This is a genomic window from Pseudomonas sp. BS3767, assembly GCF_900099665.1.
Lineage (GTDB): Bacteria > Pseudomonadota > Gammaproteobacteria > Pseudomonadales > Pseudomonadaceae > Aquipseudomonas > Aquipseudomonas cerasi.
Genome location: NZ_FNCX01000008.1, coordinates 57,672 through 115,342, shown reverse-complemented (window position 1 = coordinate 115,342; position 57,671 = coordinate 57,672). Strand labels below are relative to the sequence as shown.

49 protein-coding genes (2 of these 49 cut by a window edge) are annotated in these 57,671 nt (G+C 59.8%); 25 read left to right on the top strand and 24 right to left on the bottom strand.

The genetic code is table 11. The annotated features are described in order from the left end of the window. Both BLR16_RS21130 and BLR16_RS21125 read right to left on the bottom strand, forming a co-directional pair. On the bottom strand, positions 1–454 hold the 5' portion of the coding sequence (locus BLR16_RS21130; RefSeq protein WP_003432512.1) for a sulfurtransferase. It extends 404 nt beyond the left edge of the window; only the first 454 of its 858 coding nucleotides appear in the window; the start codon lies at positions 452–454; its stop codon lies beyond the left edge, outside the window. A 54-nt stretch (positions 455–508) separates the two neighbouring features. After that, the gene (locus BLR16_RS21125) at positions 509–1,171 is read right to left on the bottom strand and encodes a TetR/AcrR family transcriptional regulator (protein ID WP_003432509.1); all 663 of its coding nucleotides are present in this window, start codon (positions 1,169–1,171) and stop codon (positions 509–511) included. Positions 1,172–1,538: 367 nt separating this feature from the next. On the opposite strand from BLR16_RS21125, the gene coaD reads away from it, so the two are divergent. Both coaD and BLR16_RS21115 read left to right on the top strand, forming a co-directional pair. Continuing rightward, complete coding sequence (coaD, locus tag BLR16_RS21120) at positions 1,539–2,018, top strand: pantetheine-phosphate adenylyltransferase (protein ID WP_003348749.1); 480 nt, start codon at positions 1,539–1,541, stop codon at positions 2,016–2,018. Between the two features lie 98 nt (positions 2,019–2,116). Beyond that, positions 2,117–2,368 carry a YfhL family 4Fe-4S dicluster ferredoxin gene (locus BLR16_RS21115; RefSeq protein ID WP_054081730.1) on the top strand — a complete coding sequence of 84 codons (252 nt, stop codon included), beginning with the start codon at positions 2,117–2,119 and terminating at the stop codon, positions 2,366–2,368. Between the two features lie 8 nt (positions 2,369–2,376). On the opposite strand, the gene BLR16_RS21110 is transcribed toward BLR16_RS21115, so the two are convergent. The 3 genes from BLR16_RS21110 to BLR16_RS21100 all read right to left on the bottom strand — a co-directional run bounded on the left by BLR16_RS21110 (position 2,377) and on the right by BLR16_RS21100 (position 4,483). Next, positions 2,377–2,715 (bottom strand): hypothetical protein, encoded by a 339-nt coding sequence (locus BLR16_RS21110; protein ID WP_003372544.1) that lies wholly within the window; start codon positions 2,713–2,715, stop codon positions 2,377–2,379. 97 nt (positions 2,716–2,812) lie between these two features. Continuing rightward, positions 2,813–3,625 carry a bifunctional DNA-formamidopyrimidine glycosylase/DNA-(apurinic or apyrimidinic site) lyase gene (mutM, locus tag BLR16_RS21105; RefSeq protein WP_003372546.1) on the bottom strand — a complete coding sequence of 271 codons (813 nt, stop codon included), beginning with the start codon at positions 3,623–3,625 and terminating at the stop codon, positions 2,813–2,815. Positions 3,626–3,670: 45 nt separating this feature from the next. Further along, entirely contained in the window at positions 3,671–4,483 is an 813-nt protein-coding gene (locus BLR16_RS21100; RefSeq protein ID WP_170846043.1) for an HDOD domain-containing protein, read from the bottom strand. A 238-nt stretch (positions 4,484–4,721) separates the two neighbouring features. Here BLR16_RS21100 and BLR16_RS21095 point away from each other — a divergent pair, with 238 nt between their 5' ends. Further along, entirely contained in the window at positions 4,722–5,261 is a 540-nt protein-coding gene (locus BLR16_RS21095; protein ID WP_003372548.1) for a type 1 glutamine amidotransferase domain-containing protein, read from the top strand. 85 nt (positions 5,262–5,346) lie between these two features. Continuing rightward, entirely contained in the window at positions 5,347–6,543 is a 1,197-nt protein-coding gene (locus BLR16_RS21090) for a class I SAM-dependent rRNA methyltransferase (RefSeq protein ID WP_003372549.1), read from the top strand. Between the two features lie 871 nt (positions 6,544–7,414). On the opposite strand, the gene BLR16_RS21075 is transcribed toward BLR16_RS21090, so the two are convergent. After that, positions 7,415–8,161 carry a TraX family protein gene (locus BLR16_RS21075; protein ID WP_058397144.1) on the bottom strand — a complete coding sequence of 249 codons (747 nt, stop codon included), beginning with the start codon at positions 8,159–8,161 and terminating at the stop codon, positions 7,415–7,417. A 99-nt stretch (positions 8,162–8,260) separates the two neighbouring features. On the opposite strand from BLR16_RS21075, the gene BLR16_RS21070 reads away from it, so the two are divergent. The 6 genes from BLR16_RS21070 (at position 8,261) to msrA (ending at position 17,355) form a co-directional block, all read left to right on the top strand. Beyond that, entirely contained in the window at positions 8,261–9,301 is a 1,041-nt protein-coding gene (locus tag BLR16_RS21070) for a threonine aldolase family protein (protein WP_003432507.1), read from the top strand. A 123-nt stretch (positions 9,302–9,424) separates the two neighbouring features. Beyond that, the gene (locus BLR16_RS21065) at positions 9,425–10,867 is read left to right on the top strand and encodes a TldD/PmbA family protein (RefSeq protein WP_003432506.1); all 1,443 of its coding nucleotides are present in this window, start codon (positions 9,425–9,427) and stop codon (positions 10,865–10,867) included. Continuing rightward, positions 10,867–12,192, top strand: coding sequence for a TldD/PmbA family protein (locus BLR16_RS21060; protein ID WP_058416048.1), 1,326 nt, complete (start codon positions 10,867–10,869; stop codon positions 12,190–12,192). Before BLR16_RS21065 ends, BLR16_RS21060 begins: the two co-directional genes overlap by 1 nt. 9 nt (positions 12,193–12,201) lie before the next feature. Further along, on the top strand, positions 12,202–13,614 hold the full coding sequence (mdtD, locus tag BLR16_RS21055) for a multidrug transporter subunit MdtD (RefSeq protein WP_003372572.1): 1,413 nt from the start codon (positions 12,202–12,204) through the stop codon (positions 13,612–13,614). A 250-nt stretch (positions 13,615–13,864) separates the two neighbouring features. Next, positions 13,865–16,558: a bifunctional diguanylate cyclase/phosphodiesterase gene (locus tag BLR16_RS21050; protein WP_003372574.1), complete on the top strand. Its 2,694-nt coding sequence runs from the start codon at positions 13,865–13,867 to the stop codon at positions 16,556–16,558. A 149-nt stretch (positions 16,559–16,707) separates the two neighbouring features. Then, positions 16,708–17,355, top strand: coding sequence for a peptide-methionine (S)-S-oxide reductase MsrA (gene msrA / locus BLR16_RS21045; RefSeq protein ID WP_003432504.1), 648 nt, complete (start codon positions 16,708–16,710; stop codon positions 17,353–17,355). Between the two features lie 281 nt (positions 17,356–17,636). Here the strand turns inward: msrA and BLR16_RS21040 are convergent, their stop codons facing one another. Then, positions 17,637–18,473 carry a 23S rRNA (adenine(2030)-N(6))-methyltransferase RlmJ gene (locus BLR16_RS21040; protein ID WP_072366965.1) on the bottom strand — a complete coding sequence of 279 codons (837 nt, stop codon included), beginning with the start codon at positions 18,471–18,473 and terminating at the stop codon, positions 17,637–17,639. Positions 18,474–18,850: 377 nt separating this feature from the next. Here BLR16_RS21040 and BLR16_RS21035 point away from each other — a divergent pair, with 377 nt between their 5' ends. Continuing rightward, on the top strand, positions 18,851–19,081 hold the full coding sequence (locus tag BLR16_RS21035) for a DUF6124 family protein (RefSeq protein WP_074807247.1): 231 nt from the start codon (positions 18,851–18,853) through the stop codon (positions 19,079–19,081). Between the two features lie 119 nt (positions 19,082–19,200). Then, positions 19,201–19,467, top strand: coding sequence for a hypothetical protein (locus BLR16_RS21030; protein WP_003393668.1), 267 nt, complete (start codon positions 19,201–19,203; stop codon positions 19,465–19,467). 91 nt (positions 19,468–19,558) lie between these two features. On the opposite strand, the gene gbcB is transcribed toward BLR16_RS21030, so the two are convergent. Then, complete coding sequence (gene gbcB, locus BLR16_RS21025) at positions 19,559–20,659, bottom strand: glycine-betaine demethylase subunit GbcB (protein ID WP_003372583.1); 1,101 nt, start codon at positions 20,657–20,659, stop codon at positions 19,559–19,561. A gap of 309 nt (positions 20,660–20,968) precedes the next feature. Here gbcB and gbcA point away from each other — a divergent pair, with 309 nt between their 5' ends. Both gbcA and BLR16_RS21010 read left to right on the top strand, forming a co-directional pair. Further along, positions 20,969–22,267 (top strand): glycine-betaine demethylase subunit GbcA, encoded by a 1,299-nt coding sequence (gene gbcA / locus BLR16_RS21015; protein WP_058397142.1) that lies wholly within the window; start codon positions 20,969–20,971, stop codon positions 22,265–22,267. A gap of 180 nt (positions 22,268–22,447) precedes the next feature. Continuing rightward, the gene (locus BLR16_RS21010) at positions 22,448–24,853 is read left to right on the top strand and encodes a fibronectin type III domain-containing protein (protein WP_074807244.1); all 2,406 of its coding nucleotides are present in this window, start codon (positions 22,448–22,450) and stop codon (positions 24,851–24,853) included. A gap of 862 nt (positions 24,854–25,715) precedes the next feature. Here the strand turns inward: BLR16_RS21010 and BLR16_RS21000 are convergent. The 6 genes from BLR16_RS21000 to BLR16_RS20975 form a co-directional block, all read right to left on the bottom strand. Continuing rightward, positions 25,716–26,513, bottom strand: a complete 798-nt coding sequence (locus BLR16_RS21000) for an electron transfer flavoprotein subunit beta (protein ID WP_074807241.1) — start codon at positions 26,511–26,513, stop codon at positions 25,716–25,718. Then, positions 26,503–27,723, bottom strand: coding sequence for an electron transfer flavoprotein subunit alpha (locus BLR16_RS20995; RefSeq protein ID WP_074807237.1), 1,221 nt, complete (start codon positions 27,721–27,723; stop codon positions 26,503–26,505). The genes BLR16_RS21000 and BLR16_RS20995 overlap by 11 nt, the downstream gene beginning before the upstream one ends. Further along, positions 27,723–29,684: a dimethylglycine demethylation protein DgcB gene (gene dgcB, locus BLR16_RS20990; RefSeq protein WP_074807233.1), complete on the bottom strand. Its 1,962-nt coding sequence runs from the start codon at positions 29,682–29,684 to the stop codon at positions 27,723–27,725. The genes BLR16_RS20995 and dgcB overlap by 1 nt, the downstream gene beginning before the upstream one ends. 156 nt (positions 29,685–29,840) lie before the next feature. Next, positions 29,841–31,901, bottom strand: a complete 2,061-nt coding sequence (gene dgcA / locus BLR16_RS20985; RefSeq protein WP_003432483.1) for a dimethylglycine demethylation protein DgcA — start codon at positions 31,899–31,901, stop codon at positions 29,841–29,843. A gap of 15 nt (positions 31,902–31,916) precedes the next feature. Further along, positions 31,917–32,447 carry a DUF5943 domain-containing protein gene (locus BLR16_RS20980; protein ID WP_003432482.1) on the bottom strand — a complete coding sequence of 177 codons (531 nt, stop codon included), beginning with the start codon at positions 32,445–32,447 and terminating at the stop codon, positions 31,917–31,919. Positions 32,448–32,531: 84 nt separating this feature from the next. Continuing rightward, the gene (locus tag BLR16_RS20975; RefSeq protein WP_003372603.1) at positions 32,532–33,509 is read right to left on the bottom strand and encodes a dipeptidase; all 978 of its coding nucleotides are present in this window, start codon (positions 33,507–33,509) and stop codon (positions 32,532–32,534) included. Between the two features lie 227 nt (positions 33,510–33,736). Here BLR16_RS20975 and BLR16_RS20970 point away from each other — a divergent pair, with 227 nt between their 5' ends. Further along, positions 33,737–34,147 (top strand): lysozyme inhibitor LprI family protein, encoded by a 411-nt coding sequence (locus BLR16_RS20970; protein ID WP_003405168.1) that lies wholly within the window; start codon positions 33,737–33,739, stop codon positions 34,145–34,147. A 55-nt stretch (positions 34,148–34,202) separates the two neighbouring features. Next, positions 34,203–34,622, top strand: a complete 420-nt coding sequence (locus BLR16_RS20965; RefSeq protein ID WP_003372607.1) for a DUF3010 family protein — start codon at positions 34,203–34,205, stop codon at positions 34,620–34,622. A 193-nt stretch (positions 34,623–34,815) separates the two neighbouring features. Here BLR16_RS20965 and fba read toward each other — a convergent pair whose 3' ends face one another. The 7 genes from fba to tkt form a co-directional block, all read right to left on the bottom strand. Continuing rightward, positions 34,816–35,880, bottom strand: a complete 1,065-nt coding sequence (fba, locus tag BLR16_RS20955; RefSeq protein WP_003372623.1) for a class II fructose-bisphosphate aldolase — start codon at positions 35,878–35,880, stop codon at positions 34,816–34,818. A 113-nt stretch (positions 35,881–35,993) separates the two neighbouring features. Further along, entirely contained in the window at positions 35,994–36,320 is a 327-nt protein-coding gene (locus BLR16_RS20950; RefSeq protein ID WP_003320832.1) for an MliC family protein, read from the bottom strand. Positions 36,321–36,372: 52 nt separating this feature from the next. Next, positions 36,373–36,570 (bottom strand): hypothetical protein, encoded by a 198-nt coding sequence (locus tag BLR16_RS20945; protein WP_003372626.1) that lies wholly within the window; start codon positions 36,568–36,570, stop codon positions 36,373–36,375. Positions 36,571–36,654: 84 nt separating this feature from the next. Next, a complete protein-coding gene (locus tag BLR16_RS20940) occupies positions 36,655–36,885 on the bottom strand; it encodes a lipoprotein (protein WP_003316354.1) in 231 nt (76 codons plus the stop codon). 27 nt (positions 36,886–36,912) lie between these two features. Next, positions 36,913–38,076: a phosphoglycerate kinase gene (locus tag BLR16_RS20935; RefSeq protein ID WP_003372628.1), complete on the bottom strand. Its 1,164-nt coding sequence runs from the start codon at positions 38,074–38,076 to the stop codon at positions 36,913–36,915. A gap of 22 nt (positions 38,077–38,098) precedes the next feature. Beyond that, positions 38,099–39,142 (bottom strand): erythrose-4-phosphate dehydrogenase, encoded by a 1,044-nt coding sequence (epd, locus tag BLR16_RS20930; RefSeq protein WP_003411999.1) that lies wholly within the window; start codon positions 39,140–39,142, stop codon positions 38,099–38,101. A gap of 186 nt (positions 39,143–39,328) precedes the next feature. Continuing rightward, on the bottom strand, positions 39,329–41,326 hold the full coding sequence (tkt, locus tag BLR16_RS20925; protein WP_003372635.1) for a transketolase: 1,998 nt from the start codon (positions 41,324–41,326) through the stop codon (positions 39,329–39,331). Positions 41,327–41,584: 258 nt separating this feature from the next. Here tkt and BLR16_RS20920 point away from each other — a divergent pair, with 258 nt between their 5' ends. From BLR16_RS20920 to BLR16_RS20900, 4 genes are all read left to right on the top strand, one after another. After that, complete coding sequence (locus tag BLR16_RS20920; RefSeq protein ID WP_003316359.1) at positions 41,585–42,580, top strand: ArsR/SmtB family transcription factor; 996 nt, start codon at positions 41,585–41,587, stop codon at positions 42,578–42,580. A 20-nt stretch (positions 42,581–42,600) separates the two neighbouring features. After that, the gene (gene metK / locus BLR16_RS20915) at positions 42,601–43,791 is read left to right on the top strand and encodes a methionine adenosyltransferase (protein ID WP_003372639.1); all 1,191 of its coding nucleotides are present in this window, start codon (positions 42,601–42,603) and stop codon (positions 43,789–43,791) included. Positions 43,792–44,534: 743 nt separating this feature from the next. Beyond that, positions 44,535–46,220: an NAD-dependent DNA ligase LigB gene (gene ligB, locus BLR16_RS20905; RefSeq protein WP_074807227.1), complete on the top strand. Its 1,686-nt coding sequence runs from the start codon at positions 44,535–44,537 to the stop codon at positions 46,218–46,220. Positions 46,221–46,260: 40 nt separating this feature from the next. Further along, complete coding sequence (locus tag BLR16_RS20900) at positions 46,261–46,671, top strand: DUF1090 domain-containing protein (protein ID WP_003432477.1); 411 nt, start codon at positions 46,261–46,263, stop codon at positions 46,669–46,671. A gap of 46 nt (positions 46,672–46,717) precedes the next feature. Here the strand turns inward: BLR16_RS20900 and BLR16_RS20895 are convergent, their stop codons facing one another. The 3 genes from BLR16_RS20895 to BLR16_RS20885 all read right to left on the bottom strand — a co-directional run bounded on the left by BLR16_RS20895 (position 46,718) and on the right by BLR16_RS20885 (position 49,296). Next, positions 46,718–47,119 (bottom strand): MAPEG family protein, encoded by a 402-nt coding sequence (locus BLR16_RS20895; RefSeq protein WP_003372643.1) that lies wholly within the window; start codon positions 47,117–47,119, stop codon positions 46,718–46,720. Positions 47,120–47,233: 114 nt separating this feature from the next. Further along, the gene (locus BLR16_RS20890) at positions 47,234–48,625 is read right to left on the bottom strand and encodes a heavy metal sensor histidine kinase (RefSeq protein WP_058397134.1); all 1,392 of its coding nucleotides are present in this window, start codon (positions 48,623–48,625) and stop codon (positions 47,234–47,236) included. Next, positions 48,622–49,296 carry a heavy metal response regulator transcription factor gene (locus tag BLR16_RS20885; RefSeq protein ID WP_003372647.1) on the bottom strand — a complete coding sequence of 225 codons (675 nt, stop codon included), beginning with the start codon at positions 49,294–49,296 and terminating at the stop codon, positions 48,622–48,624. Before BLR16_RS20885 ends, BLR16_RS20890 begins: the two co-directional genes overlap by 4 nt. A 251-nt stretch (positions 49,297–49,547) precedes the next feature. Here BLR16_RS20885 and BLR16_RS20880 point away from each other — a divergent pair, with 251 nt between their 5' ends. The 5 genes from BLR16_RS20880 to BLR16_RS20860 all read left to right on the top strand — a co-directional run. After that, positions 49,548–50,774, top strand: a complete 1,227-nt coding sequence (locus tag BLR16_RS20880) for a TolC family protein (RefSeq protein WP_058416040.1) — start codon at positions 49,548–49,550, stop codon at positions 50,772–50,774. 67 nt (positions 50,775–50,841) lie between these two features. Continuing rightward, a complete protein-coding gene (locus BLR16_RS20875; protein WP_074807225.1) occupies positions 50,842–52,095 on the top strand; it encodes an efflux RND transporter periplasmic adaptor subunit in 1,254 nt (417 codons plus the stop codon). 24 nt (positions 52,096–52,119) lie between these two features. Further along, positions 52,120–55,284, top strand: coding sequence for a CusA/CzcA family heavy metal efflux RND transporter (locus BLR16_RS20870; RefSeq protein WP_074807222.1), 3,165 nt, complete (start codon positions 52,120–52,122; stop codon positions 55,282–55,284). Between the two features lie 290 nt (positions 55,285–55,574). Then, positions 55,575–56,162 carry a hypothetical protein gene (locus BLR16_RS20865; protein ID WP_003432458.1) on the top strand — a complete coding sequence of 196 codons (588 nt, stop codon included), beginning with the start codon at positions 55,575–55,577 and terminating at the stop codon, positions 56,160–56,162. Between the two features lie 112 nt (positions 56,163–56,274). Continuing rightward, on the top strand, positions 56,275–57,671 hold the 5' portion of the coding sequence (locus BLR16_RS20860) for an RHS repeat-associated core domain-containing protein (RefSeq protein ID WP_241689272.1). The gene runs 2,785 nt beyond the window's last position; 1,397 of the gene's 4,182 nt are visible here — the first part of the coding sequence; it begins with the start codon at positions 56,275–56,277; its stop codon lies off the right edge, out of view.

Here is a 57,671-nt window from a genome sequence, read left to right as displayed (position 1 = left end):
GCTCGCCGCTGAAATGACCGGGCTCACGATTCGGCGCATCCAGGCTCAACGGCAGCCCCGCAGCGTGCCAGGCCTTCAGCCCGCCATCGAGCAGGTAGACGCCTTCGCGCTTGCCCATCCAGGCCAGCAACCACCAGGCCCGCGCGGCATACATTCCCGGCCCATCGTCATACAGCACAACATCGCTGTCGGCGTTGATGCCCCAAGCCTGAAAGCATTGCAGCAAAGCGGCGGGATCGGGCAGTGGATGACGTCCGGTCTTGCCTTTGATAGCAGGCCCGCTGAGGTCGCGCTTCAGATCGGCAAAAGACGCGCCCTCGATACGCCCCTGGGCGTAACTGCGTTGACCGTAGTCGGAATCTTCAAGCGCGTAGCGGCAATCGAGAATCACCAGGCCTGGAGTTTTCTGGCGTTCAGCCAGTTGCTCAGGGTTGATCAGTTGCGCGATGGACATGACACACTCCTGTGGCAGAGAACCGACAAGCTGGCTGCTCGTCGGTCCCGGAATTCACATCAGAACCTCGGGCAGTGACGCGTGAAACGTCTTGCACAGGGCATCGAACGCTTCGCGAGCCTGAGGCGCGACAAAAACAGATTCGAGCATAAGTACCTGATAGACGCCACGTCGAATAGCCGATTGGTTGATCTGCGTGGAGTTTTCCCGATTGGTGCACAGAAAGCGCACCCACGACGTCAGGACGATCCAGGTGTTAAGACTGGTCCACTCGATCTGCGACTCATCCATTTTCAGGATGCCCGCCTTGATGAATCCCCGGTAGATGGTCATCGCCTGCATCAGACAGCGGTACGAAAAACGCCGATAACGCCGCGCCAACTCCTCATCCGAGGTCAGCAGGTGCTCAAGATCACGGTGCAGAAAACGGTAGCGCCACATGGCGTCGATAATCGCCAGGAAGTAATCGCGCTTATCCTCAATGGTCGGCGCACGGTCGGCTGGCAGGGTCAGGAAACTGCCGATCAGCATCTCGTACTCGGAGAACAGTTCGGCGATGATCGCCTGCTTGTTGGGAAAGTGGTAATAGAGATTGCCGGGCGAGATTTCCATGTGCGCAGCGATGTGATTGGTGGTCACGCAACGCTCGCCCTGCTGATTGAACAGTTCCAGACTGGTTTGCACGATTCGTTCACGGGTTTTGGTACGCGGTGCCATGCTGGGCCAGGCCACTCTTTGCTGATCAGGTGATGGCAATCTTAGCGCAGGCTGATACTGCGATGGTGGCAGAATCGCGGCGATAAGGGTGTCACGTCGACGCAGGCACACCCGCCCGGGCCAAGACCGCACAGATCGAAAATCCGGATGACATCCCACTCGTCAATCAGTGTCCGTCTTACAAAGTTTTTCATCGGCCGACCAGCCGCTGTGACTGCGCTAAATAGCCCCAAAATCAGGGATTTCAACATAAACATGGCCGATAATCGGCGCAATACGACGTTTGATACCTGCCGCGCAGCTTGGCCCATCGGGAAGGCTGCGATACCATCCGAGTCCCACAACGGACTCCGACCAGGACGACGCGATGAACCGAGTGTTGTACCCAGGCACCTTCGACCCGATTACCAAGGGCCATGGAGATTTGGTCGAGCGCGCCTCGCGCCTGTTCGACCAAGTGGTCATTGCGGTTGCCGCCAGCCCGAAGAAAAACCCGCTGTTCCCTCTGGAGCAACGCGTCGAGCTGGCCCGCGAAGTCACCAAGCACTTGCCCAATGTGGAAGTGGTCGGTTTTTCGACCCTGCTGGCGCATTTTGCCAAGGAGCAGAATGCCAACGTCTTTCTGCGCGGACTTCGTGCCGTATCGGACTTCGAATACGAATTTCAGTTGGCCAATATGAATCGCCAGCTGGCACCGGACGTCGAAAGCCTGTTCCTGACGCCCTCGGAGCGCTACTCGTTCATATCCTCGACGTTAGTGCGTGAAATCGCCGCGTTGGGCGGTGATATCACCAAATTCGTTCATCCTGCAGTGGCCCAGGCGCTGACCGAGCGCTTCAAGCGCTAGACTCGCTGCATGTGAAGGTGCATCCCGAAGCCTAATGCGGCACAATTCGCCGCATTGGTTTTAATGTGCCCCGGCGTCGGCTGCGGCAGGAGCAATTCATGTCCCTTATCATCACTGACGATTGCATCAATTGCGACGTCTGCGAACCCGAGTGCCCAAACGAGGCGATTTCACAAGGCGAGGAGATCTACGTGATCAATCCGAACCTGTGCACCGAATGCGTCGGTCACTACGACGAGCCTCAATGTCAGCAGGTTTGCCCGGTCGACTGCATCCCTCTGGATGAGAATCATGTCGAGAGCAAAGAGCAGTTGATGGACAAGTACCGGATCATCACCAGCAGGGCTTGATTACGCCTTCACTGCTGCTTGCCGTACCCGTCGCCCGTGCAACCCAGACAACGCACGAAGGCTGCCTTGCCCGGATCCACCACCAGCGCCTTGCCTGTTGCCCCAAGGTTGCCGCCTGCCGCCGCAAAAGGCGCAGCGATCACGAACAGTCCTGTACCGATAACGGTGGCCGCGATCAACAAGGGTCGGGCAATCAGAAGGTCACCGATCATGGCAAACGCAGGTGGGTTCTGGATGGTGTAGACCGGATCGCCGCTGCCTGTGGTGACATCGGCGGCCACCGCTGGCAGCGCCTGCAGGCCGATGAACAACGCCAGCGCGGCAGCGAGAATACGAAACGGGCTCATGGCTTGATCCTTCAGGCGTCGCAAATAATTAAGGTGCCATCACTATAAACAGGGCTGTGGGTTAAGCAAATGGCCCAGAGCCCCTGTCATCTGTATTTCAGCGCTGACATTTCGGGCAATACACGCTGGCGCGCTGGCCGAGCTTGACTTCACGCAGCGTCGTACCGCACACCTTGCATGGCTGACCGCCACGACCATACGCAAACAATTCCTGCTGGAAATACCCAGGCTTGCCGTCACCGCCGATGAAGTCACGCAGGGTGGTGCCGCCACGTTCTATAGCGTAGGCCAGAATGCGTTTGATCTCGATGGCCAGCTTCAGGTAACGCGCGCGGGACACACTGCCCGCTTCGCGGCGCGGGTCGATGCCGGCGGCGAACAGCGCTTCGGTCGCATAGATATTGCCCACCCCGACCACAACGGCGTTGTCCATGACGAACGGCTTGACCGCGATCGACTTGCCACGCGAGCGCTCGTAAAGACGCTCGCCATCGAAAAGATCGGTCAGCGGCTCCGGCCCCAGGCGGATCAACAGTTCGTGGTTGTGCGGATCGAGACTCCAGAGCATCGCGCCAAAACGACGCGGGTCGGTGTAACGCAAGGCCAGCCCGGACTCCAGTTCGATGTCGACGTGCTCATGTTTGAGCGCCGGAAGCCCGGCTTCGACCAGACGCAGATTCCCGGACATACCCAGGTGACTGATCAGGGTGCCCACCTCGGCCTGAATCAGCAGGTACTTGGCGCGTCGATCCACCTGCACGATACGCTGGCCGGACAGGCGAACGTCCAGATCCTCGGGAATGGGCCAGCGCAAGCGGCTGTCGCGCACGATCACGCGACTGACGCGCTGACCTTCAAGATGCGGCGCAATGCCACGACGGGTGGTTTCGACTTCAGGTAATTCAGGCATGGACAACTCGGTCGTGCAGAAAGGACAGGCCGGGGCGGCGCCGGATTAGCGCGCGCCCAGCTCGCGGATGCTTTCCCTCAGGTATTCAAAGTCATATTCGGACAGGCCGACGTAGTCCAGCACCAGCGCACCGATGCATTCCCACTCGTGATCCTCGTCCTGATTGCCCAGCACCCGATAGGACTGGCAGATATGCTCGGCCATTTTCAGCGGAGCCAGGAGGTTCTTGAGCGTGGCATTGCGACTGGTATCGTCCAGGAAAATCGCCAATGCGTTGTGATGATTGGCAATCGCGTCGGTAACGTGTGCAGGCAGACGCCAGGATTTGGCCGTGTAATAGCCGACGACCGAATGGTTGGTGTCGAAGGCGCTGTTTTCGGTATCGACGATGCGGCAATCGGGCCCCGCGTTGGCGTAGGCCTCTTCCAGCACCGGCATGTAGTTGGGAAAACGCTTGAGCATCAGCGGTATGCCGCAGTCGTGAAACAGGCCCAGGGCGTAGGATTCGTCCACCGTCTGCGAGCCAATGCGCTTGGCCAGGGTCAGACTGGTCATCGCGACATCCTGCGCCGTATCCCAGAAACGGTTGAGCGCGACGATGGTTTCATCGGTCATCTCGCCCCTGATCGACTGTGCGTTGATCAGGTTGATCACAGTCCGACTGCCCAGCAGGTTTACCGCCTTGTCGATCGAGGCAATCTTGTTGGACAGGCCGTAATGTGGAGAGTTGACGATCTTCAACAGCGCCCCGGACAACCCGGGATCCTGAGCGATCAATCGCGCAATCGCCCCCAGGTCCGGATCGGGCATGTATTGCTCCATCTGCAGATCCACCATGATTTGCGGCTGCGGAGGCACACTGATGCCCTGCAACGCTTGCTGGATCTGTTCTGGGCTTAGCTCTTCGGACATAGGAATTCACTCACCTTGATGACTGGATTCTGACCCCTTGCGGAGAAACGGTCCATCACCCGAGACGAAGATATTCTCGGAACTTTGCCTTATACGAAGCTTCGGACGTTGTGTTAACGGCGTAAACGGCGGCTTCAAAAAGGCCTGCCAGACGCTACTCTTAAGCCCGACACTGGAGGATCCCATGTCTAAAGCACTGACTGGCAAACGCATAGCAATTCTTGTAACCGACGGTTTCGAACAGGTTGAATTGACCGGTCCGAAAGAAGCGCTGGAGCAAGCAGGTGCCACCGTGGAAATCCTTTCCGCTGAAGAGGGCAAGGTCAAAGGCTGGAATCACGACAAGCCTGCCGATGACTTCAAGATCGACGGCACATTCAAGGCTGCCAACGCCAGTGACTATCATGGCGTGGTGCTGCCGGGCGGTGTACAGAACTCCGACACCATCCGCATAGACAGCGACGCGCAAAAGATCGTCAAGGACATCGAGGCCGCGGGCAAGCCAGTGGCGGTGATCTGCCATGGCAGCTGGCTGTTGATCTCGGCAGGCCTGGTAAAGGGTAAAACCCTGACCAGCTTCAAGACGCTGAAAGATGACCTGGTCAACGCGGGCGCAAAATGGGTCGATCAGGAAGTCGTCACCGACGGCAAACTGATCAGCAGCCGCCAGCCCGATGATATCCCCGCCTTCAACAGCAAACTGATCGAAGCCCTGTCTGCCTGACAGATTCCGTCAGTTAATTGCAGTCATCCCGGCCCAGCGCCGGGATGACGCGCTATAATCCCGCTCTTTTTTCAGGAGCGACGTCATGTCCCTGCCTAGCTTGCGCCTCAAAGCCAACGCCGACCGCCGCTTGCGCGCCGGTCATCTGTGGGTCTACAGCAACGAGATCGATGTAGCCGCCACTCCACTGCATGGTTTTGCAGCCGGTGATCAGGCCATCCTCGAAGCTGCGGGCGGCAAGCCGCTGGGCATCGTCGCCATGAGCCCCAACAACCTGATCTGCGCACGCCTGCTGTCCCGCGACATCAAGCTGCCGCTCGACAAGTCGCTGCTCGTCCATCGCCTCAACGTTGCGCTGTCGCTGCGTGAACGCCTGTTCGACAAGCCTTTCTACCGTTTGACCTACGGTGACTCCGACCTGCTGCCGGGTCTGGTAGTCGATCGTTTTGGTGACATTCTGGTCGTTCAACTGGCCTCGGCCACGATGGAAAACCACAAGGAAGACATCATTGCGGCGCTGGTTCAGGTCATCAAGCCAAGCGGCATTCTGTTCAAGAACGATTCGGCGGCTCGCGATGCGGAAGGCCTGAATCGTTACGTCGAAACCGTTTTCGGTCTGGTGCCGGAATGGGTTGCGCTGGAAGAGAACGGCGTGAAGTTCGAAGCACCGGTCATGGCCGGGCAAAAAACCGGCTGGTTCTATGACCACCGCATGAACCGCGCGCGCATCGCCCCTTATGTCAAAGGCAAGCGTGTGCTCGACCTGTACAGCTACATCGGCGGCTGGGGCATTCAGGCAGCGGCTTTCGGTGCCAGCGACGTCACCTGCGTCGACGCGTCGTCCTTCGCCCTCGATGGCGTGGAGCGCAACGCAGCCCTGAACGGTTTTGCCGAAAAGATGACCTGCATCGAAGGCGATGTTTTCGAAGCGCTCAAGGAACTGAAAGCCGCAGAAGAGCGTTTCGACGTAATCGTCGCCGACCCGCCTGCATTCATCAAACGCAAGAAAGACATGAAAAACGGTGAAGGCGCCTACCGCCGCCTGAACGAGCAAGCCATGCGCCTGCTCAGCAAGGACGGCATTCTGGTCAGCGCGTCGTGCTCGATGCACCTGCCGGAAGACGACCTGCAGAACATCCTCCTGACCAGCGCCCGCCATCTGGACCGCAACATCCAGCTGCTCGAGCGCGGCGGCCAGGGCCCGGACCATCCGGTACACCCGGCCATTGCCGAAACGCGCTACATCAAGAGCATCACCTGCCGGCTGCTGCCCAACAGCTGATACCAAAGCGCCCGGCCTCGTCGCGCCTACAAGAGCTCGCTGTTCCTGACTATCGTGCCGATGCTCTGCGTTGGCATGCCGTTCCGGACGCTCAGCGCCGCTATAAAGAAGCGCTTTTTTATCACAGTGGCACTTGACGACGCAGAGTGCGACGTAAGTGACGGCTGAGTCCTGGCGCTGATCCGGGGGTAGCCTGGCAGGACGCCAGGCTAGCCGCACCGGGCCATGGATGGCCCGGTGCGGCGACCCCCGGATCAGTGGCAGGGCGAAGGAACCCGACGAAGTCGGGCCGGAAACGGAGCTGCGGAATTTGCCTACTTTGGCCCCATCAAAGTAGGTCGCCGAGAGGCGAAAAGGTGACTTGAGCCGAACATCAATCTACCTAACAAAGAAAAACCGCCGTGTGACGCAGAGCGTCACGAACTGCATTCCCACGCGGAGCGTGAGGAACGATAGTCATCAGACTCCGGGCCGTGCCTTTAGCCAAATTGCTCTGAAGCGCTTTTCAACCGCGATGGCACTGACGACGCAGAGTGCGACGTAAGTGACGGCTGAGTCCTGGCGCTGATCCGGGGGTAGCCTGGCAGGACGCCAGGCTAGCCGCACCGGGCCATGGATGGCCCGTTGCGGCGACCCCCGGATCAGTGACAGGGCGAAGGAACCCGACGAAGTCGGGCCGGAAACAGGAGCGAAGGACTTTGCTCACTTTGGTCCCTCAAAGTGAGTCGCCGAGGGGCGAAAAGGTGAGCTGAGCCGAACCCCAATCTACCTAACGAAAGAAAAACCGCCGTGTGACGCAGAGCGTCACGAACTGCATTCCCACGCGGAGCGTGAGGAACGAGAAGTGTGTGGGATAACTGCATACTCCCGATCAAACCCTGCCCACCACCATTCGCACGCCCAGCAACAGCAGAAAGTGCAGCGGGTAGATCGCATAGGCCCAGCGCCGCATCGGGATCACTGCGAACCCAGGTTTCGCCCGCAGCAGCGCGATGCCCAGTACAGGCGCCAACACGCAGGTGAGTATCGAACCGATGGAAATCGGATCGCCCCAACTCGCACCGGCAAACATCTGCGACCAGGCATTACCCGCCAGACAAAAGACCGCCGGAAATATCGCATACCAAAGCCTTCTTTCCAGCACCAGCACAAAGACCAGCGGCAGCAATACACCGGCAAAGCCAAACATCAGGTATTTCTGGAAGATCGCCGTCAGCAGCAGTGCGACAAGGGCCATCACTCGGGTCGTCGGATTGCGATGCTGCCAGCCCTGAGCGATCACCAGCCCCAGTAGCAGCGTCGGCATTACATTCAGCACTGTGGCGTCAGCCATGAACAGCCGATACGGGATCTCCGCCAGCCCGGCAAACACCAGCAGCCAGCCCAGATAACGCCATTGCACCCGCGGGGCCACGATGGCTGCGCTGCGCCGGGAAAGATTCACAGCGATTGCCAGGCAGAACCAGGGAAAGGCAAAACGCCCCGGCACGTATAGAAAATCGACTGACCAGCCCACATAGCGAAGGTGGTCAAGCACCATACTCAACATCGCCAGCCACTTGAGCAGGTCCAGCGCCTTGTTGCGTCCGGGCAGAAAAGGCGGGTTGGAAAGATCCATATTGCTCCTGAATGAGGAATTGCGTCATGCAGCCAACACATGACCGAACCTTATATTGTCGCTACAGTGCGCACCATAATCGCCCATAAGGAATCGGCCATGACAGACCAAAGCCAACAGTTCGCCAGCGACAACTATTCCGGTATCTGCCCTGAAGCCTGGGCGGCCATGGAGCAGGCGAACAAGGGCCATCAACGCGCTTATGGTGACGATCAATGGACTGCACGCGCTTCGGATGATTTCCGCCGACTGTTCGAAACCGACTGCGAAGTATTTTTCGCCTTCAACGGCACGGCGGCCAACTCGCTGGCGCTGTCATCGCTGTGCCAGAGTTACCACAGTGTCATCTGTTCGGAAACGGCTCACGTCGAAACCGATGAATGCGGTGCGCCGGAGTTTTTCTCCAACGGCTCCAAACTGCTGACAGCCCGCAGCGCGGGCGGCAAGCTGACCCCGGAATCGATTCGTGAAGTGGCGCTCAAGCGTCAGGACATTCACTACCCCAAGCCGCGCGTCGTGACCCTGACCCAGGCCACCGAGGTAGGTGGCGTCTATCAGCCGGAAGAACTCAAGGCGATCAGCGCGACCTGCAAGGAACTGGGCCTGCATCTGCACATGGACGGTGCCCGTTTCTCCAATGCCTGCGCCTTTCTGGAGGCGTCCCCGGCTGAACTGACCTGGAAGTCTGGCGTTGACGTGTTGTGCTTCGGCGGCACCAAAAACGGTATGGCGGTGGGCGAAGCCATTCTGTTTTTCGACCATGATCTGGCTGAAGACTTCGATTATCGCTGCAAGCAGGCCGGGCAACTGGCATCGAAGATGCGTTTCCTGTCTGCACCGTGGGTCGGCCTGCTGGAAAACGACGCCTGGCTCAAACACGCCCGCCATGCCAACCGCTGCGCGCAACTGCTCGCCGAACTGGTCAAGGACATTCCTGGCGTGGAGCTGATGTTCCCGGTGCAGGCCAATGGCGTGTTCCTGCAACTGTCGGAGCCGGCCATTGCTGCACTGACCGCTCGTGGCTGGCGTTTCTACACCTTCATCGGCAACGGCGGCGCACGTTTCATGTGCTCGTGGGACACCGAAGAAGAGCGCGTGCGTGAACTGGCCGCCGATATCAAGCTGGTGATGCAGGGCTGAAGCGTCTGGATCAAGCTTGCAGGTGCAGTCAGGCGAGCGACGGGGTAATCTCCTTCTCTACGGCAAACGGCCCACAAGGCCGTCCGGACTTTACCGACCGCCCTCAAGAAGGAGCTTGTCTGCATGTTCGATTTCTCCGCCCGGCTCAAGCAGCATTTCGCTGCCCTGCAGAGTGAAGCGCAATTCTTTTCCGTACGTTACGTGCACCGCACCGGCCAACGCCTGTGCGTGCGCAAGAATGTGGCCGAGCCGCCGTCACTGATCAGCGACGAGGGCGCCATGCTGACCGTGCGCCTGAATGGCGTTGAAGCCTACGCCGCTACCAACGACATCTCCCTGAAGGGTTTACAGGCTGCCTTGCAGCAGGCCGAAACGCTGGCGCGCCGTCTGGCACCGCATGCGCTGCTGGACCTGAGCGATCAAGCGGTCTCGAGCGCAAAGGCTGACTACCTGTCGCCAAACATGGATCAAGCCTTTCCACCGCTGAGCGATTGCATCGGCCTGCTGATGGCCGAGTCCAGCGCGGTCCCGGCAGACGAACGCCTGGTCAACTGGCAGGCCATACTGGACCTGGAAACCGTCGAGCAAATCTACCTCAACAGCGCGGGCGCGCAATTGCGTCAGGCGCAGCGCTTTGTGTTTCCGGGCATGAGCGTGACGGCCTACGACGGTCGCGACAGCCAGACGCGCACCCTGGGCGGGCATAACTTCGGCCAGCAAGGTGGCATCGAAGTGCTGAGCAGTTGTGGCCTGATCGGGTCTGCCGCCAACGTCGCCGACGAAGCGTTGCAGTTGATCCTCGCCCCCAACACGCCATCAGGCCCACGCGACCTGCTGCTGATGCCCGATCAGATGGTCCTGCAGATTCACGAGTCCATCGGCCATCCTCTGGAGCTGGACCGGATTCTCGGTGACGAGCGCAATTACGCAGGCACCAGTTTCGTCAAAACGACTGACTTCGGCACCCTGCAATACGGTTCCAGCCTGCTGAACGTGACTTTCGACCCGGAGATTCCCGAGCAACTGGCCAGCTACGCGCATGATGACGATGGCACGTCAGCCAGCAAGCAGTTCCTGATTCGTGACGGCCTGCTGCAGCGCCCGCTCGGCGGTGCCCTGTCGCAATACCGCAGCGGCCTGGCAGGCGTCGCCAACAGCCGCGCCTCCAGCTGGAACCGTGCCCCCATCGACCGCATGGCCAACCTGAATATCGAACCGGGTGACCAGTCGCTGGACAGTCTGGTCGGTAACATCGAGCACGGCATCCTGATGTCGAGCAATCGCTCCTGGTCCATCGATGACGCACGCAACAAATTCCAGTTCGGCTGCGAATGGGGCCAGTTGATCGAGAACGGCGAGCTCAAGGGCGTGGTGAAGAACCCCAATTACCGGGCGATCTCCGCGCAATTCTGGAAAAACCTCAGCGCAGTGGGTGATGCCAGCACGTTCAAAGTGCTGGGCACGCCGAACTGCGGCAAGGGCGAACCCAACCAGGTGATCCGTGTAGGCCATGCCTCTCCGGCGTGTGTGTTTGCCAATGTCGATGTGTTTGGAGGAGATGCCTGATGTCGCACCAACAGCAGTTCGAGGCGCTGGTCGCCGTGCTCAAGGCTGCCATCAGCCCAACGGAACACTTCACTCTGGCCTACGACGCCGAGGCGTCTGACTTCATTCGGTTCAACCACGGCCAGGTTCGACAGGCCGGGAGCGTCCAGCAGGTCATTGCAACGTTCAAACTGATTGATGACGGCCGGCATGCCAATCTGGAACTGACCTTGTCCGGCGACGCCGAGACCGACCAGCAGCGCCTTGTCGACGCCCTGCAACAACTGCGCGAAACACTGCCGTCGCTGGCCAAGGATCCCTATCTGTTGCCGAACACCAATGCCTGGCAAAGCAGTAACGTTCAAGATTTGCCGCTGCCGGACAGCGCCCGGGTCGTCGAGCAGATCAGCGAACTGGCAGGCGATCTGGACCTGGTAGGTTTCTATGCGGCAGGCCCGCTGTACCGCGGCTTCGCCAGTTCGTGGGGGGCGCAGGGCTGGCACCAGGCCAACAGCTTCAATTTCGACTGGAGCCTGTTTCACGAAAACGGTCAGGCAGTGAAAGCCAACTACGCGGGTCACGACTGGAGCGACGAAGCCTTCGCGCAGCGTTTTCAGCAAGCCCGCGAACAGCTCGAATTTCTCGGCCGCCCGCTGCATGCGCTCAAGCCCGGACAATACCGCGCGTACCTGGCGCCAGCGGCTCTGGACGAAGTCATCGGCATGCTCACCTGGGGCGGATTTTCCGCGCAGTCACTGGCCAGTAAACGCAGCCCGTTGCAAAGGCTGTATGACGGCGAGACGCCTTTCAGCCCGTTGGTCAACTTCGACGAAAAAGTCAGCGGTTCGCTTTCACCAGCGTTTTCACGGGAAGGCTACCCGCGCAAGGACCTGAAACTGATCGTCGACGGGCAAGCCCGCGATCGGCTGGTGGATTCGAGCAGCGCTGCCGAATACGACCTGCCTGCCAACGGCGCGGATTATGGCGAAGGCCCAAGCGCGTTGAGCATTGCCGGCGGTTCACTGGAGCTGGATCAGATCCTCGCCAAGCTCGGCACCGGGCTTTACATCAGTAACCTCTGGTACCTGAACTTCTCCGACCGCGCCGCTGCGCGCCTTACCGGAATGACACGCTTCGCGACGTTCTGGGTCGAAGAGGGCAAGATCGTCGCGCCGGTGAGCACCATGCGCTTCGATGACAGCGCCTACAGCCTGCTGGGCAGCGCACTGGAGGACTTGACCAAAGAAAGGGAACTGATTCTCCAATCGAGCACCTACAGTCAGCGCCAGACCGGTTCAATCCAGTTGCCGGGCGCATTGATCAGCCGACTCACCCTCACGCTATAGCAGGAGCCTATGCCGAACTCAGCAGCGCCGATCATGGACGAAAAGACCCTGCGCTGGATGCCCTGGGTCATCGCCATCGCATTCTTCATGCAAAGCCTGGACGGCACGATTCTCAACACCGCCTTGCCGTCCATGGCCCGTTCACTGGCGGAAGACCCGCTGCGTATGCAGTCGGTGGTCATCGCCTACATGCTGACCATTGCGCTGCTGATCCCGGCTTCGGGCTGGATCGCCGACCGGTTCGGGATCAAGCGCATCTTCTTCAGCGCCATCCTGCTGTTCAGTTTCGGATCATTGCTGTGCGCGCTGTCCTGGTCACTGAACGTGCTGGTAGCCGCCCGGGTGATTCAGGGGCTGGGGGGCGCGCTGATGCTGCCTATCGGGCGCCTGATCGTATTGCGCGCCTATCCGCGATCGGAGCTGGTGCGGATCATGGGCTTTATTACCGTGCCGGGCCTTTTGGGTCCGTTGCTGGGCCCGACGCTTGGCGGCTGGATGGTCGAGTACCTGAGCTGGCACTGGATTTTCCTGATCAACATTCCGGTCGGCATCCTCGGTTGCTACGCCGTCAAACACTTCATTCCTGATCTTCCGGGAGGCGGTCGAACACGGTTTGACGGCGTCGGTTTCATCCTGTTTGGCGCGGCGATGGTATTGATCACCATTGCCCTGGAGGGCCTGGGCGAGTTGCACCTGCCGCACATGCGCGTGGTGCTGTTGCTGTTTGCCGGAATGGGCTGTCTGGCAGCGTATTGGCTGCGTGCCGGGCACATCGAATCGCCATTGTTTGCCCCTTCACTGTTCCGTACCCGGACGTTTGCGGTCGGCATCATGGGCAACCTGTTCGCCCGCCTGGGCAGCGGTGCCCTGCCGTTTCTGGTGCCGTTGCTGCTGCAGGTGGCGCTGGGGTATTCGCCGTCTCAGGCAGGCATGAGCATGTTGCCGCTGGCGGCCGCTGGCATGTTCGCCAAGACCATCGCCCGCTGGCTGATCGAGCGGCTGGGCTACCGCATGATTCTGACCGGCAACACACTGCTGCTGGGTATCCTCCTGGCCAGCCTGGCGTTGGTGGATGTGCAAACCCCATACTGGGTGTTACTGGTCCATCTGGGACTGCTCGGCGCCGTCAACTCCTTGCAATTCACGGCCATGAATACGGTCACCTTGATCGATCTGGACGATGCCAGTGCAGCGAGTGGCAACAGCCTGCTTTCGGTGGTGGCACAGCTGTCGCTGAGTCTTGGCGTGGCAAGCGCAGCAGCCTTGCTCGGGGGGTTCAGCGAAGAAGTTACCACCGGCGAGGTCAGCAGCATGCTGGGGGCATTTCAGCTGACATTCCTGAGTGTCGGGGTGCTGGCCATGTTTGCGGCAGGTATTTTCCTGCAATTGCCGGCAAAGGAGCCCAGGATGGCAAAAGCCTGATTGACAACAGCCCGTAACTGGAGCAAATCTGCAAAGCGAATTCCCCTGGAAAACAGGGGTTTTACCCGAAAAAACAACGAATTTGAGTATCCGACCAGATACATTGAAGAACCTGGACAACCGGCCGACACTTTTATAGCACTAAGCCACTGTGGTCTCTTGTAAGCATGGGCCGCATGATGCAACCTTGCCATACGCGAAAGTGGGGTTTATCCCCGTCGCGACTAGTATTCCGGAAGCGAGTTTGTTCATGAAAAGCCAAACCGATGCTGCCGGTAGATCCGCAGCCGAGGTAGTGACGCAATTGCCAGTGCCTTCGCGCCTGGGCATGCTGCGTTTCGAGCGGCTGAATGAAGCCAATTGGGCGCTATTGTTTCTCGATCCGAATTGCGAAAGGCAGTTCGGGCTGGCAGCTGTTGACCTTTGCGCCTTGATTGGATCCCCTTATGCCAGCCTCATGGAGCCGGAAGCACGTTATCAACTGCACGATGACATCCAGCTGCAACTGGCCTCTTCCCCGAATTACCTGATCCGCTACACCCTTCACAGCCCCAAAGGCCCCCTTGGCCTGCTGGAAATCGGCGAAGCGTACAAACAGCACAACCGGCATCTGTTACGTGGTTACTTTCTGATCGTCGAAGACCTTGTCACGACTGGCGAACCGGTCACGGACTCCGATCTGGAAACCCGCAACCTGCGACTGCAGATTGCCCTGGAACTCAACCAGCGCGCCCAGCGCGACCAGTTTGCCCACCTGGAACGCGTGCGCGCCCAGCAGGACCTGATCCTGCGCCTGACCCGACACCGCTACACCACGGCCAATACCTTGCTCGAAGCGGCAGAGCTGATCACCAAAAGTGCTTGTGATATTTACGATGTCGACCATGTCAGTATCTGGAACCTCAACGACAAACGCCTTGAGCCAATCACCGACTACAGCCGTGAAACTGGCGACTACCAGTCTCGCACGCCGGTGGATATCAGCCCCTACCCTACTTACCTGCAAGCGCTGAATACCAGCCGGGCGATCGACGCCAGCAATATCCAGACTGACCCACGCACCTGCGAAATGGCCAAAAGCCTGAATCCTGGAGAAACCAGAGCGGTGCTCGATGCCAGTATTCGTATCGACGGGCAGGTGATCGGCGTGCTGTGTCTGGAAGAGTCCGGCACGACACGCGAGTGGCAGTCCGATGAGATCGCCTTCGCCGGCGAACTGGCTGACCAGTTTGCGCAGGTCATCAACAACCATAACCGGCGGGCTGCGACCAACGCGCTGCACCTGTTCCAGCGCGCGGTCGAACAAAGCGCCAACGCCTTTCTGCTGGTCAACTGCAATGGCGTGGTCGAGTACGTAAACCCGAGTTTCACGGCGATCACCCAGTACAGCTCGGAGGAAGTCTCCGGGCACAAGTTGTCGGAATTGCCCGCACTGGAAAACCTCAACCAGTTGCTGCTGGAAGCCAACTCCAGCCTGACCAACAGCAACAGCTGGCAGGGCGAGTTCAAAAGCCGGCGCAAGAACCTCGAACCCTACTGGGGCCAGCTGTCGATTTCCAAGGTGTATGGCGACAATCGTGAGCTGACGCACTATATCGGCATCTACGAAGACATCACCCAGAGCAAGCTGGCCCAGCAGCGCATCGAGCGCCTGGCGTACACCGACAACCTCACCAATCTGGGCAACCGTCCGGCCTTTATCCGCAATCTGGACGAACGCTTTGCCCGCGACACCGATACGCCGATGAGCCTGTTGCTGGTCGACATCGATAACTTCAAGCGCATCAACGACAGCCTCGGCCACCAGACCGGTGACAAACTGTTGATCAGCCTGGCGCGGCGCCTGCGCAACACCTTGAGCCCGTCCGATGTATTGGCGCGCTTTGCCAGTAACGAATTTGCCGTACTGATCGACAACACCGATCAGGAAGCCGGACAGGCCACCGCCACACAAGTGCTGGCCACGCTGGACAAGCCGATGTTCGTCGACAATCAGCTGATCAGCGTCACCGGCTCGGTGGGTCTTGCCTGCGCACCGCTGCACGGTCGTGACCCGCAGACCCTGATGAAAAACGCAGGCCTGGCCCTGCACAAGGCCAAAGCCAACGGCAAACATCAGGTTCAGGTGTTTACCGAAGCATTGAATGCCGAGGCCAGTTACAAGCTGTTCGTGGAAAACAACCTGCGCCGCGCCCTGACCCAGAACGAGCTCGAGGTGTTCTATCAGCCCAAGCTGTGCCTGCTGACGGGTCGTCTGCTGGGCATGGAGGCGCTGTTGCGTTGGAATCATCCTGAAAAAGGCATGATCCGACCGGACCAGTTCATCAGCGTGGCCGAAGAGACCGGTCTGATCATCCCCATCGGCAAATGGGTCGCGCGTCAGTCCTGCCGCATGAGCAAGGACCTGACCGCTGCGGGGTTCGGTAACCTGCAGGTAGCCATCAATGTATCCCCCAAGCAGTTTTCCGACCCGGAACTGGTGTCATCGATTGCCGCCATCCTCAAAGAAGAAGAGCTTGACCCCTCCCTGCTGGAACTGGAGCTGACCGAGGGCCTGTTGCTGGAAGCGACAGAAGACACCCGCCAGCAACTGGACTCGCTGAAGAAACTCGGCCTGTCACTGGCCATGGATGACTTCGGGACCGGTTACTCGTCGTTCAGTTACCTGAAGAAATTCCCCATCGATGTGATCAAGATCGATCGCAGCTTCATCCGCGATATTCCGGATGATGAAGACGACATGGAAATCACCTCGGCGGTCATCGCGATGGCTCACAACCTCAAGCTCAAAGTGGTTGCCGAAGGCATTGAAACCGCGGCTCAGCTGGCCTTTCTGCGGCGCCATCGCTGCGATGTCGGCCAGGGCTATCTGTTCGACAGACCTATCCCCGGCGAAGAGCTGATAGAGAAGCTGAAGCGCTATCCTCGTCGCCCATCCGCCTGACAACCTTCCCTGCACCCCGCTCTCTCGGGCACACTGTCCGCCTGTTATTGCACGGCAGCACTTGTTTCTGCGTGTAACGGGACTTATGTATTTGTATTGATCATCCGTCCTGGCCCCGCTGCCGATCTCCACACGAGAGGATATGGTTCATGACTTTGCGCTCGGAAATTCTAGTGAACAAAAACGTACTGCCTACCGCCGAACAAGCACTGCCGGGTCGTGAAACACCTATGGCACTTCCGGAAACCCACTTCGTCAACGGCAATCCGCTGTTGGGGCCGTTTTCGAGCAATGTCGAATTCGCCATCTTCGGCATGGGTTGCTTCTGGGGCGCAGAACGTCGTCTGTGGCAACAGGACGGTGTGGTGAGCACTGTCGCCGGCTACGCAGGCGGGTTTACTCCGAACCCGACTTACGAAGAAGTCTGCTCCGGGCTGACCGGCCACACCGAAGTGGTACTGGTGGTCTACGAGCCAGCAAAAATCAGCTACGAAGACCTGCTCAAAGTGTTCTGGGAAGTACACAACCCGACTCAAGGCATGCGTCAGGGCAATGACATCGGCACTCAGTACCGTTCGGTGATCTACTGCACCACTCCCGAGCAGCTCGACGCCGCCAAAGCCAGTGCAGAGACCTTCCAGGCGGAACTGAACAAGGCCGGTCTGGGCAGCATCACCACCGAAATCGAGCAGGCACCGACGGTTTACTTTGCCGAAGCCTACCACCAGCAATACCTGGCCAAGAACCCACAGGGCTACTGCGGGCTGGGCGGCACGGGTGTGTGCATGCCGGCTTGAGACACGCCCCTGCCGGGGCGTCAGGAAACGGGCTTCTGCCCGGAGCGCGTAGGAGCGGACTTGTCCGCGATGGGCTGCGAAGCGGCCCCAAAACCGGCCACCTCGGCTGTATCTGATGCACCGAGGCAAGCGGTTTTGCTGCCGGTTCACGGCAGATCGCGAACCAGCGAAGCGTTGCACGGTACGCACCTACACGCCCTGCACAGTCTTCTGGGCTTGCCAGGATCTGTGTACAACGCTGAGTGCTCCGCATGGGCACGCAGTGATGGATGCAGGCAAGCCTACTCCGCAATTAACCAGTCCATCTTCCAGCCGCCCTGGGTCTGGCCCAGTTTCTGGGCGAGGTACGGCATCAGCTCGCGCAATTCTTCTTCCAGACCCCAAGGCGGGTTGGCGATGGCCAGGCCTGAACCGTTGAGGCTGGCCGGTGTGTCCAGCGGATGGACGAACAGTTCAACGCGCAACAGTTTGGGCGCGCCGGTTTCTGCCAGGTCCTGATAGAAGCGGCGCAGCAGGCGGGTATCCTTGATCGGGTACCAGATTGCCGCCACTGTCTGACGCATGCGCCCGATGGCTTCCTTGAGCGCAACCGCGCAACGCTTCATTTCATCGAGTTGCTCGAATGGCGGGTCGATGAGCATGACGGCACGCTTTTCCGCCACGGGCAGCAAGGCGCGCGGGACATGCCAGCCTTCCCCAAGATGCACCGCCACACGGCGGTCGCCTTTCATGTTCTCCTTGAGCAGACGCCCGTCTTCGGGGTGCTTCTCGTTGAGCAGCACACGCTCGCGCTCGCGAGTCAGGCGGCGAGCCAGCTCCGGCGAACCGGGGTAGTAGCGCAGCTCGCCATCCGGGTTCATGTCGTGCAGCACTTGCAGATAGTCGGACGTCAGCGCAGGCAGGTCCGTGGCGTTCCACAGACGGCCGATACCCTCCAGCCATTCTCCGGTGCGCGTGGCCTGATCGCCTTTGAGGTCGTACAGGCCGAGCCCGGCGTGGGTGTCGAGATAGGCGAACGGCTGCTCCTTGCGCGCCATCAGGGCGATCAGGCGAGTCAGGGTCAGGTGTTTGAAGACGTCGGCGTGGTTGCCGGCATGGTAGGCGTGACGGTAATTCATGGCAGCTCCTGGCAAGCTGCGCAGTTTAGCAAACCTGAGCAATGAACAAGAATTTGTAACGAATTTGCGGGACTGGTCTCTTTCACTTGAAGGAAATTTCCGAGAAACTCCCGGCCCCTTGTGCCTGCCTGTTTCGATCTCTACTCTGCGCCCGTCGCTGCATATTCAGCGGTGAGGATTAGTAGCCCTCGTCATCCAGGCGCATTGCGCCACCTTGTGCAGGTGCCCGTTCACGGCCTGCGCTTTTATGGTGGTCGTGCGTGGGGCATCTTTGGATGCACCGGGGTTCCTGGACCGGGCTACTACCTGCGCATGATCACCACCCTCGATTAGTAGCCGACGGTGATGGTCTTCTAAAACTCCAGGAGATACATCACATGCTAAAAATCGTCCCCGATCCGCCCCTCTTCACCGTCAGCGCCAACGTCAGCCAGGAAGACGCTCTGATGCATGCCAGCGACCTGCTGCGCTGCGCCGCCACCAGCGCCTGTGCATTCAGCGACAGCATGACCGGCACCCAGCGCGACATGACGCTTTCGATCATGCACCTGGTGGAAATGGCCAAGGTCATGGTCGACAGAACCATAGACAACCTGCAAACCGACTGACCGCATGAACTGAAAACGACACACTTGTAGCCAATCCTGCCACGCACGACAGGCAGGGGTTGCCCGCAGGCGGTTGTCCTTCCAGAATCGGAACAAGCCCGATCAAAGGAACAGACGTCATGATGCACGCGGATTTGATTGACCAGGAAGACCTGCTCGGCCAGCTCAGAGCCCTGGGCTTCGAAGCCCCCGGCGGCGCAACCGCTGAACAAGCCTGTGCAAACGCCGTCTGCGGCCTCAACGCCGAACGCGCGACCGCCTTGCGACGTCTGGTAGAACAACTTCTGACCGGCAGCGCCACCCTCCTCCCCGCCGTGCGTCAGGCCATCGACCAGCAACTGCTGCCCGCGCTGGCGGCTTATAAGCAGAGTCACAGTGGATCTTAGCCGGTAGGCGCCCTAAAGAACGTCTATCGTACCCATGCTCCGCGTGGGTATGCCGTTCGTGACCCTTTGCGCCACACAGTTTCAGGCGTGCTCAGTACTCAATCCGCACATCGCCCTTCGGCACGCTGCAGCAGGACAGAATGTACCCCTCTGCAACATCTTCGTCGGTAATGCCGCCGTTGTGCTCCATCTCGACTTCACCGCTCAGTTTCATGACCTTGCAGGTTCCGCAGATGCCCATGCCGCAGGCTTTGGGGATCATCAGGCCGAGTTTGGCGGCGGCGGCATGCACGGTTTCGCCCGGCCCGACGCGGATGCTCTTGCCAGTGTCGGTGAATTCCACCTGATGCAGGTCGGCGATGTCGATGTCGGGCGCGTCGGCGGCGATTTCGGCCTGCTCGACGGCGTCTGCCCTGGCCTCGGGCGGCGTCGCACCGAACGACTCTTCATGGTATTGCGCCATGTTGAAGCCGTTCTCCTGCAACAGACGCTTGACCGCTGTCATGTACGGCGTCGGTCCGCAACAGAACACCTCACGGTCCATGAAGTCCGGGGCCATCAGCTCGAGCATTTTCTGGTTCAGGTAGCCGCGATAACCGGCCCACGGCTCGCCCAGACCATGCTTTTCACAGACCAGGTGCAGGCTGAAATTGTCGATCCGCGAGGCCATGTGCTCCAGCTCGCGGTGGTAGATGATGTCTTTCGGTGAACGCGCGCTGTGCACGAAGACCATGTCGACGTTGGCGTTGGTGTCGTAGAACCAGCGCGCCATGGACATCACCGGCGTGATGCCGACCCCGCCGCTGAGGTAGAGAATCTTCGGGTTCGGGAAGTCGATGGCGTTGAACAGCCCGACCGGCCCGTGTACCGCCAGCTCCTGTCCTTCAATCAGCGTGTCATGCAGGTAATTGGAAACCTTGCCGCCCGGCACGCGTTTGACGGTGATCGAAAAACTGTACGGCACCGATGGCGAGCTGGAGATGGTGTAAGAGCGCATGATCGGCAGGCCGTCGATCTCCAGCTCCAGGGTCACGAACTGGCCCGGCTTGAAGAAGAACATGATCGGCTGGTCGGCCATGAAGCAGAACGTGCGCACGTCCCAGGTTTCCTGGATGACTTTGACGACACGTACCAGGTGACGCCCGTTGGCCCATGTCTGGGTCGTGACCGGGCTCAGGAAACTTTGGGACATACTCGATCTCCACGGCCGACTGTCGGCCTCTCATGCTGCGGATTCTGCGTAACGCGCGAGACGGCCATTTACCTATCAACGACATTCACGTACTTACCGCGACCAGCCCCGCGCAACAAGGCCTGTCGCGTCGGGAACGGATGCGGCCATGTCGCCCATGGATAAGGTTCGCTGCGCGCCCGGCTCCACACTCGCCACCAAGGGTCATAAGCATGGTCGACTGATCTATCGTCATGCGTGAAACGCGATCACACCCGTATCAGCCACATTCGCAGGCCGCCCATGCCGCGGTCATGAGGGATTTAATCGATGGACGTCACCGCAACCTTGAGCCTGGGCGATCCGCTGGAACCTGCACGCAAGGCCACTGCCGAGATGCTGCAGAATCGCGAGCGCACGTACTCGCTGCCGCAGCCTTTCTACAGTGATGAGCGACTGTTTGAAATCGACATGCAGGAAATCTTTCACAAGGAGTGGCTGATTGCCGGGATGACGTGCGAAATCCCGACCAAGGGCAATTACCTGACGCTGCAGATCGGCAAGAACCCGATCCTGGTCGTGCGCGGCCCGGACGGTATCGTCAACGCATTCCACAACGTATGCCGCCATCGCGGCTCGCGCCTGTGTACTGCCGAGAAAGGCAAAGTCGCCAAACTGGTTTGCCACTATCACCAGTGGACCTATGAGCTGGACGGTCGTCTGCTGTATGCGGGCACTGAAATGGGCGACGACTTCGACATGAAGCAGTTCGGCCTCAAGCCGGTGCACGTCAAGACCGCAGGTGGCTACATTTTCATCAGCCTCGCGGAAAACCCGCCTGCCATTGACGAGTTCCTCTCGACGCTGCGGCACTACATGGAACCGTATGACATGGAGAATACCAAGGTGGCCGTGCAAACCACCTTGATGGAAAAGGCCAACTGGAAGCTGGTGCTGGAAAACAACCGCGAGTGCTATCACTGTGGCGGCTCGCACCCTGAATTGCTCAAGACGTTGCTGGAATGGGACGACGTCACCGACCCGCGTGCCGATCAGGCCTTCAAGGATCATGTGGCCGCGTCTGCTGCTGCGTGGGACGCCGAGAAAATCCCGTACGCCCACGCCAGTTTCGGCCTGCGTAACCGTATCGTGCGCATGCCGCTGCTCAAAGGCACCGTGTCGATGACCATGGACGGCAAGGTCGGCTGCAAGAAACTGATGGGCCGCATTCAGAACCCTGACCTGGGCTCGATGCGTATTCTGCATTTGCCGCATTCCTGGAACCACTGCATGGGCGATCACATCATCGTCTTCACGGTGTGGCCGATCAGCGCGCAGGAAACCATGGTCACCACCAAATGGATTGTCCACAAGGATGCGGTCGAAGGCGTGGATTACGACGTTGAGCGTATGCGTCAGGTCTGGGACGCCACCAATGATCAGGACCGTCGTCTTGCCGAAGAAAATCAGCGCGGCATCAACTCCAGCGCCTATCAACCCGGCCCTTATTCGAAAACCTATGAGTTCGGCGTGGTCAACTTCGTCGACTGGTACAGCTCGCGCATGCTGGAAAACCTTGGCGCAGAACCTGCGCCGTATTTGAAGGGTGTGGCGGTGAATCACGAATAGAGATTGCCCCCGCCAACGCGACCCATCAAGTCAGACTCACTTCATTCACGAAGTGAGTCTGAACTGACCACGCCGACACAAAAACCCTCGCGCCGATACCGTCATTTCTGACAGTTACCCAAAAAAATCTTTCGTGATCAACTCCCGTTGCAGTCAATCCAACGGACGGAGACACGGACCATGCTCAGCCCAAAAAACATTAATCAATATAAAAATAAAACAGTCGATGCAGCCTCGGCCATGCCGGACATAAGAGGCAAAAAGATTCTCATGGGGTTCTGGCATAACTGGCCTTCCGAACCCGGTCAAGGTTACCAGCAAGGCCTGTTCAAAGAGATGGCGCTGACCGACATACCCGAGGCGTATAACGTCGTGGCCGTGGCCTTCATGAAAGGTGCCGGCATTCCTACATTCAAGCCTTATAACCTGAGCGATGCTGCGTTTCGCGCCCAAGTGGCAGCACTGAATGCACAAGGACGTGCGGTGCTGATTTCTCTTGGCGGGGCTGACGCGCATATTGAGCTATATACCGGTCAGGAAGATGCACTGGCCTATGAAATTATTCGTCTGGTTGAAACCTATGGCTTTGACGGCCTGGATATCGACCTTGAACAAGCTGCGATTACCTTTGCCGATAACCGGACCGTATTACCCGCTGCGTTGAGGATGGTGCGCGAACATTACGAGACAGAAGGAAAGCACTTCATTATCAGTATGGCCCCCGAGTTCCCCTACCTGAGGGCCAGCAAAAAACTGCCGATATTGAAAGAGATCACGACGTATTTTCCTTTCCTGAAAGAATTTGTAACCTTTCTCGACTCCCTGAGATCCGGCGGTGCCTACCTTGCTTACATCAATGCGCTGGAAGACATCTATGACTTTATCGCGCCTCAGTATTACAACCAGGGCGGCGATGGCATATGGGTCGATGAGCTGAACCTGTGGGTCACTCAAAACAACGACGCCCATAAGAAAGAGTTTCTTTACTACCTGACCGACAGCTTGATCCACGGTACGCGTGGCTTCACTAAAATTCCGGCCGACAGGCTGGCCATTGGTCTACCGACCAACAATGACGCCGCCGCCACCGGTTACGTGGTCGATCCGCAGGACGTCAAGGATGCACTGCAAGAGCTGGAAGACACCGGCAACCCGATTCGCGGGCTGATGACCTGGTCGGTCAACTGGGATGCCGGGAAAGACAAGGATGGCAAGGAATACAGCTGGGAGTTCGTGAACCGCTACGGTTATCTCACCAGTGGTGAAACGCCCGTACCGGACAAGCCTTCAGTACCCACTGACCTCAGATCAACCGAGCAAACCCCAACGTCGGTGAAACTGGCCTGGTCGCTTTCGGAAGGCACGAACCCGGTTCTGAAATATGAAGTGCTCCGTAACGGCACTCTCTTCTTTACGGTGAGCCGTCCTGACTTTGAAGATACCGGCCTTCAGCCCGGCACCACGTACAGCTACCAGGTACGTGCCATTGATGTCATGGACAACACCTCGGCATTCTCCACAGCGATCAGCGTGAGTACACAGGCAGGGAGCGGCGGTGGTGCGAAACCGACAACACCGGTCTTGAGCCTGTCAGGCGTCACCGATAAAAGTGTGTCGCTGACATGGACAGCGTCTACCAGCGATAGCCCAATCAACAGGTATCAAATTGACCGGGACGGCTGGCCTACTAAAGCGCTCAGCGGTGAAACGTATGCGTTTACCGATGAAGAACTCACCCCGGGCCGTACGTATAAATACCGCGTTGTGGCAAGAGACGAAGAACTTCAATGGTCAGAGGTCAGCAACCTAATAGAAATCACAACCGATTCGGAACCCCATAAACCTTCATTGCCTGTCGACTTCAGGTCAACCGGGCGGACCACCACATCGATAACGCTGGACTGGAGTGTTTCGACGGATGCCAGCGGTCCGTTTCACTATGAGCTGTTCCGCAAGGGTGTTTCGATAGGCGAGGGCAAAGCTCCTCCCTTCACCGACGAAGGCCTTCTGCAAAGCCGCCTTTATGATTATCACATCATCGCGACCGACAGTATGGGTAACAGCTCAGGACCCTCTGAAAAACTTCTGGCCACTACAGACTCCGAGGCGTCCAATGATCGACCTGCGCCACCGGGCAACTTGCGTCAGACAGGTGAGACCACCACCAGTGTTTCACTGGCATGGGATGCACCTGCAGGGGGTACTGCCGTTGACGTCTACCGTGTCTACAGTTTCGACGCGCCTGCTGTGACCGTCGATTCAACCGTACTGACTTTTACCGTCAGAGGCCTGACCCCAGGCAAGACCTATCAGTATCTGGTCGGTGCACGCGATAAAGATCTAGAACTGTCTGGGCCCAGCAACGTTGTGCAGGCCACGACCAGCGAAGCATTGCCTGAATGGGACGATGATACTGACTACGTGAAGGGGAATAAGGTGATGCATGCGGGTGCCTCTTACATCTGCATCAATTCTCACCATTCACAACCAGACTGGGCGCCGGGCACCGTGCCGACGTTATGGGCACCCTGGACCGAGCAAGCAGGCGGCAGAGGTTTCCGCGACTGGCCCAAAGAATGGCAGTGAGCCTCATGCGTACCGGCTCTGGCTCGTAAACAGACGGTGACGATGTCATAACTGAACGACTTATCCACAGCGCCCAAAAAGCGTTTATGGATAAGTCGTTTTTTCATGGGCCTTGAAATAGTCAGGACAACAACGACTTACCATGGAACACCTAAGTCACAGAGCCTGTATGTTTTTTAACCAAATCTCTGTAGAGCTTCATTTCATTGGGCTACAGACGAGCACGAACACCTTATCCACAGAAACGCCAACAGACTTTGGGTACAACTTCGTCCCAATCACACGGCCTGCTGTGGACAACGTATAAAATGGCTGAAAAACCACCCGAATGAACCAACGCTGCACGCAAAACCCTGCTTTGATCATTTTTCATACAAAACCCTCAAAGCCTTTATTTACAAGGCTTGCAGGCAATCACAAACAACTTGTCCACAAGCACGCGCACAGAGATTGTGGGCAAACCCAGTGGCTGGCAGATGGCAGTGCGCATTTATCCACAAAAAAATGCAATGAAAATAAAGAGTTAGATTGATCGTTTTTTGAACACCACTCCAAAAGCCACGTTCTACAAGCCCTTCAGACGTTCACGAACACATTATCCACAGGCACACGCACAGGGATTGTGCGTAAGTCTTCCCGAAAAGGATATTGGTCAAGGCCGTACAGGCGTGACGTTCAAACGAGCCATTTTGCTACCCATCACCATTTCGAGTTTCAACCGCCGTTACGGAAACGCGGATGTCAAAGTCGAGGTCAGCAATGGCGGTGATCTGGACGGGAGTATTTCGTATGCCTACTTCCAGCCTCTCTCCGAGCAGAAAGGCAAACCGCCCACCAAAGAGGGCAGCACAAGACCTTAGCCTTACTTTACGACGCCCTCATCGATCAACAGCTTCAGAATCGCGGCTGCGCCCTCTTCAGGGCGCAACCCCTTGAGCACTTGGCCCCCGCCGCCACTGGCCTTGGCAGTGGCGGCTTTCATGCGATCAGCGCCGCTCTTGGCTTTGATGACCTTCAAGCGTTTGGGCCGCGGTCTGGCTGGCTGCAGCGCTTGATCCGTCAACAACTCATCGGCCACTACCTGAACGCTTTCGGTGTCCAGCGTGCCACGCTGTGCGGGTCCGAATGCGCTCTGTCGAGGTTTGGGAGCGGCGTTATCCACAGTGGCCAGAAACGGCAGACGAACCTTCAGCCGGCGACGCTGGCCGCGAGGCAGAGCCTGCAACACCAGTGCGGTGCCGTTGTTCAACGACTCGACTTCAGCCAGACCGGTCACCAGTGGCCAGCCCAGCCTCTCAGCCAACAGAAAGGGCAGCATCCCCGACCCTTCACCGGTTTCAGCCTGACTGCCGGCCAACACCACCTGCGCGGCAGAATCCCGGAGGTAGTCAGTCAACGCAATCAGCGCATCGGCGCCCTCGGGTTGCTCCAGCACATGCAGCTCGTTGAGCCCCATGCCAAGGTAAGCGCGCAGCGCCGGTTCTTCGGCATTGCCCGCGTGCAGTACCTGCAAGTTATCCCCAGCCAGCTGCAAACCAAGCTCGACGGCCCGCGCATCCTGTTCGGCGCGCCGCGCACGACCTGATGTCGGGTGCGCCCCGATGGACACCAGACTGATGATCTGTACCGCATGCTTATCCACAGACACTTCAGGCTGCATCACGCTTACCTCCGCTGCGCCAGGCTTCGACTGCGGCGATCAGCGCCGTAAGTACTTCGGCGCTTTCGCCGATGACCGATAGATCAGCGCGCTTGACCATGTCGCACCCCGCATCCAGATTGATCGCAATGACCTTGTCACAGGCGCCGATGCCCTGCAGATGCTGGATGGCCCCGGAAATACCGACGGCGACATAAACCCTTGCGGTCACCCAGGTGCCACTCGCGCCTACCTGCCGCTCGCGGCCCATGAAACCATCGTCCACTGCGACCCGCGACGCCCCTTCGGTGGCCCCGAGTGCCGAAGCGGCCTGATGAAACAGATCCCAGTCTTTGACACCATTGCCGCCAGACAGAATGAATTCGGCCTCAGCCATGGGGATAACTCCGGGATCGACGGCAACCGCTCCCAGGTCCTCTATACGCGGCAGGCTGCGCGCCACGCCTGTGGACAACTCGACCGGCACTACCTCATGACGGGTATCGCTGACCGGTTCAGCGCACTCTACAGCGGCCAGAATCAGACGGGGCAGAGGCCGAACCAGGTCTTCGCGACCGGCACCTGCGCGACTTATGCACAGCTGGTCCTTGACCTGCCAGACCCGCGTTGCAGGTCGCTCGCCGATGCTGGCGGCAAAACGTCTTCCCAGTTCGCCACCGCCGGTGCGGCTATCCGGTAGCAGCCAGTGGCGCGGGTTGAACTGGTTATCCACAGCTCGCAAACCCTGCACGCGCTGTTCCGGTGAATAACCGTCGAACCCGGCACCATCGATAACTAATAACCGATCCACGCCAGCAACGTCGAAAGCAGTTTCCTTGTGTTCGCCGAACACCACCGCCAGCACGGCACCGTCGGCCCCCGCCAGCTGACACGCCAGCCCCAGCAAGTCGCGGTCGTGGCTGCTCAGGCGGCCGCCGACCATATCGGGCACCACCGTGATATGGAACGCTGGCTCGACGATGGTATGCAGCGGCAACTGCACGTCGGCAGCGGCCGAACGCTTGACCGTGCCGCCCTGCTGAGCGCCGCTACGGTCGATACGCTTGATGCCGTTGGGACCGATAAAACCCAGGCCATGCACGTTCTTGCGCATCAGGCCGTTCGGCCCCATCCAGCGGCTCTGCGCAGGCTGCATGGCCGCATGCAGTGGGTGCAGTCGATTGCGGGCAATCCACTCGGCGCGTGGATCACGGCGGATAATGTCACTCATCAGAGCACCTCCGCGGGTTCACGTTTGGCAGGCGCTGGCGTGTTGGGGATAACTTCCTCAATCAGCGCATCGGCGACCAGTTCGGCAATGTCCTTGATCAGTGGTCGCGGCTCGACAACGCCTTCGAGCATGGCTGTGCACTGTGGACAACCTACCGCAACCAGCTCGGCAGCCGTCTCACGAATGTCGTCCATGCGCATGTCAGGAATCCGCTGTCTGCCGGGAATGTCAGTGATGGGCGCGCCACCGCCGCCACCGCAGCAGCGGGAGCGAAAGCCCGAGCGCTGCATTTCCCTGATCTCGATCCCCAGCGCGCGCAGCACTTCACGCGGCGCCTCGTATTCGCCGTTGTAACGGCCCAGGTAACACGGATCGTGATAAGTCACGCTGGCGCCTTTGTGCTGGCCCAGCGTCAGGGCGCCGCTGCGCACCAGCTCGGCCATAAAGGTGCTGTGATGCTGCACCTGATAGTCACCGCCAAAAGCGCCATATTCGTTTTTCAGCACATGAAAGCTGTGCGGGTCGCAGGTCACGATACGTTTGAAATCGTAACGGGACAGGGTCTGAATGTTGCGTCGGGCGAGCATCTGAAAGGTCGCTTCATCACCCAACCGCCTGGCCACATCACCGCTGTCGCGTTCTTCGAGGCCCAGCACGGCGAAATCCACCCCGGCCGCCTTGAGGACTTTGACGAACGCGCGCAGGGTGCGTTGATTACGCATGTCGAACGCGCCATCACCGACCCAGAACAGCACATCCACGGTTTTTTTCTCGCTGAGTAATGTCAGGCTCAGATCGGCCGCCCAGTTCATTCGCCCGCCCGGTGCAAACCCGCCGGGGTTGTCGGTGGCGATCAGGTTGTCCAGCACCTCGGCGCCCTTGTTCGGCGTAGCGCCCTTTTCGAGGGTCAGGTGGCGGCGCATGTCGACGATGGCATCGACGTGCTCGATCATCATCGGGCACTCTTCGACACAGGCTCGGCACGTGGTGCAGGACCACAGCGTTTCGGCGTCCACCAGCCCGTTGACGATGGGCTGATGCGGATTACCACCATGCTCGCCCAGTGGCTTGCCTTTGCCGTCCAGCGATGGATAGGGACTGCCGGCAAATTTTGCGTCGGTGCCCCCGGCAAGACCGACCACCATGTCCTGAATCAGCTTTTTAGGGTTGAGTGGCTGGCCTGCGGCAAACGCCGGGCAGGCCGCCTCGCACTTGCCGCACTGCACGCAGGCGTCGAAGCCCAGCAGTTGGTTCCAGGTGAAGTCCTGAGGTTTCTCCACGCCCAGCGGTGCGGTTCGATCGTTCAGGTCCAAAGGTTTCAGGCCCGTGGAACGTCCACCACCAAAACGCTCGGCACGCCGGTGCCAGGCCAGGTGCAGCGCCCCGGCGAAGGCGTGCTTCATCGGCCCGCCCCAGGTCATGCCGAAAAACAGTTCGCTTACGCCCCACAGCACGCCCAGCCCGAGAACAGCGACCAGCACCCATCCGCCGAAGTGCTCGGGAAGAATGCCCGCCACTGGCAACGTGACCAGAAAGAAGCTCGCGGAAAACGCCATGAGGCTTTTCGGCAGGCGCATCCACGGGCCTTTCGACAGACGCGCAGGCGGGTTGAGACGACGACGATAGACAAACACCGCACCGACAAACATCACCGCCGTCATCAACAGCAGTGCGTAACCAAGCACGCGGCTATGCACACCGAAACCGTGCACCAGAATCGCCAGCACAATCGAGGCCACCGCTCCGCCCGCTGTGGCCACGTGGGTGTTGGCGATGTATTTGTCACGCGCGACCACGTGATGCAGATCGACCATGTACCGCTTGGGCATGGCCAGCAGACCACCCAGCCAATCGACTTTCGAGGACCGACCGTTGCGCCACAGGGTTGCCCGCCGCCAGGCGCCCAGCGCCGCAAGGGCCAGGGCGCTGAACAGCAGGATCGGAAGAAGGGTGTCTAGCATCTGAAGCTCCAGGTACCAAGCGGTCTTGCAGTCCGGGTGACGCTTCGTTGATTCGCAAAAACCGTGGATCAGACAGCCCGCATGTCGGCTGATCTATCGCATTCGCGAACCCGTTCGCTCCCACGGCCTGCGGCCGGAATCAAAGACAGGCGAGCCTTAAAAGTCCTTGCACAGCCGCAAGCCGTCATAGATCGCCGCGTGGGTATTACGCTGCGCCACGCAATCACCGATACGAAACAGCAGATAACCGTCACCCGGCTGGCTCAACGATGGCTGTGGCTGAATGGCGAACAGCGCATCGATATCGATCTGGCCCTTGTTGCGCGAGCCTTCCTTGAGCGCGTAGTAGATCGCTTCGTCGGGACGCACGCCGTTTTCCACCACCACCTGATCGACGACCCGCTCTTCCTTGGCGCCGGTGTATTCGTTTTCCAGCACCGCCACCAGCTTGTCGCCCTCGCGATAGACCTTTTCCAGCATCATGTCGCCGGTCATGATCACTTCCTTGGGGTACATGCTGCGGTAATAGGTCGGGAACGAGGTTCCGCCAATCGCCACGCCCGGCTTGATGTCATCGGTGACGATTTCGACCTGGCAGCCCTTGTCGGCCAGAAAATCGGCCACCGACATGCCGGTGAACTCGCAGATGGTGTCGTAGACCAGCACGTTCTTGCCGGGCGCCACCTTGCCGTCCAGCACATCCCAACTGCTGACCACCAGGCCTTCAGCCGCCCCCCAGTGTTCGTTCTGCTCAAGAAACGGGTGACCGCCGACCGCGAGCACCACGATGTCGGGCCGCAGATCGAGAATGGTTGCCGCATCTGCTGCGGTGCCCAGACGCAGGTCGACTTTCAGGCGCGCCAGCTCAAGCTGGAACCAGCGCGTGATGCCGGCAATCTGGTCGCGCTGCGGTGCCTTCGATGCGGTGGTGATCTGCCCGCCGATGAAGTCCTTTTTCTCGAACAGGGTCACGTCATGTCCGCGTTCGGCAGAGACCCGTGCGGCTTCCATCCCGGCAGGACCAGCACCGACCACCACGACCTTGCGCCTGGGTCCGGCGGATTTCTCGATGATGTGCGGCACGCCCATGTATTCGCGGGACGTGGCGGCGTTCTGGATGCACAGCACATCCAGCCCTTGATACTGGCGATCGATGCAGTAGTTGGCACCGACGCACTGCTTGATCTGGTCGATCTGGCCCATCTTGATCTTGGCGATCAGGTGCGGGTCGGCAATGTGCGCGCGGGTCATGCCGACCATATCGACATAGCCACCTTCCAGAATTCGCGTTGCCTGGTTCGGGTCCTTGATGTTCTGCGCGTGCAGCACCGGGGCCTTGACCACTTCCTTGATCCCGGCCGCCAGGTGCAGGAACGGCTCCGGTGGGTAACTCATGTTCGGAATAACGTTGGCCAGGGTGTTGTGGGTGTCACATCCCGAGCCCACCACGCCGATGAAATCGATCATGCCGGTGTCGTCGTAATACTTGGCGATCTGCTTCATGTCCTCGTGGCTTAGGCCATCGGGATGAAACTCGTCGCCACAGATGCGCAACCCTACGCAGAAGTCGGGGCCGACTTCCTTGCGCACCGCCTTGATCACTTCCAGGCCGAAGCGCATGCGGTTCTCGAAACTGCCACCCCATTCATCGGTGCGCTTGTTGACCCGCGGGCTCCAGAACTGGTCGATCATGTGCTGATGCACCGCCGACAACTCGACGCCATCCAGACCACCGGCCTTGGCACGCGCCGCAGCACTGGCGTAGTTGCCGATCACCCGCCAGATTTCCTCGGGCTCGATGGTTTTGCAGGTTGCCCGATGCACCGGCTCGCGAATGCCCGACGGCGACATCAGGGTCGGCCAGTGATCGCCATCCCAGCGCGAGCGACGGCCCATGTGGGTAATCTGGATCATGATCTTGGCGCCATGCTTGTGCATGGCGTCGGCAAGGTTCTGGAAGTGCGGGATGATTCTGTCGGTTGCCAGGTTGACCGATTTCCACCAGCCTTGCGGGCTGTCGATGGCCACGCTTGAAGAGCCGCCACAAATGGCCAGGCCGATGCCGCCCTTGGCTTTTTCCTCGTAGTACTTCACGTAACGATCCGTGGTCATGCCGCCATCGGTGGCGTAGACCTCGGCGTGCGCAGTGCTCAGCACGCGATTGCGGATGGTGAGCTTGCCGATCTGGATCGGCTGGAACATCGCTTCGAAAGCCATAACCCGATCCTCGATTTACAGCGGCTTGACGACAAACAGACCGTCGTCATGACCGTCTTCGGAACCACCGTAAACCTGCTCGGCAACCGTACGCACAGCGCTGCCACTGGCAGCGAGGATCTGATCCATGGCCCCGGCGAACCAGCCGGTGAACATGTAATCGACCTTGCGCCCGACCTTGCCGTAGACGTACACGAAACAGGAGTGCTCCAGCTTCACACTGGCAGTGCCTTTCTCGACGTCGATGTCCTGGATCTTGAACAGGCCCCAGCCACGCTGCGACAGACGCTTCATGTAGTGCTCGAACACCGCAACGCCTTCCAGGCCGTGGCATTCGGCTTCCTTTTCGCACCAGTGCCAGGCGGACTTGTAACCCGCCTTGTAGAGGATGTCGGCGTAGGCATCGGCGCCCAGCACTTCTTCGATGCCCATGTGGTTGTTGACGAAAAAGTGCCGGGGCACGTACAGCATCGGCAACGCATCGGAGGTCCAGACGCCGGTTTCGCTGTCGACTTCGATGGGCAGTTGCGGGGCGATTTTAGCCATGGCGGTCAAACTCCAGATGATTCGGTCTACACCCACCGCTCGAAGGGCCGTGGGGGTTCAATTCGATAAGGTATGGCGGGCGGGTTACTCGCCCCAGACGTCGGCCAGAACGTTGACCCAGTTCTCGCCCATGATCTTGCGCACCACGCGTTCGGAGTGACCGCGCTTGAGCAGCGTTTCAGTCAGATTGGGAAACTCGCCAACGGTGCGGATGCCCAGCGGGTTGATGATCTTGCCGAAGTTGGTCAGGCGGCGGGCGTAGCCCTTGTCGTGGGTCAGGTACTCGAAAAACTCCTGGCCGTGACCCTGAGTGAAGTCAGTGCCAATGCCGATGGCGTCTTCGCCGACGATGTTCATGACGTATTCGATGGCTTCGGCGTAATCGTCAATGGTCGACTCGATGCCCTTGGCCAGGAACGGCGCGAACATGGTCACGCCGACAAAACCGCCATGATCGGCGATGAACTTCAGTTCGGCGTCGGACTTGTTGCGCGGGTGTTCCTTGAGGCCGGAAGGCAGACAGTGTGAGTAGCAGACCGGCTTTTTCGATTCGAGAATGACTTCTTCCGAGGTTTTCGAGCCGACGTGGGACAGGTCGCACATCACCCCGACACGGTTCATTTCAGCGACGATCTCACGACCGAAACCCGACAGCCCGCCGTCGCGCTCGTAGCAGCCCGTGCCCACCAGATTCTGGGTGTTGTAGCACATCTGCACGATGCCGACGCCGAGCTTCTTGAAGATCTCGACGTAGCCGATCTGGTCTTCATAGGCGTGTGCGTTCTGGAAGCCGAACAGGATGCCGGTCTTGCCCAGTTCTTTGGCCTTGCGGATGTCGGCTGTGGTATGCACCGGCATGACCAGGTCGCTGTTTTCGCGCATCAGTTTCTGGCTGGTGCAGATGCTGTTGATGGTCGCCTGAAAGCCCTCCCACACCGACACGGTGCAGTTGGCCATGGTCAGGCCGCCCTTGCGCATGTCTTCGAACAGCTCGCGGTTCCACTTGGCGATGATCAGCCCGTCAATAACGATGCTGTCGGCGTGTAATTCGGCTGGGCTCATCAGGCTGTCCCCTTTTTGATTGCGGTGCGCCGAATCGGCTGTCGGCGCTAATGGGGTCAGCATATGCCGGAGGGTCAGGGGAACCGGGTGCAAAAACGACAGGGGGTTTGCCGAAAGCGTCAAGATGCGACAAAGGGGGACGGCGAGTCGTCGGGCGATGTCGTAAACCTGTTCAATGTCTCACGCTTGAGACAGAATCGAGCCTATCAATGGATCGGAGCGACTCGATGAAAACGTTTTTGCTGACCCTGGCCCTTATGACGACGGCCGTGACAGGCGTACACGCCGCCCAGAATCCGGACGCGTCGCCCTGCGACGGTGTCGAGGACGACAAGCAGACCCTGGAATGCTCGGCCTACAGCCGCACCACTGCCGAACAGTTGCTCAAGGAAAACTTCGACAACCTGCTCAAGCGCGTTCAGTCGCAGTTCGTCGCCAACAAGACGCAGTTCAACGACTTTACCAGCAAACTCAAGACCGCCCAGCAAGCCTGGGAGAAGCTGCGTGACGCCGACTGCGCGGTTGAGGTCTTCCCTTCTGCAGCAGGCAGCAAAGCCTTCACTATCAGCGAAAACGACTGCATTGCGCGCATGAGTGACGAGCGCTCGGAGTATCTGGAGTCGATAGCGCAGGAATAACGTCTACGATGAGATAACCTGCCTCTTTATATGAACGAGCTCATCAGGTTTTCTCATGATTATTTGCGGTGTAGAAATCAAAGGCAGCGAAGCCATCTTCGCCCTCGCCACTCGACGTAATGGCGGCATCGAGCACTTGCCGCTCGCCACCAAGAAGCTTGCGCTGGAGGACGATGACGAGGCCGCCAACGTCAAAGCCTTCTCCACGCAACTCGCCGGTTTCGTGCGTGAAAACGGCATCAGCCATGTGGTTATCAAGAAGCGCAGCAAGAAAGGCGAATTCGCTGGCGGCCCGACCACCTTCAAGATCGAAACCATCTTTCAACTGATGTCTGATTGCAACGTGGTGCTGATCTCGCCGCAGACCGTTAATGCGCAGAACAAGAAACACACCTTCGCCCTGCCCGACACCCTGAACAAGTATCAGCACGAAGCGTACAAGGCGGCGTGTGCGGGTGTGATGAAGAGCGTTTAAGCCTTTCGAGAGAGGACGCAGAGCGTCCAGAGCGTCCAGAGCGTCGCACGATAGCGGGGATTATCGTTCCTCACGCTCCAGCGTGGGAATGCAGTTCGTGACGCTCCGCGTCACATTCATTCGCCGCGCAGTTACGTTTGACCCGACATAAAAAAACCCGCATTTCTGCGGGTTTCTTCAATGCTCAATCAACTCAGTTGACCTTGGCATCCAGCTCGCCACGCGCGTAGCGTTCGAACATGGCGTCCAGGGAGATCGGCTTGATCTTCGAGGCGTTGCCAGCGGTGCCGAATGCTTCATAACGGGCGATACATACGTCACGCATGGCCACAACAGTCTTGGCCAGGTACTTGCGCGGGTCGAACTCGCTCGGGTTTTTGGCCATGAATTCGCGGATCGCACCGGTCGATGCCAGACGCAGGTCAGTATCGATGTTGACCTTGCGCACGCCGTGCTTGATGCCTTCAACGATTTCTTCGACCGGCACACCGTAGGTTTCTTTGATGTCGCCGCCGAACTCGTTGATGATTTTCAGCCATTCCTGTGGAACGGACGAAGAACCGTGCATCACCAGGTGAGTGTTAGGGATGCGCTTGTGGATCTCTTTGATGCGCTCGATCGCCAGGATGTCGCCGGTAGGCGGCTTGGTGAACTTGTAAGCGCCGTGGCTGGTGCCGATGGCGATGGCCAGGGCATCGACCTGAGTGCGCTTGACGAAGTCAGCGGCTTCTTCCGGGTCGGTCAGCATCTGGCTGTGATCCAGAACGCCTTCCGCACCCACGCCGTCTTCTTCACCAGCCATGCCGGTTTCCAGCGAGCCCAGCACGCCCAGCTCGCCTTCCACGGAAACGCCGCAGGCGTGAGCGAAGGACACAACGCGACGGGTCACGTCAACGTTATAGTCGTAATCGGCCGGGGACTTGCCGTCTTCACGCAGCGAGCCGTCCATCATCACCGAGCTGAAGCCCAGCTGGATCGAGCGCTGGCAGATGTCAGGGCTGGTACCGTGGTCCTGATGCATGACCACCGGGATGTGCGGGAATTCTTCGATCGCGGCGAGGATCAGGTGACGCAGGAACGGCGCACCGGCGTATTTGCGGGCACCGGCAGAAGCCTGGACGATCACCGGGGAGTCGGTCTTGTCGGCCGCTTCCATAATGGCGCGCATCTGTTCCAGGTTGTTTACGTTGAAAGCTGGAACGCCGTAGCCGAATTCGGCTGCGTGGTCCAACATCTGGCGCATGCTGATAAGTGCCATTGTCTGTGTCTCTCCCGGTAGGGTCGTTAGTCGAGCAAGCCTGCCGTAGTGGCGGCTGCCATTCAAGTTATAAGCTCAGCCACAAGGCTGCGCGTGTGTGCCCGAGATCCGACTTATCTGGCCTTGCAGCCGCGACCGATCAGATCGTTGGTAGCGTCCCAATAGATCAGGCCCTCGCTACCCTTGTTGACGAATGCCAACACATTGTTGCTGTACAGCGTACCGCTGGCAGCGCCGGGTTCAGCCTTGAGCCTGAACACCTGATCGCTTTGATTCAGACGAACATCGACTTCCTTTTTGGCCGAGTCGATGTAGCGCCAGTTGACCTCTGCATTGCTGTCACATACCCAGCGATTCCAAGGGTCATTCTGCTGCGGTGAACTCATGCTCGAACAACCGCCAAGCACTGCCAACACCCCGAGGGCAATCACGCCTTTCATTACGTCTCCTGGCTGCCCTGCGAAACGCGGCGTGTGCCGTTCGTTTCAACTGTCAGGGGCAGTTCTGTTCCTGTTTTCGGTCATCGGCCGGCTCACCGGTGACATGTGCCTCAACCCGTTGACTGTTTTCAGTCGTTGGCACATTCACGGCGGCCGGGCTGAATATCTGACAGGTCTTGGCACGCGAGCCAGAACCGGTACAACCAGCCAGTACAATGCAGCTCATCAGAGCCAGGGCAGCGATCTTCATGGCGAAACTCCTTTCCCGGAAAAATATCCACCCTTTAAAGACCGCTGAAGCCCGTCAATGTTGCCAACGGGTTTCAGACCTGGCTCACAGACACCCTACATTGCCTGTCCGCGGCATGAATTCGTAACGATCCCACACCTCGGGGCCGCCGCGCTTGTAGACCACCGGCACCGTTTCTGCCTGCCAGCCCGCCTGATAGCAGCTTAACTGGAGCGGTTGGGTCGGGGAGTCGCTCTCCACCTCTTCAGCCGCAGGCTTGCCCGCGCAACCGGCCAGTAAACCTGCGATGAGAAACCACGGTAACGCCCTGACCATTGACCACTCCTTGTCCAAGGCTTTCACTCAAGCCTTGGCGCGTTGTTCGAGCATTTCCACCGCAGGCAGAACCTTGCCTTCCACGAACTCGAGGAACGCACCGCCACCGGTCGAAATGTAGGAAATCTGTTCTGCCACACCATACTTGTCGATGGCCGCCAGCGTGTCGCCACCGCCCGCGATGGAGAACGCCTGGCTTTCAGCGATGGCCTTGGCGAGCGTTTTAGTGCCTTCACCGAACTGATCGAACTCAAAAACGCCGACCGGACCGTTCCACAGGATAGTCCCGGAAGATTTCAGTAATTCGGCGAAATGCGCAGCAGTTTGCGGGCCAATATCGAGAATCATATCGTCATCGGCGACGTCAGCGATCAGTTTGACAGTAGCGGCAGCGCTCTCGGCGAACTCCTTGGCAACCACCACGTCCGTCGGCAATGGCACGCTGACCTTGGCGGCGATGGCGCGAGCGGTGTCGAGCAGGTCAGGTTCGTACAGCGATTTACCGACCTTGTGACCGGCCGCAGCGAGGAAGGTGTTGGCAATGCCGCCGCCGACGATCAACTGATTGCAGATGCCGCTCAGGCTGTTGAGTACGTCCAGCTTGGTGGAGACCTTGGAGCCCGCCACGATGGCGGTCATCGGCTGGGCCGGAGCGCCCAGGGCCTTGCCCAGTGCTTCAAGCTCGGCGGCCAGCAACGGACCTGCCGCTGCCACCTTGGCGAATTTTGCCACGCCGTGAGTAGAACCCTCGGCACGGTGGGCGGTGCCAAAGGCATCCATCACGAACACGTCGCACAGTGCTGCGTATTGCTGCGCCAGCTCGTCGGCGTTCTTTTTCTCGCCCTTGTTGAAGCGAACGTTCTCGAACAGGACGACATCACCCGCTTTCACGTCGACCCCTTCCAGGTAATCGGCAACCAGCGGAACGTCACGACCCAGCGCCTTGCTCAGGTAGTCGGCAACCGGCTTGAGGCTGTTCTCGGCAGAAAACTCACCCTCTGTCGGGCGGCCAAGGTGTGAGCAGACCATGACGGCCGCGCCTTTCTCCAACGCCAGCCTGATGGTCGGCAGCGAAGCGAGGATACGTGCATCACTGCTGACTACGCCGTCCTTTACCGGGACGTTGAGGTCTTCGCGAATCAGTACACGTTTACCTTGCAGATCGAGGTCGGTCATCTTCAAGACGGTCATGAGCATTCCTGTTTTTTTACTGTTATTGGTCAGCGACGCGCAGAAAGTGATCGGCGACGTCGAGCATTCGATTGGCAAAGCCCCACTCGTTGTCGAACCAGGCCAGCAGATTGACCAGCCGGGGTCCGGAAACGCGGGTCTGACTCGCATCGACAATGGCCGAATGCGGGTCATGGTTGAAATCGCAACTGGCGTGCGGCAATTCCGTGTAGGCCAGCAGCCCCTTGAGCGGACCGCTGGTGGCGGCCTCACGCAGGATACGGTTGATCTCCACGGCATCGGTGTCTCGCGACATCTGCAACGTAATGTCCAGACAGGACACATTCACCGTCGGCACGCGAACAGCTTTGGCCTGAATTCGGCCGGCAAGTTCCGGAAGCAGCCGTTCGATTCCTCGCGCCAGACCGGTGGACACCGGAATGATCGACTGGAAGGCCGAGCGCGTACGGCGCAGATCCTCGTGATGATAAGCGTCGATCACCGGTTGATCGTTCATCGCCGAATGAATGGTGGTAATGGTCATGTATTCCAGGCCGATGGCCTGATCCAGCAAGCGCAGCAGCGGCACGCTGCAGTTGGTGGTGCACGACGCGGCCGAGACCAGCAGCTCGCGGCCAGTCAGCTTGTGCTGATTGATGCCGAACACCACGGTGGCATCGACATCCCGTTCGCTGGCCATCGGCTGGGAAAACAGCACCCGCGGCGCACCGGCCTCCAGAAAGCGCTGGCCATCTTCGCGAGTGTTGTAGACACCGGAACACTCAAGCACCAGATCGACTTCCAGACCGGCCCAGTCGATGCCTTCGGGCGTCGCACTGCGCAGGACCTTGATCCGGTGGTCATTGATGTGCAGGTATTGCCCTTCGACCCGCACTTCGCCGGGAAACCGGCCGTGTGTGGAGTCAAAACGCGTGAGGTATTCAAGACTGGCCATGTCGGCCAGATCGTTGATGGCAACCACTTCAAACCCGGCCTTGGCTCCTCGCTCGCACAGCGCGCGAACAACGCAACGACCAATACGGCCGTAACCGTTCAGAGCAACTTTGTAAGGGCGGGGCTGGGGCATGAAATTTTCGCCAGGGGCTGGATCTGATTGCGTAAACGATAAAACCTGTGAGAGCAACAGGGGCGGCGATCCGCTTTGCTCGCGAATGGGAGCACCCGGTTTGCCTGACTCACCGAGGCGCTTCCTTCGCGAGCGAGGCGGATCGCCGCCCCGGTCGCTCCCACAACATCAACATCACATGGCTGATCAGTCTTCGAGCAGCTCTTCAGCAGTGCTCAGGACGTTTTCCAGCGTGAACCCGAACTCTTCGAACAGCGCTGGCGCAGGGGCCGACTCGCCGAAGGTGGTCATGCCGATCACGCGCCCTTCCAGACCTACGTATTTGTACCAGTAGTCGGCGTGAGCCGCTTCGATGGCAATACGCGCGCTGACCTGCAACGGCAGCACCGCCTGCTTGTAAGCAGCATCCTGAGCTTCGAAAATGCTGGTGCATGGCATGGACACCACGCGCACGTTGCGGCCCTGCTCGGTCAGCTTGTCGTAAGCCTGGACAGCCAGACCGACTTCCGAACCGGTCGCGATCAGGATCAGCTCAGGCTCGGCAGCGCAATCACGCAGTACGTAACCGCCACGCGCGATGTAGGACAGTTGCTTCTCGTCACGCGCCTGATGAGTCAGGTTCTGACGGGAGAAGATCAGTGCCGACGGGCCATCGTCACGCTCGATAGCGTGTTTCCATGCCACGGCCGACTCCACGGCATCCGCAGGACGCCAGGTGTCCAGGTTCGGCGTGGTACGCAGGCTGGTCAATTGCTCGATCGGCTGGTGAGTCGGGCCGTCTTCGCCCAGGCCGATGGAGTCGTGAGTGAATACGTAGATCACGCGCTTCTTCATCAACGAGGCCATACGCACCGCGTTGCGAGCATATTCCATGAAGATCAGGAAGGTTGCGCCGTAAGGCACGAAGCCGCCGTGCAGGGCGATGCCGTTCATCATGGCGCCCATACCGAACTCGCGAACACCGTAATGCAGGTAGTTGCCGTTAGGGTCTTCGCCGGTGATGCTCTTGCAGCCTTTCCAGATGGTCAGGTTGGATCCGGCAAGGTCAGCCGAACCACCCAGAATTTCAGGCAGCAACGGGCCGAGTGCACCCAATGCGTTCTGGCTGGCCTTGCGGCTGGCGATGGTTTCGCCCTTGGCGTTGACTTCGGCGACATAAGCCGCTGATTTTTCAGCGAAATCAGCAGGCAGTTGCCCACTCATGCGACGAATGAAGTCGTTGGCCAGCTCCGGGAACGCGGCGGAATAGGCAGCAAAGCGCTGGTCCCACTCGGCTTCGGCCGCCAGACCTTTTTCCTTCGCGTTCCACTCGGCATAGATATCAGCCGGGATTTCGAAAGGACCGTGATTCCACTTCAGCGCGGCACGGGTCAGGGCGATTTCGTCAGCACCCAGTGGCGCACCGTGGGACTCTTCCTTGCCCTGCTTGTTCGGCGAACCGAAACCGATGGTGGTCTTGCAGCAGATCAGCGTTGGCTGGTCGCTCTTGCGAGCGGTTTCGATGGCTGTCTTGATTTCTTCAGGGTCATGACCGTCGACATTGCGGATCACCAACCAGCCGTACGACTCGAAACGCTTAGGCGTATCGTCGGTGAACCAGCCTTCCACTTCACCATCGATGGAGATGCCGTTGTCGTCGTAGAACGCGATCAGCTTGTTCAGCTGCAACGTGCCGGCCAGCGACGCCGCTTCGTGGGAAATACCTTCCATCATGCAGCCATCGCCCATGAACACATAGGTATGGTGATCGACGATGGAGTGGCCTGGACGGTTGAACTGTGCGGCGAGGGTCTTCTCGGCAGCAGCAAAACCGACGGCATTGGCAAAGCCCTGACCCAGCGGACCGGTGGTGGTCTCGACGCCAGGCGTGTAACCGTATTCCGGGTGACCCGGAGTGCGGCTGTGCAATTGACGGAAGTTTTTCAGGTCGTCGATGGACAGGTCGTAGCCGGTCAGGTGCAGCAACGAGTAGACCAGCATCGAGCCGTGGCCGTTGGACATGATGAAACGGTCACGGTCGGCAAACGCAGGGTTTGCCGGGTTGTGCTTCAGATAATCGCGCCAAAGAACCTCGGCGATATCCGCCATGCCCATGGGGGCACCCGGATGGCCGCTGTTGGCTTTTTGCACGGCATCCATGCTGAGGGCACGAATAGCGTTGGCACGCTCACGACGGCTTGGCATCGCTGATCTCCTGGGAATTAAGAAATAGGATTGAGAAAAAGAAGGTCATTTTCCCTCACGGACAGGCCGGGGGCAATCACAGATAGACGACCATAGGCTTTTTTCCGGGGTTGCGGACATTATTTGCCACGCAAAGACTGGATCACCCGCCTGCACGACAAGTTCACAACGCCTGACCGGCGCCATCCATCCAGCAATATCAAAACTTTTTGATATTGCCCTTGCGACACTCCGGATCGCTCTCTAGACTGCGCAGCTATGAACCTGCGTGTACCTGCCATTCGCCACGATGCATGCGACGACCTCTCTGCATTGTGCAAGGCCGGCGGCGATCCCTTGCGGCTGAACGTGCTGCGTGTGCTGACCAACGACTCGTTCGGCGTGCTGGAACTGGCGCAGATTTTCGCTATCGGCCAGTCCGGCATGAGCCATCACCTCAAGGTGCTGGCGCAGGCTGATCTGGTCGCGACACGGCGTGAAGGCAACGCGATTTTCTACCGGCGCGCCCTGCCCCACACCGAACTGCCGGGTGGCAGGCTGCATGCGGCGTTGCTCGACGAAGTGGATACGCTGGACTTGCCGGACGACGTACAGAGCCGTATCGGCCTGGTGCATCGGCAACGGGCACTGGCCAGTCAGGATTTTTTCGCCCGTACCGCAGAAAAGTTTCGCGCCCAGCAGGACCTGATCGCCGGTTTGGCGCAGTACAGCGAAAGCCTGCTGACCCTGCTCGACAAACTGAGCTTTGGTGCGCAGGCAACCGCTCTGGAAGTAGGCCCCGGTGACGGCGGCTTCCTCCCTGAGCTGGCGCGGCGCTTCGGTCAGGTCATCGCGATGGACAACAGCCCGGTGATGCTGGACCTGGCGCGCGGCGTCTGCGAGCGCAAGGCGCTGGCTAACGTTGAGCTGAGGCTGGCCGATGCACTGACCGACGCTAAAGTCAGTGCCGATTGCGTCGTCCTCAACATGGTGCTGCATCATTTCGCGGTACCGGCCGAAGCCTTGAGGCAACTGGCCGAACATGTAAAACCCGGCGGTAGCCTGCTGGTAACAGAATTGTGTAGTCATGACCAGAGTTGGGCCAGGGAGGCCTGTGGCGATCTCTGGTTAGGTTTCGAGCAGGAAGACCTGGCCCGTTGGGCCATCGCTGCGGGGCTAGTTCCCGGGGAAAGCCTCTATGTAGGCTTACGTAATGGTTTCCAGATCCAGGTTCGCCATTTTCAGCGACCGGCTGGCGACACTCACCATCGGTAAAATGAAGGAAACCCGTAGAGATGAGCGAATACTCACTTTTCACCTCCGAGTCCGTGTCCGAAGGGCATCCGGACAAGATCGCCGACCAGATTTCCGACGCGGTTCTGGACGCCATCATCGCTGAAGACAAATACGCCCGTGTAGCGTGCGAAACACTGGTCAAGACCGGTGTGGCGATCATCGCTGGCGAAGTGTCGACTTCGGCCTGGGTCGATCTGGAAGACATCGTGCGTAACGTCATCCTCGACATCGGCTATAACAGCTCCGACGTCGGTTTCGACGGCGCGACCTGCGGCGTGATGAACATCATCGGCAAGCAGTCGGTAGACATCGCCCAAGGCGTTGACCGCAGCAAACCTGAAGATCAGGGCGCTGGCGACCAGGGCCTGATGTTCGGCTACGCCAGCAACGAGACCGACGTGCTGATGCCAGCGCCGATCACCTTCTCCCACCAGCTGGTGCAGCGTCAGGCCGAAGCGCGTAAATCCGGCCTGCTGCCGTGGCTGCGCCCGGATGCCAAATCCCAGGTTACCTGCCGTTACGAAAACGGCAAGGTGGTCGGCGTTGACGCTATCGTGTTGTCGACCCAGCACAACCCGGATGTGTCGTACAAGGACCTGCGCGAAGGCGTGATGGAACTGATCGTCAAACACGTCATCCCTGCGCACCTGCTGCACAAGGACACCCAGTTCCACATCAACCCGACCGGCAACTTCATCATCGGTGGCCCGGTAGGCGACTGTGGCCTGACCGGCCGCAAGATCATCGTCGACACCTACGGCGGCATGGCCCGTCACGGCGGCGGCGCTTTCTCCGGCAAGGACCCATCGAAGGTTGACCGCTCGGCCGCCTACGCCGGTCGTTACGTGGCCAAGAACATCGTCGCTGCCGGCCTGGCCGAGCGTTGCGAGATCCAGGTGTCCTACGCCATCGGCGTCGCTCAACCGACTTCGATCTCGCTGAACACGTTCGGCACCGGCAAGCTGTCCGATGACAAGATCATCAAGCTGGTCCGCGACAACTTCGACCTGCGTCCTTACGCAATCACCACCATGCTCGACCTGCTGCACCCGATGTACCAGGCCACTGCAGCCTACGGCCACTTCGGTCGTATCCCGGTCGAAATGACCGTTGGCGATGACACCTTCACCGCCTTCACCTGGGAAAAAACCGACCGCGCCGACGCCCTGCGCGCAGCTGCCGGCCTGTAAAAACCCAGAAAAAAGCCCCGGACGACCTGGTCGTTTCGGGGCTTTTTTTCGTCTGGAGATATGGACGGTCCGAGTCCGATCAAGAAATTGCGGCGCGCCGCAGACTTGTGACGCAGAGCGTCACCCAAGGCATTCCCACGCGGGAGCGTGAGGAACGATAACCTCAACTATCGTGCCCGATGCTCTGCGCTTCTGCCCGAAGGGCGTGCGAGCTTGCTCACGAAGACGCCGGTGCAGTCGCGACTATCGTGCGGCGCTCTGCGTCGTATGCCTTTCTGGACGCTCCGCGTCCTCTTGACGACGCAGAGCGTCGAGAACTGCGTTCCCACGCGGGAGCGTGAGGAACGATAACCTCAACTATCGTGCCCGATGATCTGCGCTTCTGCCCGAAGGGCGTGCGAGCTTGCTCACGAAGACGCCGGTGCAGTCGCGACTATCGTGCGGCGCTCTGCGTCGTATGCCTTTCTGGACGCTCCGCGTCCTCTTGACGACGCAGAGCGTCGAGAACTGCGTTCCCACGCGGGAGCGTGAGGAACGATAACCTCAACTATCGTGCCCGATGCTCTGCGCTTCTGCCTGAAGGGCGTGTGAGCTTGCTCACGAAGACGCCGGTTCAGTCACTGAGCACTCCGCGTGGACATACCGCCCTGCTCCATCGCAAAACCCGGTAACCAAGCCCTGCCCCATCACCACGCGACAACGACTAGCCTCATCGAGCCCATTCCTAAAGCAAGGATGCTTCGATGCTGCCCACCATTCGCCTGATGACGTTCGCTCTTGTGTTTCTTCTGCCCGGCTTCGGCAATGCCAGTCAATGCCCTGACTGGCCTGCAGCCAAGGCGCGCAGCGAGGTCACAAACTTGCAACAGCAGATGGCTGCGTGGGACGACAGCTACCACCGCCAGGGCATTTCGCCCATTCCGGACGAGCTCTACGATCAGGCGCGGCAGAAGCTGAACCTGTGGCGCTCGTGCTTTGCCGTTTCCACCCCCGAGGCCGATCCGCTAAAGACAGCAGTCGGCCCGTTGCCTCATCCCGTTGCACACACGGGCGTCAACAAGCTGGCCGACGAAAGCAGCGTCAAGGACTGGCTCAAGGGCCGCAACGATCTGTGGATTCAACCCAAGGTCGATGGCGTAGCCGTCACCCTGGTCTACGAAAACGGCCAGCTTGTGCAGGCGATCAGTCGTGGTGACGGGCGCAAGGGGCAGGACTGGACCTCGCAGGCGCGACTGATCAAGGCCATTCCTCAGCAACTGCCCCAGGCTGACTCCGCAATATTGCAAGGCGAGCTGTACTGGCGTCTGGACGACCATATTCAGTCAGCATCCGGCAGCGTCAACGCGCGCAGCAAGGTCGCGGGATTGCTGGCGCGGCAGACGATCAGCCCGCAGCAGGCCGACACCATCGGGCTGTTCGTCTGGGACTGGCCGAACGGGCCTGGCGATATGGCGCAACGTCTCGCAGGCCTGCAAGCCATGGGTTTTGAGGAAAGCGCGGCCTATTCGCACCCACTGGAAAACTACGCCAAGGCCGCACGCTGGCGCGAGCATTGGTATCGCAATCCCCTGCCGTTCGCCACCGATGGCGTGATCATGCGTCAAGGCCAACGTCCACCTGCTCAACGCTGGCAAGCCAGTGCGCCTTACTGGATCGCCGCCTGGAAACATCCCTACGCCCAGGCGCTGGCCGAGGTGCGCAAGGTCAACTTCAAGATCGGTCGCAGCGGCAGAATTACGCCGGTGCTGGAGCTGACCCCGGTACGCCTCGACGACCGTACTGTCAGCCGCATCAGCACGGGCTCGCTGCAGCGCTGGCAAAAACTGGATATCAGGCCTGGCGATCAGATCGCCGTGAGCCTGGCCGGGTTGACGATCCCACGACTCGACGGGGTGGTGACCCGTGCTGCCGAACGAGCCGACATAATCATTCCGCGAGCCGAAGACTTTCATGAACTGAGCTGCTGGCAAGCCACACCGGGCTGTGAAAGCCAGTTCCGCGCCAGGCTGGCATGGCTCAGCGGCAAGAAAGGCCTGGCGTTGCCCGGCGTGGGTCCGGGGACCTGGAACACGCTTATCGAGAACGGCCAAATCATGGGCTTACTCGATTGGATGACCCTGAATCATGCTGAGCTTGCTAACATTCCCGGCTTCGCTGAACGCAGTAGCGCTAAACTGCTCAACAGCCTGCAGACCGCACGCGAACGGCCGTTTCAGACATGGCTCAAGGCCATCGGACTGCCGCCCACCGGAGGCGCCAGACTGCCCGACAACTGGCAAGAGCTGGCTGAACGCAGTGTGGAGCAATGGCAAGCAGAGCCAGGCATCGGTCCTGGTCGCGCAACCAGGCTCAGGGCTTTTTTTCAGGACCCGCAGGTACAGGCACTGAGCCAGCAATTGCAGGCACAGAGCATTTCAGGTTTTAAGTAGCGGACGTTCATTTTTCTGTCCGTATTCAAACGGAGTTCATATGCAGTTTTTATCACCACTGATTCTTTTCACCAGTTGCACGCTGCTCGCCACAACCGTGTTCGCAGACGCTCAGGCCCCGGTGCCGTCCGAATGCCAGATCAAAAGCCAGGAGATCAGCAGCAAGATTCAGGATGCCAAGACCGAGGGCAACAAGGCAGAACAGGCCGGCCTTGAAAAGGCACTCGCCGAGGTCAACGCCAACTGCACCGAAACGTCATTGATCAAACAGCGCAAGCAAAAGGTGCTCGACGCCAAGCAGGAAGTCAGCCGCCGTCAGACCGACCTGAACAAGGCCATGGAAAAGGGCGATCCGGAGAAGATCAACAAGCGCAAGGACAAGCTCGCCGATTCTCGCAAGGAATTGCAGGAGGCGCAGACCGAACTCGAGAAAGTCCAGCCAGACGATTGATCAGGTCGCGACGCTGCGCATGATCGGCAGCGTCGCGAACAGCCTGTCAGGAAGCGGCCGGGAAAGCCGATACCCCGAACAACGCGATGATCAAGCCCATGCCCACCAGCCAGACAAGCGAGCGCAGTGCGGCCAGATCGGCCAGGTAGAAAATGATGTACAGCAGGCGACTGGTGATAAACAGTACCGCCAGCACATCAATGGTCACCAACTGCGCGTTACCGGCAATGTGCGCAATGATCACCGCTGCGGCAAACGCCGGGGTCACTTCAAAGCTGTTCAACTGGGCAGCATGCGCGCGGCGCGGGAACCCCTCCAGCTTGTCGAGAAAGGCACGCGGATCATGATTATGCCCACTGCCGAATTTGCCGCTGCCGAACTTGGCGATACCGGCACACATAATCGGCAGCAGGATCGCGACCAGCACGCACCAGAAAGCAACTGTCATACGTCCATCCTTATAGGTTCAGCTTCATCTGAAGCATCCGGGCAATACCCGCTCACACACTATGAGCAGGGGGTCAGCGAAAGGTTCTTGAAGAACGACTACCAACCTGACGCATTACACCAGTTTAGGAAAGATCAGGCTGAACGTGGTGAATTGGCCCGGCTCGCTCTGCACCGTCACCTGCCCTTCATGCAGGCTCATGATGGAGCGCACAATCGCCAGCCCAAGCCCGGTCCCGCCCTGCTGTCGCGCGCGGCTGACATGCACCCGATAGAAACGATCGAACAGGCGCGGCAGGTGTTCGGCATCAATGCCATCCCCCGCATTGCGCACCGCCAGTGACACTTCATCTTCGTGCGTGGCAAGCGTAAGGGTAATGACGCTGCCGGACAGACCATGGCGAATGGCGTTGGACAGCAGATTGGAAATCGCTCGCTGAATCATCAGCCTGTCCCCGGTCGCCCTGGCGTGCCCATGAACCTGCAGGGTGATGTCGCGATCCTCCGCCGAGGAGGAGAACAGTTCGGCGACCTTGTCTGCCTCCTCGCGAAGGTCGATGACCTCGACCGGCAATGGCGCTGAGGGCTGGCTGACGCTGGCCAGAAACAGCATCTGACTGATCATGCGCGACATGCGCTCCAGCTCTTCGCTGCAGGATTCCAGTGCCTGTTTGTATTCCTCCGACGGGCGCGGTCTGGACAGCGTGACCTGCGCCCGCCCCATCAGGTTGTTCATCGGCGAGCGCAGCTCATGCGCGAGGTCGTCCGAGAACTGCGCCAATTGCTGCACATCGCCGTCCAGCCTGTGCAGCATGAAGTTGACGGCATGTGCCAGGTCGCGCAACTCGTCAGGCAGGCCCTTCACTTTCATACGATGAGACAGGTCGCGGGCCGAGATCAGCGCGGTGACTTTCCTGAATGCCCGCAGCGGCCTGAGGCCGCGACGCACCACCCACCAGACGCCAAAGCCGACCAGCAACAGAATCACCGGCAAGGCCATGCAGGTCGATCTGACGTAAGCGTGCAACAGCGCGGTGTCGCTTTCCCTGTCCATGGACAGCCTGACCAGCACGTCCTGACCGGTCTTGAGGCGTACGGTCCTGTAACCCAGCAGAATCTTGTGGCCCTGGGCGGATTTCAGTTCCTGAAAGCCTGGCGGCAGCGCATCGGTATCGGGAACCGGCAGATTTCGCCCCTCTACGCTACCAACGCTCATCAGCTCTTGCCGAGGGTTGCCCGCGTCGAGAATGGTCAGCGAGAAGCTGTCATGCCCGACGATCTGGTCACGCAGCGTGTGCGGGTACTGGACGATGTCCTCAATGCCCAGAAACCCCTCGCTCATGCTGTGTTCGATCTGCCTGAACTTCTCGCTCAAACTGTCTTCGGCACGTATATCGAGCTGACGGGAAATGGCTGTGTACGCAAGCATTTCCATGACCAGAACCAGACACCCGATGAGCGCCGCGACCGTCAATCCGAGGCGTGTCGAAAGACGGGTCAGCTTCATTCACGCACTTCCAGTACGTAACCGACGCCACGCAGCGTGTGAATCAGCTTGGTCTCGAACGGATCATCGATCTTCGCCCGCAGACGGCGGATCGACACCTCCACCACATTGGTGTCGCAATCGAAGTTCATGTCCCAGACCAGAGAAATGATCTGGGTGCGCGACATGACTTCGCCGCTGTGCCGCATCAACAGGTGCAGCAGCGCGAACTCCTTGGTCGTCAGGTCGATGCGCTGGCTGCCACGGAATGCCCTGTGGCGCCCCTGATCCAGCTCCAGATCGCCGACCTGCAACACCTTGGACGTGGTGGTCTGCTCGCTGCGGCGCATCAGCGTGCGGACCCGTGCCAGTAACTCGGGAAACTCGAATGGCTTGACCAGGTAATCATCGGCGCCCATTTCCAGGCCCTTGACCTTCTCTTCGAGACGGCCTCGTGCAGTGACCATCATGATGCGCGTACTGACGGTCTTCCTCAGGCGGCTCAACACCTCCCAGCCGTCCATCTCCGGCAGGTTCACGTCCAGTATCACCACATCGTAAGCCTGATGCTGCGCGAGATAGAGACCATCGAGGCCGGTTGCAGCGATATCGACGATATAGCCGCTTTCGGTCAGCCCCTGATGCATGTATTCGGCAGTTTTTGGCTCGTCCTCGACGACAAGGATTCGCATAACCAGGCTTCCTGTTTGATGAACGATGAATGACGATGCCGTGCAGTGTACTGAAAAGAAACGCCCATCCCGCTGGATAACAAAATCGTAATTTTGCAGCAATCCCTCTGATAACTCCGGTTGCATAAAGTCCCCTCAGCCAACTTCAGCGCCCTGGTGCCTGTTTGTTTTTTGCTTTCGATGGGGTGAGTCATGCGACTGGAGAATAACGTGCGCGCTCAGCGTATAGATCGATTGGCAGGGAGTGCGCTATGAGAGTCGCCGCACTGTGCCTGGTGTTGTTACCGCTTGTTGCCCCTGGCATCGCCGCAGCCCAAGGCATCAGCCTGGCTCAGGCACTGGAGGCAGCCTTCGCCCGTAACCCGGAACTTGCCGCAGCCCAGTGGGAGATCGGCGTTGCCGAGGGTGATCGGCAACAGGCCGGGCTGATCCCCAACCCGACCGTGTCATGGGAAGTGGAAGACACCCGCCGCGAGACCAGCACCACCACCGTGATGCTCAGCCAGGCACTGGAACTGGGCGGCAAGCGCGGGGCGCGCATCGAGGCCGCCAGCAAGGGCCAAGACGCCGCCCGGCTGGAGCTGGAGCGTCGCGGCAACGAACTGCGGGCCGAAGTGGTTCAGGCGTTCTACGCAGCGGCGCGGGCGCAGGCAGGTCTGGACCTGGCGCGCCAGTCCAGAGCACTGGCCGAACGCGGCCTGCAGGTTGCCGAGGGGCGTGTTCGGGCAGGCAAGGTGTCACCGGTGGAAGCCACACGCGCCCAGGTACAACTGGCCGAAACCGACCTGCTGGTACGCCGCGCCGAGACCTTGAAAGTCAGCAGTAACCGGGAACTGGCGCGCACCACCGGTTCGCCGCTCGCCTCTTTCGAGCACCTGGACTACAGCGACCTGTCGCCAGGCAAGCTGCCACCGAGCGCAAAGCTACTGACCGCCCTCAATCAGTCCGCCGAGCTGCGCCTGGCGCAGACCCAGATCGAGCAGCGCGAAGCCGCGCTGGGTTCGGAGCGCGCCAAGCGCATCCCTGACCTGACCGTCAGCGTCGGCAGCCAGTACAGCCGCGAAGAGCGCGAGCGGGTCAACGTCGTGGGCCTGTCGATGCCGCTCCCGCTATTCGACCGGAACCAGGGCAACGTGCTCGCGGCATCACGCCGTGCCGATCAGTCGCGCGACCTGCGTAACGCCGTCGAACTGAAGCTGCGCACCCAGACGCAGTCAGCCCTCGATCAATGGAACACCGCCGCGCAGGAAGTCGAGTCCTTCGACCGCGTGATCCTGCCCGCCGCGCAACGTGCCGTCGACACGGCAACGCGCGGTTTCGAGATGGGCAAGTTCGGCTTTCTCGAAGTGCTGGACGCGCAACGAACGCTGATCTCGGCGCGCAGCCAGTACCTCGAATCGCTGGCCACCGCCACCGACGCCAGAGTCGCCATCGAGCGAATCCACGGTGATCTCAACCGTTTCAGCCTCAACCCCTGACTTTCCTTTTCCGCCTGTATCGAGCGTATCCAAAAGTGCTGCACGCACCTGATCGCCGGGAGCCTTCATGAACAACAAACGAAGCATTGCCATCGCGCTGGCGGTGGTGGTCATCATTGGTCTGGGCAGTCTGACCCTGAACCCGCAGAGGCTGCCGTTCGCAGCCGGACCAGAACCGTCAGCCGATGAGCACGCGCATGAATCCGGGCAGGGCCATGCTGAAGAGCCAGGCCACGCCGACGAGGCGAAAAAATCCGAAGCCGCAGCCTCGGAAGCTTCTCACGAAGAGGAAGAGGGACACATCGAGCTGACTGCCGAGCAGATCAAGGCGGCAGGCATCGAGCTGGCCACCGCAGAACCCCGGCAGATGAGCACGACCGTGACCTTCCCCGGTGAAATCCGCTTCGATGAAGACCGCACTGCGCATGTCGTGCCGCGGGTCAGCGGCGTGGTCGAAGCGGTGAAGGTCGATCTGGGTCAATCGGTGAAGAAGGGCCAGGTGCTGGCGGTGATTGCCAGCCAGCAGATTTCCGATCAACGCAGCGAATTGAACGCTGCACAACGACGTCAGGAACTGGCGCGCCTGACCTTGCAACGCGAAAAGAAGCTCTGGGAAGACAGAATCTCGGCCGAGCAGGATTACTTGCAGGCCCGTCAGGACTTTCAGGAAGCCGACATCAACCTGGCCAATGCCCGGCAGAAGATCAGCGCCATCGGTGCCAGCACCCATCCTTCGGCGGGAAGCCGCTACGAGCTGATCGCACCGTTTGATGCCGTGGTCGTGGAAAAGCATCTGGGCATCGGCGAGATGGTCAGCGAGGCCAGCAATGCCTTCACGCTGTCCGACCTGTCTCGTGTCTGGGCCACCTTCGGCGTAGCGCCCAGGGATCTGGACAAGGTGGTGGTCGGTCGTCCGGTCATCGTCAGTGCGCCCGACCTGAATGCCCGGGTCGAAGGACGAGTCGGCTACGTCGGCAGCCTGCTGGGCGAGCAGACCCGCGCTGCCGCCGTGCGCGTGACCCTTGCCAACCCGCAGGGTGCCTGGCGTCCCGGCCTGTTCGTGTCGGTGGAAGTCGCCGCCGAGCAGACCCGTGTGGCGGTCAGTCTTCCCGAAACGGCGATCCAGTCGGTCGAGGACAAACCCTCGGTCTTCGTGCGCAACGCTGAAGGGTTTCAACTGACGCCGGTGACACTGGGCCGCCGCGATGGTGGCCACGTGGAAATCGTCAAGGGCCTGGCGGCCGGCACACAAGTGGCCTCCGCGGGCAGTTTCATCCTCAAGTCGGAGCTGGGCAAAGGCTCCGCCGAGCACGCCCATTGATCTGCGTCACACGAGTACACCTCCATGTTTGAACGGTTGATTCAATTCGCGATTGAACAGCGCATCGTCGTGATGCTTGCTGTGCTGCTCATGGCTGGGCTGGGGATCGCCAGTTACCAGAAACTGCCCATCGATGCGGTCCCCGACATCACCAACGTACAGGTGCAGATCAACACCTCTGCGCCCGGCTTCTCGCCGCTGGAAACCGAGCAGCGCATCACCTTCGCCATCGAGACCAACATGGCGGGCCTGCCCGGCCTGCAACAGACGCGCTCGCTGTCGCGCTCGGGCCTGTCGCAGGTCACGGTGATTTTCGAGGACGGCACCGACCTGTTCTTCGCCCGCCAACTGGTGAACGAGCGCCTGCAGATCGCAAAGGACCAGTTGCCGGAAGGCGTCGATGCGATGATGGGGCCGATCTCCACCGGCCTCGGCGAGATCTTTCTGTGGACGGTCGAGGCCCGCGAGGGCGCGCTGAAGGAGGACGGTACGCCGTACACGCCGACCGACCTGCGGGTGATTCAGGACTGGATCATCAAGCCGCAACTGCGCAACGTGCCAGGCGTGGCCGAGATCAACACCATCGGCGGTTTCGCCAGGCAGTACCAGATCGCGCCTGATCCGAAGAAGCTGGCGGCCTACAAGCTGACACTGAACGACCTGGTGGCAGCGCTGGAGCGCAACAACGCCAACGTCGGCGCAGGCTATATAGAACGCGGCGGCGAGCAGTTACTGATTCGCGCACCGGGTCAACTGGGCACCGTGGATGACATCGCCAACATCGTCATTGCCAACGTGCAGGGCACGCCGATCAGAATCAGCAGCGTGGCCGAGGTCGGTATCGGCAAGGAAATGCGCTCCGGCGCAGCCACCGAAAATGGCCGCGAAGTGGTGCTCGGCACCGTGTTCATGCTGATCGGTGAAAACAGCCGGACGGTGTCACAGGCCGTGGCCGCCAAACTCGCCGACATCAATCGCACACTGCCCGAAGGCGTCGAAGCGGTAACGGTTTACGACCGCACCAACCTGGTCGAAAAAGCCATCGCTACAGTGAAAAAGAACCTGATCGAAGGCGCGATTCTGGTCATCGTGATTCTGTTTCTGTTCCTCGGCAACATCCGTGCTGCGCTGATCACCGCCATGGTGATTCCGCTGGCCATGCTGTTCACCTTCACCGGCATGTTCACCAACAAGGTCAGCGCCAACCTGATGAGCCTGGGTGCGCTGGACTTCGGCATCATTGTCGATGGCGCGGTGGTGATCGTCGAAAACGCAATCCGCAGGCTGGCGCATGCCCAGCAAAAGCACGGCCGCATGCTGACCCGCAGCGAGCGTTTCCATGAGGTCTTCGCCGCCGCAAGAGAAGCGCGTCGGCCGCTGATTTTCGGTCAGTTGATCATCATGGTCGTGTACCTGCCGATCTTCGCCCTCACCGGAGTGGAAGGCAAAATGTTCCACCCGATGGCCTTCACCGTGGTCATCGCCCTGCTCGGCGCCATGATTCTTTCGGTGACCTTCGTGCCTGCCGCGATCGCCATGTTCGTCACCGGCAAGGTCAAGGAAGAAGAAGGCTTTGTGATGCGCACCGCTCGCCAGCGCTACGCGCCGATACTGAGCTGGGTACTGGGGCATCGCTCGATAGCGTTCGGCTTGGCCTTCGTGCTGATTGTCTTGTCGGGGTTCACCGCCAGCCGCATGGGCAGCGAGTTCATCCCCAGCCTGAGCGAAGGCGACTTCGCCTTGCAGGCGCTACGCGTTCCCGGCACCAGCCTGACCCAGTCGGTGGACATGCAGCAGCGTCTGGAAAAAGCCATCGTCGACAAGGTCCCGGAAGTGCAGCGCGTGTTCGCACGCACCGGCACCGCCGAGATCGCCGCCGACCCGATGCCGCCCAACATCTCTGACAGCTACGTGATGCTCAAGCCGCAAAGTGAATGGCCGGACCCGGACAAGTCTCGCGAAACGCTGATCGCCGACCTGCAAAAGGCCGCCGCCAGTGTGCCGGGCAGCAACTACGAACTGTCCCAGCCGATCCAGTTGCGCTTCAACGAGCTGGTTTCGGGGGTGCGTAGCGATGTGGCGGTAAAGGTCTTCGGCGACGACATGAACGTGCTGAACCAGACCGCCGTAAAAATCGCCGCCACCCTGCAAAAAGTGCCGGGTGCTTCGGAAGTCAAAGTCGAGCAGACCACCGGGCTGCCGGTGTTGACCATCAACATCGACCGCGACAAGGCCGCGCGTTATGGCCTCAACGTCGCCGACGTGCAGGACGCCATCGCCATTGCGCTGGGCGGTCGTCAGGCGGGCACGCTGTATGAGGGCGACCGCCGCTTCGACATGGTGGTGCGCCTCTCCGAGCAACTGCGAACCGATGTGGACGGGCTTTCCAGCCTGCTCATTCCGGTGCCTGCAGTTACTGGCAGCAGTGCTGGCAACCAGCAGATCAGCTTTATCTCCCTGTCTCAGGTCGCCAGCCTCGACCTGGTGCTCGGGCCGAACCAGATCAGCCGCGAGAATGGCAAGCGTGTGGTCATCGTCAGCGCCAACGTGCGCGGCCGCGACCTCGGCTCGTTTGTCGAAGAAGCGGGCACCACCATCGACAACGGCGTGCAGATCCCGGCCGGCTACTGGACCAGTTGGGGCGGGCAGTTCGAACAACTGCAATCAGCCGCCAAACGCCTGCAGATCGTCGTGCCGGTGGCGCTGCTGCTGGTGCTGGCGCTGTTGTTCATGATGTTCAATAACCTCAAGGACGGCCTGCTGGTGTTCACCGGCATCCCGTTCGCCCTGACCGGCGGCGTCATGGCCCTGTGGCTGCGCGACATTCCGCTGTCGATCTCCGCAGGCGTGGGCTTCATCGCCCTGTCGGGTGTGGCGGTGCTGAACGGCTTGGTGATGATCGCCTTCATCCGCAGCCTGCGCGAACAGGGCCACTCGCTGCACAACGCCATCAACGAAGGCGCCCTCACCCGCCTGCGCCCAGTGCTGATGACCGCACTGGTCGCCTCCTTAGGCTTCATCCCCATGGCCCTCGCCACCGGGACTGGCGCCGAAGTGCAGCGACCACTGGCGACGGTGGTGATTGGCGGGATTCTGTCGTCGACAGCGCTGACTTTGTTGGTATTGCCGGCGTTGTATCAGTGGGCGCATCGGCGGGAGGATGAGGAGGAACTCAAGTCGCTTAAATAGGGTTTCAAACAACTATTTAAACCCCGGAAGGCTCAGGGCGGAGCCTTCTGGAGCTTTGCCCAGCCCACACTGAACTTTCATTTGGGAAAAGGTCAAACGATTCAGCCTTCGACAGTAGACTGTGTCCGTAGTCTTCTTCACACGGGACTTTCAGACACTTCCAGGCAAGCGGGTAACCGCTGGAGATACAAACCACCCGTGCAAGTACTTATCGTCAACTTGCAAATGGCAGCCACTGGGGCCGCCCTGCATAAGGACATGTAGATGTTGACGAACAAGGTTCCTGCCATATGACGCGCACCAGTCTCTACGACCGCATCTCCGAGCGCCGACTGGCTGACGAAGCCCTGGCGCGTGAGGCAGCCGAGCATGCTGCCGCGCAGCAGGCACTTGAACGTGTCGAAGCGCTCACCCCGGTTCCAAAGCCGTTGCTCGACGCGCCCTGCAGTTTCAATTTCGGCGGGTTCCACTTCGGCTTTCCGGAAGGTTTCCAGTGCAACGCGATTGAAGCCACCGTTCAAGTGGGCGGAGAGCCTGTCGTCGTCTCCATTCAGCGTCGCGATGTGCCTGAAGAGGCAACGCTTGCCGAAGCGTTCGCCGAAGCCGTCAAGGCGCTGCAGCCACTGCATGGCGAAGTCCAGGTCATTCGCCACTACGAAACGCTGTTGGCGGGCAATGCAGCGCTGGCGCTGGATTTTCATTTTCGCGCAGGCCTTGAAGAGCGGCATGGACGCCTGATCGGTGCCATCGTGCCGTGTGCCGATCACAACGAACGCCAATGGCTGAGCGTGGGCTGCGTGATTGACTCCGAAAAGACCGCGCTGAAAACCTGGTTGCTGGATTTTGACAGCATGCTTGAAGGCCTGACCGCCCCCTGAACTCTATTTCATCGCTGACAGGACACGCTTTAATGGACTATCCGTTGCAGAACATCAGCGTCACGCCAGGTGATCGCACCTCAACTACTCGCAGCCCGCAGGAGTAACGGCGATGTTCGAGGCAGCGCGGTTACTGGATGAGATCGAACACACCGGTGCAATGGCGGGCTTTGTGCTCGGAGCGATCGTGGGCATCGCGGCAGTGGCGTATGTCTCGCTCACCTTCGCCACGTGCGGGTTCGGCGGTTTTTTACTGGCCATGGCAGTCGGCCTGGCCGGTAATGCCATCGCCAGTATCGGGGAGAGTATCGGCAGCGCCTTCAGCTCTCCCGCGGGGCAGATCGAATCTGCCTCGCCCAACGTGTTCATCAATGGCCGCCCCGCTGCCTTTGCCATCGAAAGCACCGCCGTGTGTGACAAGCACTCGCCGATCGTCAAGGTGGCCGAAGGCTCCAGCAACGTCTTCATCAACGGCCAGCCCGCTGCGCGCAAGGGCGACAAGCTGACCTGCGGCGCGAAGATCGGCACCGGCTCGCCCAACGTCTTCATCGGCGGCGGTACCCAACGCTACCTGCCGGTGGACGACGAAGTCTCGGCGATGGCCCGCTACACCGTGGACATTCTGTTGGTCGTAGCCGGCGGCGCCAAGGCCGTGCTCAGCATTGCCAAGCTGGCCATGCAGGCCGGTCTGAAAGCGGCAGGCCCTTGCGCGCTGCAGTTTATGGGCGGTGTCTTTCTCGGGGACGCCATTTTTCGCTTCGGCGTCGCCCCCGTGGCCGAAAAAGTGCTGGGCGGCCTGCACGGCAACCCGGTCGACACCACCACCGGACGCAAACTGCTGATCGACGAGTCCGATTTCAGCCTGCCCGGCCTGATGCCGATCGAGTGGACACGCTTCTACGCCAGCGACCTCGATGTCGACAGCGCGCTGGGCAAGGGCTGGGTGTTGCCCTGGGAACAAAGCCTGCGGCGCAAGGGCAGCTTTCTGTACCTCAGCGACAATCAGGGCCGCAGCGTGCCCTTCGTGACACTGGACTACAACCAGCGCATCTACAACGCACAGGAACAGCTGTACCTGGTGCGTACCGAGGGTGGTCATTACCTGCTGCAAACACTGGATAACGTCTTTTACTACTTCGGTGAAGTGCCCGACGACAACCAGCCAGTTCCCCTGCAACGCGTCGAAAACGCCCTCGGTCATTTTCTGCATTTCGTACGCAGCGAAGACGGCGTTCTGACCGACATTTGCTCCACCGGCGGGCATCGCGTGCACCTGCACTACGACGAGGTGACCAACCGTCTGAGCACCGTCAAGCGAATCGTCGGCGACCAGGCCGTCGAGACACTGGTGCGCTATGGCTACGACAACAATGGCCAGTTGAACAGTGTGTACAACCGCAATGGCGACTCGGTGCGCAACTTCAGCTACACCGATGGCCTGATGACCCGCCACGCCAATGCGCTGGGGCTCAGTTGCGAATACCGCTGGGAAGTTCTCGACGGCAAGCC

Bases quoted from the DNA above. Each gene is read 5' to 3' on its own strand.
- BLR16_RS20945 (WP_003372626.1), bottom strand. From the start codon at position 36,570: ATGAAGATCGCTGCCCTGGCTCTGATGAGCTGCATTGTACTGGCTGGT.
- BLR16_RS20940 (WP_003316354.1), bottom strand. From the start codon at position 36,885: ATGGTCAGGGCGTTACCGTGGTTTCTCATCGCAGGTTTACTGGCCGGT.
- fba (WP_003372623.1), bottom strand. From the start codon at position 35,880: ATGGCACTTATCAGCATGCGCCAGATGTTGGACCACGCAGCCGAATTC.
- BLR16_RS21115 (WP_054081730.1), top strand. From the start codon at position 2,117: ATGTCCCTTATCATCACTGACGATTGCATCAATTGCGACGTCTGCGAA.
- dgcB (WP_074807233.1), bottom strand. From the start codon at position 29,684: ATGCTAGACACCCTTCTTCCGATCCTGCTGTTCAGCGCCCTGGCCCTT.
- BLR16_RS21030 (WP_003393668.1), top strand. From the start codon at position 19,201: ATGATGCACGCGGATTTGATTGACCAGGAAGACCTGCTCGGCCAGCTC.
- BLR16_RS20995 (WP_074807237.1), bottom strand. From the start codon at position 27,723: ATGAGTGACATTATCCGCCGTGATCCACGCGCCGAGTGGATTGCCCGC.
- BLR16_RS20895 (WP_003372643.1), bottom strand. From the start codon at position 47,119: ATGACAGTTGCTTTCTGGTGCGTGCTGGTCGCGATCCTGCTGCCGATT.
- BLR16_RS20935 (WP_003372628.1), bottom strand. From the start codon at position 38,076: ATGACCGTCTTGAAGATGACCGACCTCGATCTGCAAGGTAAACGTGTA.
- BLR16_RS20970 (WP_003405168.1), top strand. From the start codon at position 33,737: ATGAAAACGTTTTTGCTGACCCTGGCCCTTATGACGACGGCCGTGACA.
- BLR16_RS20865 (WP_003432458.1), top strand. From the start codon at position 55,575: ATGACGCGCACCAGTCTCTACGACCGCATCTCCGAGCGCCGACTGGCT.
- BLR16_RS20900 (WP_003432477.1), top strand. From the start codon at position 46,261: ATGCAGTTTTTATCACCACTGATTCTTTTCACCAGTTGCACGCTGCTC.
- BLR16_RS21095 (WP_003372548.1), top strand. From the start codon at position 4,722: ATGTCTAAAGCACTGACTGGCAAACGCATAGCAATTCTTGTAACCGAC.
- metK (WP_003372639.1), top strand. From the start codon at position 42,601: ATGAGCGAATACTCACTTTTCACCTCCGAGTCCGTGTCCGAAGGGCAT.
- msrA (WP_003432504.1), top strand. From the start codon at position 16,708: ATGACTTTGCGCTCGGAAATTCTAGTGAACAAAAACGTACTGCCTACC.
- BLR16_RS20880 (WP_058416040.1), top strand. From the start codon at position 49,548: ATGAGAGTCGCCGCACTGTGCCTGGTGTTGTTACCGCTTGTTGCCCCT.
- epd (WP_003411999.1), bottom strand. From the start codon at position 39,142: ATGCCCCAGCCCCGCCCTTACAAAGTTGCTCTGAACGGTTACGGCCGT.
- BLR16_RS20870 (WP_074807222.1), top strand. From the start codon at position 52,120: ATGTTTGAACGGTTGATTCAATTCGCGATTGAACAGCGCATCGTCGTG.
- BLR16_RS21000 (WP_074807241.1), bottom strand. From the start codon at position 26,513: ATGCAGCCTGAAGTGTCTGTGGATAAGCATGCGGTACAGATCATCAGT.
- BLR16_RS20980 (WP_003432482.1), bottom strand. From the start codon at position 32,447: ATGGCTAAAATCGCCCCGCAACTGCCCATCGAAGTCGACAGCGAAACC.
- BLR16_RS21125 (WP_003432509.1), bottom strand. From the start codon at position 1,171: ATGGCACCGCGTACCAAAACCCGTGAACGAATCGTGCAAACCAGTCTG.
- BLR16_RS21050 (WP_003372574.1), top strand. From the start codon at position 13,865: ATGAAAAGCCAAACCGATGCTGCCGGTAGATCCGCAGCCGAGGTAGTG.
- BLR16_RS21090 (WP_003372549.1), top strand. From the start codon at position 5,347: ATGTCCCTGCCTAGCTTGCGCCTCAAAGCCAACGCCGACCGCCGCTTG.
- gbcA (WP_058397142.1), top strand. From the start codon at position 20,969: ATGGACGTCACCGCAACCTTGAGCCTGGGCGATCCGCTGGAACCTGCA.
- gbcB (WP_003372583.1), bottom strand. From the start codon at position 20,659: ATGTCCCAAAGTTTCCTGAGCCCGGTCACGACCCAGACATGGGCCAAC.
- BLR16_RS20965 (WP_003372607.1), top strand. From the start codon at position 34,203: ATGATTATTTGCGGTGTAGAAATCAAAGGCAGCGAAGCCATCTTCGCC.
- BLR16_RS21035 (WP_074807247.1), top strand. From the start codon at position 18,851: ATGCTAAAAATCGTCCCCGATCCGCCCCTCTTCACCGTCAGCGCCAAC.
- BLR16_RS20975 (WP_003372603.1), bottom strand. From the start codon at position 33,509: ATGAGCCCAGCCGAATTACACGCCGACAGCATCGTTATTGACGGGCTG.
- BLR16_RS21065 (WP_003432506.1), top strand. From the start codon at position 9,425: ATGTTCGATTTCTCCGCCCGGCTCAAGCAGCATTTCGCTGCCCTGCAG.
- BLR16_RS20875 (WP_074807225.1), top strand. From the start codon at position 50,842: ATGAACAACAAACGAAGCATTGCCATCGCGCTGGCGGTGGTGGTCATC.
- BLR16_RS21070 (WP_003432507.1), top strand. From the start codon at position 8,261: ATGACAGACCAAAGCCAACAGTTCGCCAGCGACAACTATTCCGGTATC.
- ligB (WP_074807227.1), top strand. From the start codon at position 44,535: ATGCTGCCCACCATTCGCCTGATGACGTTCGCTCTTGTGTTTCTTCTG.
- coaD (WP_003348749.1), top strand. From the start codon at position 1,539: ATGAACCGAGTGTTGTACCCAGGCACCTTCGACCCGATTACCAAGGGC.
- dgcA (WP_003432483.1), bottom strand. From the start codon at position 31,901: ATGGCTTTCGAAGCGATGTTCCAGCCGATCCAGATCGGCAAGCTCACC.
- BLR16_RS21075 (WP_058397144.1), bottom strand. From the start codon at position 8,161: ATGGATCTTTCCAACCCGCCTTTTCTGCCCGGACGCAACAAGGCGCTG.
- mutM (WP_003372546.1), bottom strand. From the start codon at position 3,625: ATGCCTGAATTACCTGAAGTCGAAACCACCCGTCGTGGCATTGCGCCG.
- BLR16_RS20950 (WP_003320832.1), bottom strand. From the start codon at position 36,320: ATGAAAGGCGTGATTGCCCTCGGGGTGTTGGCAGTGCTTGGCGGTTGT.
- BLR16_RS20920 (WP_003316359.1), top strand. From the start codon at position 41,585: ATGAACCTGCGTGTACCTGCCATTCGCCACGATGCATGCGACGACCTC.
- BLR16_RS21110 (WP_003372544.1), bottom strand. From the start codon at position 2,715: ATGAGCCCGTTTCGTATTCTCGCTGCCGCGCTGGCGTTGTTCATCGGC.
- BLR16_RS20890 (WP_058397134.1), bottom strand. From the start codon at position 48,625: ATGAAGCTGACCCGTCTTTCGACACGCCTCGGATTGACGGTCGCGGCG.
- mdtD (WP_003372572.1), top strand. From the start codon at position 12,202: ATGCCGAACTCAGCAGCGCCGATCATGGACGAAAAGACCCTGCGCTGG.
- BLR16_RS21010 (WP_074807244.1), top strand. From the start codon at position 22,448: ATGCTCAGCCCAAAAAACATTAATCAATATAAAAATAAAACAGTCGAT.
- BLR16_RS20885 (WP_003372647.1), bottom strand. From the start codon at position 49,296: ATGCGAATCCTTGTCGTCGAGGACGAGCCAAAAACTGCCGAATACATG.
- BLR16_RS21060 (WP_058416048.1), top strand. From the start codon at position 10,867: ATGTCGCACCAACAGCAGTTCGAGGCGCTGGTCGCCGTGCTCAAGGCT.
- BLR16_RS21040 (WP_072366965.1), bottom strand. From the start codon at position 18,473: ATGAATTACCGTCACGCCTACCATGCCGGCAACCACGCCGACGTCTTC.
- tkt (WP_003372635.1), bottom strand. From the start codon at position 41,326: ATGCCAAGCCGTCGTGAGCGTGCCAACGCTATTCGTGCCCTCAGCATG.